General features: G+C 67.5%; 50 protein-coding genes (2 of these 50 running past the window's edge). 14 read left to right on the top strand and 36 right to left on the bottom strand.

Going from position 1 to position 56,749, the window contains the following annotated elements; all coding sequences use genetic code 11:
- The 6 genes in view from P5F91_RS27080 to P5F91_RS27055 are tightly spaced (at most 45 nt apart) and all read right to left on the bottom strand, a layout consistent with a single transcriptional unit that may run on beyond the window.
- Window positions 1-178, bottom strand: the 5' portion of a protein-coding gene (locus P5F91_RS27080) for a glycosyl transferase family protein (RefSeq protein WP_277908771.1). 818 nt of this gene lie to the left of the window's left edge; 178 of the gene's 996 nt are visible here — the first part of the coding sequence; its start codon is at window positions 176-178; its stop codon lies off the left edge, out of view.
- A gap of 20 nt (window positions 179-198) precedes the next feature.
- Window positions 199-990, bottom strand: coding sequence for a uroporphyrinogen-III C-methyltransferase (gene cobA, locus P5F91_RS27075; protein WP_145610286.1), 792 nt, complete (start codon window positions 988-990; stop codon window positions 199-201).
- Window positions 971-3,658, bottom strand: coding sequence for a nitrate reductase (locus tag P5F91_RS27070; RefSeq protein WP_277908770.1), 2,688 nt, complete (start codon window positions 3,656-3,658; stop codon window positions 971-973). The genes cobA and P5F91_RS27070 overlap by 20 nt, the downstream gene beginning before the upstream one ends.
- Before the next feature lie 11 nt (window positions 3,659-3,669).
- Window positions 3,670-4,008, bottom strand: a complete 339-nt coding sequence (nirD, locus tag P5F91_RS27065) for a nitrite reductase small subunit NirD (RefSeq protein ID WP_422394499.1) — start codon at window positions 4,006-4,008, stop codon at window positions 3,670-3,672.
- Complete coding sequence (nirB, locus tag P5F91_RS27060; RefSeq protein ID WP_277908768.1) at window positions 4,008-6,479, bottom strand: nitrite reductase large subunit NirB; 2,472 nt, start codon at window positions 6,477-6,479, stop codon at window positions 4,008-4,010. The genes nirD and nirB overlap by 1 nt, the downstream gene beginning before the upstream one ends.
- A 45-nt stretch (window positions 6,480-6,524) precedes the next feature.
- Window positions 6,525-7,736: a nitrate/nitrite transporter gene (locus tag P5F91_RS27055; RefSeq protein WP_277908767.1), complete on the bottom strand. Its 1,212-nt coding sequence runs from the start codon at window positions 7,734-7,736 to the stop codon at window positions 6,525-6,527.
- A gap of 423 nt (window positions 7,737-8,159) precedes the next feature.
- On the opposite strand from P5F91_RS27055, the gene P5F91_RS27050 reads away from it, so the two are divergent.
- Window positions 8,160-9,857 (top strand): bifunctional protein-serine/threonine kinase/phosphatase, encoded by a 1,698-nt coding sequence (locus tag P5F91_RS27050; RefSeq protein ID WP_277908766.1) that lies wholly within the window; start codon window positions 8,160-8,162, stop codon window positions 9,855-9,857.
- Here the strand turns inward: P5F91_RS27050 and P5F91_RS27045 are convergent.
- The 9 genes from P5F91_RS27045 to P5F91_RS27005 all read right to left on the bottom strand — a co-directional run bounded on the left by P5F91_RS27045 (window position 9,854) and on the right by P5F91_RS27005 (window position 16,478).
- Window positions 9,854-10,018, bottom strand: coding sequence for a type II toxin-antitoxin system CcdA family antitoxin (locus P5F91_RS27045; protein ID WP_277908765.1), 165 nt, complete (start codon window positions 10,016-10,018; stop codon window positions 9,854-9,856). The genes P5F91_RS27050 and P5F91_RS27045 overlap by 4 nt on opposite strands.
- Window positions 10,008-10,430 (bottom strand): DUF6678 family protein, encoded by a 423-nt coding sequence (locus P5F91_RS27040; protein WP_277908764.1) that lies wholly within the window; start codon window positions 10,428-10,430, stop codon window positions 10,008-10,010. The genes P5F91_RS27045 and P5F91_RS27040 overlap by 11 nt, the downstream gene beginning before the upstream one ends.
- Window positions 10,427-11,461 carry an ABC transporter substrate-binding protein gene (locus P5F91_RS27035; protein ID WP_277908763.1) on the bottom strand — a complete coding sequence of 345 codons (1,035 nt, stop codon included), beginning with the start codon at window positions 11,459-11,461 and terminating at the stop codon, window positions 10,427-10,429. Before P5F91_RS27035 ends, P5F91_RS27040 begins: the two co-directional genes overlap by 4 nt.
- Window positions 11,458-12,048, bottom strand: a complete 591-nt coding sequence (locus P5F91_RS27030; RefSeq protein WP_277908762.1) for an ANTAR domain-containing response regulator — start codon at window positions 12,046-12,048, stop codon at window positions 11,458-11,460. Before P5F91_RS27030 ends, P5F91_RS27035 begins: the two co-directional genes overlap by 4 nt.
- Before the next feature lie 92 nt (window positions 12,049-12,140).
- A complete protein-coding gene (locus P5F91_RS27025; RefSeq protein WP_088873057.1) occupies window positions 12,141-12,425 on the bottom strand; it encodes a 4a-hydroxytetrahydrobiopterin dehydratase in 285 nt (94 codons plus the stop codon).
- 11 nt (window positions 12,426-12,436) lie between these two features.
- Window positions 12,437-13,132 carry an SDR family NAD(P)-dependent oxidoreductase gene (locus tag P5F91_RS27020; RefSeq protein WP_277908761.1) on the bottom strand — a complete coding sequence of 232 codons (696 nt, stop codon included), beginning with the start codon at window positions 13,130-13,132 and terminating at the stop codon, window positions 12,437-12,439.
- 20 nt (window positions 13,133-13,152) lie between these two features.
- On the bottom strand, window positions 13,153-14,472 hold the full coding sequence (gene fahA, locus P5F91_RS27015) for a fumarylacetoacetase (protein ID WP_277908760.1): 1,320 nt from the start codon (window positions 14,470-14,472) through the stop codon (window positions 13,153-13,155).
- Entirely contained in the window at window positions 14,469-15,788 is a 1,320-nt protein-coding gene (gene hmgA, locus P5F91_RS27010; RefSeq protein WP_277908759.1) for a homogentisate 1,2-dioxygenase, read from the bottom strand. Before hmgA ends, fahA begins: the two co-directional genes overlap by 4 nt.
- A 219-nt stretch (window positions 15,789-16,007) precedes the next feature.
- On the bottom strand, window positions 16,008-16,478 hold the full coding sequence (locus P5F91_RS27005) for an Lrp/AsnC family transcriptional regulator (RefSeq protein WP_145610276.1): 471 nt from the start codon (window positions 16,476-16,478) through the stop codon (window positions 16,008-16,010).
- A gap of 155 nt (window positions 16,479-16,633) precedes the next feature.
- Here P5F91_RS27005 and P5F91_RS27000 point away from each other — a divergent pair, with 155 nt between their 5' ends.
- Together P5F91_RS27000 and P5F91_RS26995 are read left to right on the top strand one after the other, a co-directional pair.
- A complete protein-coding gene (locus P5F91_RS27000; protein WP_277908758.1) occupies window positions 16,634-17,827 on the top strand; it encodes an amino acid aminotransferase in 1,194 nt (397 codons plus the stop codon).
- Window positions 17,824-18,216 carry a Rieske (2Fe-2S) protein gene (locus tag P5F91_RS26995; RefSeq protein ID WP_277908757.1) on the top strand — a complete coding sequence of 131 codons (393 nt, stop codon included), beginning with the start codon at window positions 17,824-17,826 and terminating at the stop codon, window positions 18,214-18,216. The genes P5F91_RS27000 and P5F91_RS26995 overlap by 4 nt, the downstream gene beginning before the upstream one ends.
- 10 nt (window positions 18,217-18,226) lie before the next feature.
- Here P5F91_RS26995 and galE read toward each other — a convergent pair whose 3' ends face one another.
- Both galE and P5F91_RS26985 read right to left on the bottom strand, forming a co-directional pair.
- A complete protein-coding gene (galE, locus tag P5F91_RS26990) occupies window positions 18,227-19,264 on the bottom strand; it encodes a UDP-glucose 4-epimerase GalE (RefSeq protein WP_277908756.1) in 1,038 nt (345 codons plus the stop codon).
- Window positions 19,265-19,342: 78 nt separating this feature from the next.
- On the bottom strand, window positions 19,343-20,719 hold the full coding sequence (locus P5F91_RS26985; RefSeq protein ID WP_277908755.1) for a glycosyltransferase family protein: 1,377 nt from the start codon (window positions 20,717-20,719) through the stop codon (window positions 19,343-19,345).
- A 359-nt stretch (window positions 20,720-21,078) separates the two neighbouring features.
- Here P5F91_RS26985 and P5F91_RS26980 point away from each other — a divergent pair, with 359 nt between their 5' ends.
- The 7 genes from P5F91_RS26980 (at window position 21,079) to P5F91_RS26950 (ending at window position 28,617) form a co-directional block, all read left to right on the top strand.
- The gene (locus P5F91_RS26980; RefSeq protein WP_277908754.1) at window positions 21,079-22,353 is read left to right on the top strand and encodes a glycosyltransferase family 4 protein; all 1,275 of its coding nucleotides are present in this window, start codon (window positions 21,079-21,081) and stop codon (window positions 22,351-22,353) included.
- 146 nt (window positions 22,354-22,499) lie between these two features.
- On the top strand, window positions 22,500-23,603 hold the full coding sequence (gene gmd, locus P5F91_RS26975) for a GDP-mannose 4,6-dehydratase (protein ID WP_145610271.1): 1,104 nt from the start codon (window positions 22,500-22,502) through the stop codon (window positions 23,601-23,603).
- Window positions 23,572-24,546 carry a GDP-L-fucose synthase gene (gene fcl / locus P5F91_RS26970; protein WP_145610270.1) on the top strand — a complete coding sequence of 325 codons (975 nt, stop codon included), beginning with the start codon at window positions 23,572-23,574 and terminating at the stop codon, window positions 24,544-24,546. Before gmd ends, fcl begins: the two co-directional genes overlap by 32 nt.
- Window positions 24,547-24,693: 147 nt before the next feature.
- Window positions 24,694-26,238 (top strand): lipopolysaccharide biosynthesis protein, encoded by a 1,545-nt coding sequence (locus P5F91_RS26965; protein ID WP_277908753.1) that lies wholly within the window; start codon window positions 24,694-24,696, stop codon window positions 26,236-26,238.
- Window positions 26,235-27,068: an FkbM family methyltransferase gene (locus P5F91_RS26960; RefSeq protein ID WP_277908752.1), complete on the top strand. Its 834-nt coding sequence runs from the start codon at window positions 26,235-26,237 to the stop codon at window positions 27,066-27,068. Before P5F91_RS26965 ends, P5F91_RS26960 begins: the two co-directional genes overlap by 4 nt.
- Before the next feature lie 87 nt (window positions 27,069-27,155).
- Window positions 27,156-28,127 carry a hypothetical protein gene (locus P5F91_RS26955; protein WP_277908751.1) on the top strand — a complete coding sequence of 324 codons (972 nt, stop codon included), beginning with the start codon at window positions 27,156-27,158 and terminating at the stop codon, window positions 28,125-28,127.
- Window positions 28,128-28,200: 73 nt separating this feature from the next.
- The gene (locus tag P5F91_RS26950) at window positions 28,201-28,617 is read left to right on the top strand and encodes a hypothetical protein (protein ID WP_145610266.1); all 417 of its coding nucleotides are present in this window, start codon (window positions 28,201-28,203) and stop codon (window positions 28,615-28,617) included.
- Between the two features lie 12 nt (window positions 28,618-28,629).
- Here the strand turns inward: P5F91_RS26950 and P5F91_RS26945 are convergent, their stop codons facing one another.
- The 15 genes from P5F91_RS26945 to P5F91_RS26875 form a co-directional block, all read right to left on the bottom strand.
- Window positions 28,630-28,875, bottom strand: coding sequence for a hypothetical protein (locus P5F91_RS26945; protein WP_277908749.1), 246 nt, complete (start codon window positions 28,873-28,875; stop codon window positions 28,630-28,632).
- A 27-nt stretch (window positions 28,876-28,902) separates the two neighbouring features.
- Window positions 28,903-30,345 (bottom strand): hypothetical protein, encoded by a 1,443-nt coding sequence (locus tag P5F91_RS26940; RefSeq protein ID WP_145610264.1) that lies wholly within the window; start codon window positions 30,343-30,345, stop codon window positions 28,903-28,905.
- Window positions 30,346-30,405: 60 nt separating this feature from the next.
- Entirely contained in the window at window positions 30,406-31,830 is a 1,425-nt protein-coding gene (locus P5F91_RS26935) for a hypothetical protein (RefSeq protein ID WP_277908748.1), read from the bottom strand.
- Window positions 31,827-33,026: a glycosyltransferase gene (locus P5F91_RS26930; RefSeq protein WP_145610262.1), complete on the bottom strand. Its 1,200-nt coding sequence runs from the start codon at window positions 33,024-33,026 to the stop codon at window positions 31,827-31,829. The genes P5F91_RS26935 and P5F91_RS26930 overlap by 4 nt, the downstream gene beginning before the upstream one ends.
- A 171-nt stretch (window positions 33,027-33,197) precedes the next feature.
- Window positions 33,198-34,709 (bottom strand): undecaprenyl-phosphate glucose phosphotransferase, encoded by a 1,512-nt coding sequence (locus P5F91_RS26925; protein ID WP_277908747.1) that lies wholly within the window; start codon window positions 34,707-34,709, stop codon window positions 33,198-33,200.
- 183 nt (window positions 34,710-34,892) lie between these two features.
- Entirely contained in the window at window positions 34,893-36,155 is a 1,263-nt protein-coding gene (locus P5F91_RS26920) for a glycosyltransferase (RefSeq protein WP_277908746.1), read from the bottom strand.
- Window positions 36,145-37,416 (bottom strand): glycosyltransferase, encoded by a 1,272-nt coding sequence (locus P5F91_RS26915; protein ID WP_277908745.1) that lies wholly within the window; start codon window positions 37,414-37,416, stop codon window positions 36,145-36,147. Before P5F91_RS26915 ends, P5F91_RS26920 begins: the two co-directional genes overlap by 11 nt.
- 87 nt (window positions 37,417-37,503) lie before the next feature.
- The gene (locus tag P5F91_RS26910; RefSeq protein WP_277908744.1) at window positions 37,504-39,795 is read right to left on the bottom strand and encodes a GumC family protein; all 2,292 of its coding nucleotides are present in this window, start codon (window positions 39,793-39,795) and stop codon (window positions 37,504-37,506) included.
- Window positions 39,795-40,472: a polysaccharide biosynthesis/export family protein gene (locus P5F91_RS26905; protein WP_277908743.1), complete on the bottom strand. Its 678-nt coding sequence runs from the start codon at window positions 40,470-40,472 to the stop codon at window positions 39,795-39,797. The genes P5F91_RS26910 and P5F91_RS26905 overlap by 1 nt, the downstream gene beginning before the upstream one ends.
- A 195-nt stretch (window positions 40,473-40,667) precedes the next feature.
- The gene (locus P5F91_RS26900; RefSeq protein WP_186454689.1) at window positions 40,668-41,984 is read right to left on the bottom strand and encodes an outer membrane beta-barrel protein; all 1,317 of its coding nucleotides are present in this window, start codon (window positions 41,982-41,984) and stop codon (window positions 40,668-40,670) included.
- A gap of 187 nt (window positions 41,985-42,171) precedes the next feature.
- On the bottom strand, window positions 42,172-43,635 hold the full coding sequence (locus tag P5F91_RS26895; RefSeq protein WP_145610255.1) for a mannose-1-phosphate guanylyltransferase/mannose-6-phosphate isomerase: 1,464 nt from the start codon (window positions 43,633-43,635) through the stop codon (window positions 42,172-42,174).
- Between the two features lie 263 nt (window positions 43,636-43,898).
- A complete protein-coding gene (locus P5F91_RS26890; protein WP_145610254.1) occupies window positions 43,899-45,899 on the bottom strand; it encodes a sulfatase-like hydrolase/transferase in 2,001 nt (666 codons plus the stop codon).
- Window positions 45,900-46,047: 148 nt separating this feature from the next.
- A complete protein-coding gene (locus P5F91_RS26885; protein WP_277908742.1) occupies window positions 46,048-47,574 on the bottom strand; it encodes a sensor histidine kinase in 1,527 nt (508 codons plus the stop codon).
- A complete protein-coding gene (locus P5F91_RS26880; protein WP_277908741.1) occupies window positions 47,519-48,403 on the bottom strand; it encodes a response regulator transcription factor in 885 nt (294 codons plus the stop codon). Before P5F91_RS26880 ends, P5F91_RS26885 begins: the two co-directional genes overlap by 56 nt.
- Entirely contained in the window at window positions 48,339-48,866 is a 528-nt protein-coding gene (locus tag P5F91_RS26875) for a hypothetical protein (RefSeq protein ID WP_277908740.1), read from the bottom strand. The genes P5F91_RS26880 and P5F91_RS26875 overlap by 65 nt, the downstream gene beginning before the upstream one ends.
- Window positions 48,867-49,603: 737 nt before the next feature.
- Here P5F91_RS26875 and P5F91_RS26870 point away from each other — a divergent pair.
- Window positions 49,604-50,827 (top strand): glycosyl hydrolase family 28-related protein, encoded by a 1,224-nt coding sequence (locus P5F91_RS26870; RefSeq protein ID WP_145610250.1) that lies wholly within the window; start codon window positions 49,604-49,606, stop codon window positions 50,825-50,827.
- Between the two features lie 77 nt (window positions 50,828-50,904).
- On the opposite strand, the gene P5F91_RS26865 is transcribed toward P5F91_RS26870, so the two are convergent.
- Complete coding sequence (locus tag P5F91_RS26865) at window positions 50,905-51,663, bottom strand: SDR family oxidoreductase (RefSeq protein ID WP_145610249.1); 759 nt, start codon at window positions 51,661-51,663, stop codon at window positions 50,905-50,907.
- A gap of 122 nt (window positions 51,664-51,785) precedes the next feature.
- Between P5F91_RS26865 and P5F91_RS26860 the strand changes: the two genes are divergently transcribed.
- Complete coding sequence (locus tag P5F91_RS26860; protein ID WP_145610248.1) at window positions 51,786-52,685, top strand: helix-turn-helix transcriptional regulator; 900 nt, start codon at window positions 51,786-51,788, stop codon at window positions 52,683-52,685.
- Here the strand turns inward: P5F91_RS26860 and P5F91_RS26855 are convergent.
- From P5F91_RS26855 to P5F91_RS26845, 3 genes are all read right to left on the bottom strand, one after another.
- Entirely contained in the window at window positions 52,675-53,742 is a 1,068-nt protein-coding gene (locus P5F91_RS26855) for an alpha/beta fold hydrolase (RefSeq protein ID WP_479684996.1), read from the bottom strand. The two genes, P5F91_RS26860 and P5F91_RS26855, sit on opposite strands and share 11 nt — an antisense overlap.
- Window positions 53,743-53,916: 174 nt before the next feature.
- Window positions 53,917-54,378, bottom strand: a complete 462-nt coding sequence (locus P5F91_RS26850) for a Dps family protein (protein WP_088873085.1) — start codon at window positions 54,376-54,378, stop codon at window positions 53,917-53,919.
- Between the two features lie 247 nt (window positions 54,379-54,625).
- Window positions 54,626-55,324: a pirin family protein gene (locus tag P5F91_RS26845; RefSeq protein ID WP_277908738.1), complete on the bottom strand. Its 699-nt coding sequence runs from the start codon at window positions 55,322-55,324 to the stop codon at window positions 54,626-54,628.
- Between the two features lie 146 nt (window positions 55,325-55,470).
- Here P5F91_RS26845 and P5F91_RS26840 point away from each other — a divergent pair, with 146 nt between their 5' ends.
- Together P5F91_RS26840 and P5F91_RS26835 are read left to right on the top strand one after the other, a co-directional pair.
- Window positions 55,471-56,394, top strand: a complete 924-nt coding sequence (locus tag P5F91_RS26840; protein ID WP_277908737.1) for a LysR family transcriptional regulator — start codon at window positions 55,471-55,473, stop codon at window positions 56,392-56,394.
- 102 nt (window positions 56,395-56,496) lie between these two features.
- Window positions 56,497-56,749, top strand: the start of a protein-coding gene (locus P5F91_RS26835) for an ATP-binding protein (RefSeq protein WP_145610244.1). It continues 2,678 nt past the right edge of the window; 253 of the gene's 2,931 nt are visible here — the first part of the coding sequence; its start codon is at window positions 56,497-56,499; its stop codon lies off the right edge, out of view.

Below are 56,749 nucleotides of genomic sequence, written 5' to 3'. Positions count from 1 at the left end.
GGTCCTCCCCGCGATAGCGCAGCAGCATGAGGAAGGCGCCCACCTGGTGGGGGTCGGCCTCCCCCTTCAGCACCATGCCCAGGGCCGTGCGCGCCTCTTCCCGTGTCAGGGAGCGGGAGCGGCCGGGGCCGCGCCCCAGGGTGCGGACGTACTGGGCGAAGACATGTTCATCCGTCATGGCGCAGGCAAACTCAAGTTTCAGGCGGCGCGGGACCGCACCTCGTTCATCGCGGACTCTACCGCGTCCTGCCGCCGCAACGCCACCACCCGTCCCACCAGCACCAGGGTGGGGCCGCTCACCGCCGCCGCTGCCACCAGGGCGGCGATGTCGGCCACCGTGCCGGGCAGGCGCCGCTCGGTCGCCAGGGTCGCGTTCTCGATGGCGATGGCTGGGGTGCTGGGGTCCAGGCCGGCGGCCAGCAGGCGCTGGGTCACCTGGCCCAAGGTGCGGCCGCCCATATAGATGGCGATGGTGCCGTCGCAGGCGGCCAGCGCGTTCCAGTCGTGGGTGGGTACCCTGTCGTCGGCGCCGTGCCCCGTGATCAGGTGCAGGCTGCGGCTGTAGCCGCGCTGGGTCAGCGGCATGGCCATGGATGCCGCCGCGGCGCAGGCCACGGTGATGCCGGGCACCACCTCCGCCACCACGCCGGCGGCGGCCAGGGCCGCCAGCTCCTCGCCTGCGCGGCCGAAGACCATGGGGTCGCCGCCCTTCAGGCGCACGACATGGGCGCCCGCCTGGGCATGGGCGACGATCAGGCGGTTGATGGCGGCTTGGCTCAGGGTATGCCGGCCGCAGCGCTTGCCCACGTCGATGCGCCGGGCATGGGCGGGGGCCAGGTCCAGGATGCGCGGGTCGACCAGCTTGTCGTACAGCAGCACGTCGGCGCTCTCGATGCGGCGCAGGGCCTTCACCGTCAGCAGCTCGGGATCGCCGGGGCCGGCGCCGACCAGGCTGGCGCGGCCGGTGACGTTAGGCTGAGGCATGGACATTGCGCAGGATCTCCTTCAGTTCGGGGATGCAGGACCCGCAGTTGGTGCCGGCCTTGAGGCAGGCGCCGATCTCCTCCGCCGAGGTCAGGCGGTTGGCGACGATGGCCTCCCGGATAGTGACCAGGCCGACGGAGAAGCAGGCGCAGACGGTGCGGCCGGCTGACTTCACGCCCGTGGCCCCTGACCCGCCGGGGGCGCGGCCGGACAGCAGGCTGGGCCGCGCCGCGTCTGTCACCTTGTCACCCAGCAGGGCCGCCAGCACGTCGCGGGGCGGCAGTTGGGTACCGTCGCCGGCGGCCAGGAACAGGCAGGCCTCCAGCCGGCCGTCCACCAGGATGGCGACGCGCAGCAGGCCGCGCCCGGCGTCGGTCAGTTGCAGCCACTCCGCCCCCGCTGGCGGATGCAGCAGGCCCTCGACGAAGCGGGTCAGGGCCATCCCGTCCGGCAGGGGGTCCGACCCCATCAGCTCGAAGGCGTGGCCGGTGCTGAGCGGCACGCGGGACCAATAGGCCACACCCTGGGGTCGCACGGCGGCGCGGTGCAGCAGCAGGCCGCGCCAGGCCACGGGCACCGCCTCCGCCCGCACAGGCGTCAGCTTCAGTTCCGGCTGGCCGGAGATGGGGTCCAGCGCCGCATTGACCAGGCGGCCGGCGGGCCCGGCGGAGCAGAACTCATCCGTCCAATGCATGGGCAGGAACAGCTCCCCCACCCGCTGGCCGGCATCGACGGTGGCGCGCACCACCGTGCCGGCGTGGACGCTTTCGATGCGCACCAGGTCGCCGTCGGTGACGCCCAGGCGCGCGGCGTCGGTGGGGGACAGGGCGGCGCGTGGTTCCCCCGTGTGGGCCAGCAGCCGGGGCACGCGGCCGGTGCGGGTCATGGTGTGCCACTGGTCGCGGATGCGGCCGGTGTTCAGCACCAGGGGGTAGGTGTCATCGGTGCGGCTGGTTGGCGGGCGCCAGGGGGTGGGCACCAGGCGGCCCCGGCCGCTGGGCGTGGCGAAGCCGCCCTGGCCGAACAGCCGCCCGCCCTCATCCCCCGCCCAGCGCACGGGCCAGCGCACCGGCGCCAGGGCGTCGTACTGCCCATCGGTCAGCATGGCCAGGCCGCTGATGTCGAAGGGGCGGCTGCCGGCGTTCTCGAAACCCGACAGGGCGGCGTGCTCCCGGAACACCGCCGCCGGGCTGGTCCAGGAAAAGGCGTCCTTCCAGCCCATGCGCTGCCCCACGGCGGCCAGTACGCGCCAGTCTGCCCGCGCCTCGCCCGGGGCGGGGCGGAAGGGGCGCTGGCGGCTGATGACGCGTTCGGAGTTGGTGACGGTGCCGTCCCGCTCCCCCCATCCCGCCGCCGGCAGCACCACGTCGGCCAGGGCCGTGGTGTCGTTGGGCCAGCAGTCGGACACGACGACGAAAGGGCAGCGTGCCAACGCCTCGCGCACCCTATCGGCCCGGGGCAGGCTGTCGGCGGGGTTGGTGGCGATGATCCACAGGGCCTTGATGCGGCCGTCCAGCACGGCGTCGAACATCTCCACCGCCTTCAGTCCCGGCTTGGTCGCCAGGTTGGGCGCCCGCCAGAAGCGGCGGACGCGGTCGATGGCCTCGGGCTGGTCGAAGCGCATGTGGGCGGCCAGCTGGTTGGCCAGGCCGCCCACCTCGCGCCCGCCCATGGCGTTGGGCTGCCCGGTGATGGAGAAGGGGCCGCAGCCGGGCTTGCCGATGCGCCCCGTCGCCAAATGGCAATTGATGATGGCGTTGACCTTGTCGGTGCCCACAGAGGACTGGTTCACCCCCTGGGAATAGACGGTGACGACCCGTGGGGTGGACGCGAACCAGTGGTAGAAGCGGGCCAGGTCCGCCGGGTCCAGGCCGGTGAGGGCCGCGGTCTGGTCGGCCGTCTGCCGGGCGGCGGCAAGGGCGGGCTCGAACCCCTCCACATGCGCCGCCATCCAGGTGTGGTCCAGCACATCCTGGTCGGCCAGATGGGCCAGCAGGCCATTGAACAGGGCGACGTCGGCGCCGGGGCGCACGGCCAGATGCAGGTCGGCATCCTCACACGTCGCCGTGCGGCGCGGGTCGATCACCACGATGCGCAGCGGCCGCTTGGCCTTGGCGGCCAGCAGTCGCTGGTGCAGCACCGGGTGGCACCAGGCGGAATTGCTGCCCACCAGCACCACCAGGTCCGCCAGTTCCAGATCCTCGTACGTTCCGGGCACCACGTCGGCGCCGAAGGCGCGGGTGTGGCCGGCGACGGAAGAGGCCATGCACAGCCGGGAATTGGTGTCGATGTTGCCGCTGCCGATGAAACCCTTCATCAGCTTGTTGGCGACGTAATAATCCTCCGTCAGGCATTGGCCGCTGACGTAGAAGGCGACGCTGTCTGGCCCATGCTCGGCGATCGTAGCCCTGAAACGGTTCGCCACCAGGTCCAGGGCCTGGGTCCAGTCCGCCGCCCGCCCGTCGATCAGGGGGCGGGTCAGCCGCTCCCCATCCCTCAGCGTTTCCGCCAGCGCGGACCCCTTGGAGCAGAGGCGGCCCCGGTTGGCCGGGTGGTCGGTGTCCCCCACAACCTGGCCGTCGGCCTGGGCGACGACGCCGCAGCCCACGCCACAATAGGGGCAGGTGGAGCGGACGGTGCCGGTGAGGGCACCGGCTTCAGCGTCCCGTGCCATCCCCTCCGGCATCACGCCACCATGGCCAGCAGGATACGGCCGTCCTGCACCCGCACGGGGATGCGGGTGACGCAGCCCTCGTCCGGGGCGCAGGCCTCGCCCGTCTCCAGGTCGATCACCCAGTTGTGCAGGGGGCAGGTGACGGCATGGCCGTGCACGGTGCCTTGCGACAGGGGGCCGCCCTTGTGCGGGCAGCGGTCATCCACGGCGAAGACGGTGTCGTCCAGGGTGCGGAAGACGGCGACGTCGCCCCGGGGGGTGGCGACCACACGGGCACCCTGGCGGGGGATGTCGTCCACCGCACCCACCTCGACCCAGCGGCTTTCGATACCAACGCTGTCCATGGTCATCACTCCACCGTCGCCAGGGTGCGGAAGGGGGCGGCCGCCGCCTTGCCCGGCGTGCGCTCGGCCCAGGGGTCGTCCTGGCTGAATTTCTGGGCGTACAGGAACTTGGCATAGAGCGCCTTGCGGCCTGCCGCGTCGTCCACGATGCGCTGCTTCACATGGGCCAGGCCCACCCGCTCGATCCAGGGCGCCGTGCGCTCCAGATAGCGGGACTCCTCGCGGTAGAGCTGCAGGTAGGCGCCGCAGTACTCCAGCACCTCTTCCTCCGTCGTGACCTTGCACAACAGGTCGGTGGCGCGGACGTGGATGCCGCCGTTGCCGCCGACATGCAGTTCCCAGCCGCTGTCCACCGCCACGACGCCGAAGTCCTTGATGGTGGCCTCGGCGCAGTTGCGCGGGCAGCCGGACACGGCCAGCTTCACCTTGTGCGCGTGCCAGGACCCCCAGGTCATGCGCTCCAGCTTCACGCCCATGCCGGTGCTGTCCTGCGTGCCGAAGCGGCACCATTCCGACCCCACGCAGGTCTTCACCGTGCGCAGCGCCTTGCCGTAGGCGTGGCCGGAGACCATGCCGGCATCGTTCAGGTCCTTCCACACATGGGGCAGCTGCTCGCGCGTCACGCCCAAGAGGTCGATGCGCTGGCCGCCCGTCACCTTCACCGTGGGGATGGCGTACTTGTCCACCACGTCGGCGATGGCGCGCAGCTCATCGGCCGTGGTCAGGCCGCCCCACATGCGCGGCACCACGGAATAGGTGCCGTCCTTCTGGATGTTGGCGTGGTTGCGTTCGTTCACGAAGCGGGACTGCTGGTCGTCCTGGTACTCACCGGGCCAGGCCACCAGCAGGTAGAAGTTCAGCGCCGGGCGGCAGACATGGCAGCCGTCGGGGGTGGACCAGCCCAGGGCGGACATGACCGTCGGCATGGTGCGCAGCCCCTGATCCACGATGGCGCGACGCACCTGGTCGTGGCTGTGGGCCGTGCATTTGCACAGCGGCTTCTCACCCGTAGGTTTGGCGTAGCCGTCGCCCAGCGACAGGGCCAGCAACTGTTCCACCTGGGGTGTGCAGCTGCCGCAGGAGGCGGACGCCTTGGTGCGGGCCCGCACCCCCTCCAGGGTAGTCAGGCCATGTTCCGCGATGGCGCCCATGATCTTGCCCTTGCACACGCCGTTGCAGCCGCAGATCTCGGCCTCATCGGGCAGGGCCGCCACGGCGGCGGTGGGGTCGGCGGCGGGCGCGCCGGCCGCTAGGCTGGCGAAGGCCCGGCCGAAGATCAGGGTGTCGCGCAGCTCGCCCAGCGGCTTGTCCTCGCGCAGCAGCTGGAAGTACCAGCCGCCGTCCTGGGCATCGCCATACAACACGGCGCCTACCAGCTTGTCGTCGCGCAGCACCAGGCGCTTGTAGGTGTTGCGGGCGGCGTCGCGGAACACCACCTCCTCCGTCGTCTCGTCGCCGATGAAGTCGCCGGCGGAGAAGACGTCGATGCCCGTGACCTTCAGGCGGGTGGCCATGGCGGCGGGGACGTAGTCGCTGGTGGCGTCCTCGCGCGCCAGATGGTCGGCGCAGACCTTGGCCATGTCCCACAGCGGGGCCACCAGGCCATAGGTCTTGCCGCGATGCTCCACGCACTCGCCCACGGCGAAGATGTCGGGGACGGAGGTGCGCATGTCGTCGCCCACCTCGATGCCGCGGTTGATGGCCAGGCCGGCGGCCCGCGCCAGGTCGATGTTGGGACGGATGCCGATGGCCAGCACCACCAGGTCGCCCGGGATTTCCCGCCCGTCGGCCAGGCGCACGCCCTGCACCCGGCCCTCGCCGAAGATCTCCTCGGTCTGGCCGTTGGTGAAGAAGTTCATGCCGCGCTCGTCCAGCTCGCGCTGCAGCAGCTCGGCCGCCGCCTTGTCCAGCTGGCGTTCCATCAGCGTGCCCATCAGGTGGACGACGGCCACCTGCATGCCCCGGCGCAGCAGGCCGTTGGCGGCCTCCAGCCCCAGCAGGCCGCCGCCGATGACGATGGCGCGCTTATGCTTTTCCGACGCCTCGATCATGGTGTTGACGTCGGCGATGTCGCGGAAGGCGCAGACGCCGGGCAGGTCCAGGCCCGGCACCGGCGGCGCGATGGGGCGGGAGCCCGTGGCCAGCAGAACCTTGTCATAGGCCACCACCCGGCCGCTGGCCGACGTCACGGTGCGGGCCTGGGTGTCGATGGCCGTCACCGCGTCACCGGTGACGAGATTGATCCCATTCTCCTCATACCAGGAGCGGGGGTTGATGACGATCTGCTCCAGGTCCTTTTCGCCGGCCAGCACGGATGACAGCATGATGCGGTCGTAGTTCACGTGTGGTTCGGCGCCGAAGACCGTGATGTCGTACTTCAGCGGGTTGCGCTTCAGCAGTTCGTCCACCGTTCGCATGCCGGCCATACCGTTGCCGACAACCACCAGCTTCTGGCGCGGGGGCATATGCGTGTCCATGGGGGAACCTTTCCCTTGAAATCGCTAAGTCTGGAGTGCTGTCAGTCAGACGCGGGCCGCGCCCAGAGCGGCGGCGCCCCAGGTGGTGCGCCACCGGCGCTTCACGCCGGTCAGGCCGACCAGGGCCGCCAGGGCCAGCAGGGCGAACAGCAGGAAGCCCGCCTGGTAGCCGCCGGTCAGCTGCTTGGAGTAGCCGAGGCTGGAGGCCAGGTAGAAGCCGCCTACGCCGCCCATCATGCCGACCAGGCCGGTCATGACGCCGATCTCGCGGCGGAAGCGCTGCGGCACCAGCTGGAACACGGCGCCGTTGCCCATGCCCAGGGCCAGCATGGCGACGACGAAGACGGCCAGGGCCATCCAGGCCTGCGGCAGGGCGAAGCTGACAACCACCAGGGCGCCGGCGGCGACCGTGTACATGACGGTCAGCGAGCGCACGCCGCCGATACGGTCGGCCACCGCACCGCCGATGGGCCGCACCAGGGACCCGGCGAAGACGCAGGCCGCGGTGAAATAGCCGGCGGTGATGGGGCTGAGGCCGTACTGGTCGTTGAAGTAGATGGTGAGGGAGGAGGCGAGGCCGACGAAGCCGCCGAAGGTGACGCTGTAGAAGAACATGAACCACCAGGCGTCGCCGATCTTCAGCACCGCCAGATATTCGGCCAGCGACTTGGCCGGCGGGCATTCCGGGCTGTCTTTGGCCAGCACGGTGTAGACGCACAGCGTCAGGGCGAGCGGGATGGCCAGCAGGCCCAGCACGTTGTTCCAGCCATAGGCGACGGCCAGGGCCGGCGCGAAGAGGGAGGCGAACACGGTGCCGGAGTTGCCGGCGCCGGCCAGGCCCAGGGCCGTTCCCTGATGCTCCGGCGGATACCAGCGCGAGGCCAGCGGCAGGGCCACGGCGAAGCTGGCGCCGGCCACGCCGAGGATGGCGCCGGTCAGCAGCGTGGCGTTGAAGCTGTGCACCCCGAAGTACCAGACGGCGACAAGGCCGGTGATCACCACCATCTGCGCCAGGATGCCGGTGCGCTTGGGCTTCAGGTGGTCCACCAGGATGCCGTTGATGACGCGGAAGAAGGCGCCGGCCAGGACGGGAACCGCCACCATCAGGCCCTTCTGCGCCGGCGACAGGCCTAGGTCCTTGGCGATCAGCACGCCCAGCGGGCCCAGGATCACCCAGGCCATGAAGCTCATGTCGAAGTAGAGAAACGCCGCGAACAGGGTCGGCAGATGTCCAGCCTTCAGGAAACTCTTGTTCATCGGGTGCGCCTCCGGGCAGGGCCGTGGGCCTTTGGCGATGGGGGCTGCCATGGGTCAGGCGCCGCCTGTCACCAGAAGGGGTGGTGGATCGGGATCAGGCCGCAAGGGGCCTTGGGGTGGGGTAGGGCCCGGTGGAACCGGACGCTGACAGGCCGCCGTTGACCCGCCGATCAGACCACAGGGGACGCGCGCCGTTGCGCCATCCCGGAGGCGGGACCGCCCCGCCGTTGGGGCCGTCCCGATGCAGAAAAGAACCTTTCGGCCCCCTGCTCGTGTAATGTTCTTCGCAACCGCCGTGCCAATTTCGCTGTCGCGGAAAACCTGGGGTTTTGGAAAAAGGCCGACGGCCTAAATGCCTAATTATTGCGCAATCGCCAAGCTGGCCGCGCAAATGATCAAATTATAGGCAATACTGGGGTGGGAATGGGGGTACGGCAGATCGAACTGCGCGTCGGCTGGTGCAGTGAAACCGGCCGCCGCCCGCGCAATGAGGACTACGTGGGCGTGTGCCTGGGTACCGCCACCCAGCGGGCCCGTCAGGGGGCGGTGGCCGCCATCGCCGATGGCGTCTCTGGGGCGCCGGGCGGCCGCGTGGCGGCGGAACTGGCGGTGCGCGGCTTCATCGATTTCTATCTGGGCGAACGCCAGACCCTGGGCATCCGGCGGGCGGTGGCGCACGCGGCGGAGGCCATCAACCGCTGGATCCACGCCCAGGGACGGGCGGACCCGGAGCGCGCGGGCATGGCCACCACCCTGACCGCCGTCATCCTGCGCGACCGCCGTGCCCATATCCTGCACGTGGGCGATACCCGCCTTTACCGCCTGCGCGACGGTCGGCTGACCCAGCTGACCGAGGACCATGTGCACAGCGGTCCGGACCAGCGCCACATCCTGCGCCGCGCCATCGGGCTGGAGGATGCGCTGCGCGCCGACTACGCGGCCGAACCCTTGCGCGAAGGCGACCGCCTGGTGTTGCTGACCGATGGCGTGCACGGGGTCTTGTCATCCCGCGACCTGGCCCGCCTCACCTCCGGTGAACCGACGCCGGAGGCGGCCAGCCAGGAGATGGTGGCGGCCGCCCTGTCCGCCGGCAGCCACGACAACGCCACCGCCCTGGTCATCGACGTGGTGGCCCTGCCGCCGGCCGACCAGGGCGAACTGGCCGACCTGACGGCGGAGTTGCCCATCCTGCCCGTGCCCAAGCCGGGCGATGTGGTCGACGGCTATCGCGTGGGCCGCCAACTGTCCGATGGCCGCTACAGCGCCCTATTTCTGACCGAGCCGGCGGGGAAGGAGGCACCGCTGGTGCTGAAGTTCCCCAAGCCGGCGGTGGCGGACGATGCCGTCTATCGCCTGGCCTTCGTGCGCGAAGGCTGGGTGGCCGCCCGGGTGCGCAGCCCCTGGCTGGGGGAGGTGGTGGAGGTGCCGCCCGGCCGGCAGACGCGGCTATACACCGTCATGCCCTATTACCCGGGGCAAACCCTGACGCAGCGCCTGGCGGCGGCGCCGCGCGTGGGCGTGGCGGAGGGCGTGCCCCTGGCGGTGAAGCTGGCCAAGGCGGTGGCGGCGCTGCACCGCGCCGGCATCATCCACCGCGACATCAAGCCGGACAACGTCATCATCGACGGCGCCGGCGGGCTTCGCCTCATCGACCTGGGCGTGGTGCGCCTGCCCGGGATGGAGGATTTCCCCGCCGAGCAGATCCCCGGCACGCCCAGCTACATGGCGCCGGAACTGCTGGCCGGTGAGCCGGGGGATGAGCGCACCGACCTCTATGCTTTGGGTGTCACCATCTATCATCTGTTCACCGGCGCCTACCCCTACGGCGAGGTCGAACCCTTCCAGCGCCCCCGCTTCGGCACGCCGGTGCCCTTGCAGCAGCGCCGCCCGGACCTGCCCACCTGGCTGGACCTGTCGGTCATGAAGGCCGTGGCCGCCAATCCGGCCGACCGGCGTGGCGACGTGCTGGAATTCGCGCTGGAACTGGAGGCCGGCGCCGCCCACCCCGCGCCCCGCCCCACCCGCCGCCGCTCCTTCTACGACCGCGACCCGGTGCGCTTCTGGAAGCTGGCGGCCCTGGTGCTGCTGATCCTGCTGATCCTGTCGCTGGTGCGGGATTAGAACTGCCGATAGTCGGCCAGCGGAAGGCCGTTCTTCTCGACGAAAGCGTTCCAATCGGCAATGGCGTCTTTGTTATCGGCCAACCATTGAGCGGCTTGCTCTTTGTTCACGGGCGTGCGCGCTGTCGGGCGATAATCGCAGGGAACCTTTTCATCTGACATGGCCAAGCACCCGTAGGCTGTGGGCGGTTTGCTCAAAAGAAAACTGCTTACCCGTAGCTTCAAGGCAAGCCCGGATGGCGACAATGTCCTGTGCATATTCCTGGGGCGGAAGACTGCCAGACCGGGGCAAGCGCGCATGGCGAGGAAATTCCAGCCACTCGATCGAGACCAAGGGAAACGGGCCGTAGTTAAAGCTATCGATAAAGGCGTGCGGCGTGCCTGTCAGCCAGACTGGCCCCAAGACTTTCATGTCCTCGACGTCAATGAATTTCACCAGCATCTGTTGGATATCGAGGCCGCTTTGCTGCAAAGCGGTGAACAGGCGTCGCCATTTGGCGTTGGACATTACCGACCCTGGAAAGCGGCGAGCGGTGCGCCGGTCTCGGGCCAGATCGTCAGCCAGGGTGGTCATGTCAAGGCCCCGACAATACCCGCCGCCGCCTCATACAAATCCGGCCGGTAGATTCGCGCCGCCACGGCTTCCGTCTCGGCCGCGCTGACCGGCAAGTCGCGCCAGCGGGCCATCTGGTCCAGGAACCAGCGGGCCTGATCCAGGGTGGGGCGGGTGGCCGCGCCGAAGACGCAGATGTCGGTGTCCTGACCAGCACCGTCACGGGCGCCACCGGGCAAGGAGGCGGCGATGATCTCGGGCGCCAGGTTCAGGAAGGCGGGCTGGGCCAGGGTGGCGGCGATGGCGGGGGTGTTGGCCGGGTCGGCGCAATCCGCAGCGGCGCGCAGCAGGGCGCGCAGCATAGCCTGGAGGGCATCGGGCTGTTCCTCGGCCCAGGCCTCGCGCACCGCCAGGCATTTCTCTGGATGGCCGGGCATGATGTCGGATGACAGGGCGACGGTACGGCCCACGCCGGCGGCCGCGGCCATGGCACCCCAGGGGGCACCGGCGCAGAAGCCGTCGATGCGGCCTGACTCGATGGCGGCCACGCTGTCGGCCGGGGGCACGATGGCCCAGTCGACATCCGCCTGCGGGTCGATGCCGGCGGCGTGAAGCCAGCTTTTGAACAGCAGGGCGTGGGTGGACCATGCATGGACCACCGCCAGGGTGACGCGGGGCCGGCCACGCAACAACTCGGCCAAGCGCTGGCCGGCCTCGGCGGCGTTGGGGCGCCCCCCTGCCAGGATGGGCCCGGCCAGCTCGTTGGACAGGGTCACGGCGTCGCCGTGCTGGCTGAGGCTCATGGGGATGATCAGGCGGGCCGCCGCCGGCCGCAGGCCCAGCGCCATGGCCAGCACCAGGGGCGGCAGCATCACGGCGGCATCCAGCAGGCCGTAGGACAGCTTGTCCGCCAAGTTGGCCCAGCTGGGCTCCACCGACAGGGTGACGTCCAGCCCCTCGGCCGCGAACAGGCCGGCGGCCTGGGCGTGGATGACCGGGGCGCTGTCGGTCAGGCGCAGCAGGCCGATGCGGACGCGGCGCGAAACGGTCATGACCCGCCTCCCTTCTTCTGTTCAGCGGCGGCCACGATGTCGGCGGCCACGGCGGCAAGCTTGCGGCTCTGCTCCATGGCCTGGCGGCGCAGCCAGCGATAGGCCTCCGGCTCCGCCATGCCGCGCTGGCGCATCAGCAGGGCCTTGGCCTGGTCCACCACCTCACGCTCGCGCAAGGACGTCTCGGCCTTGTGCAGGCTGGTTTCCACCTGGCGGTAGCGGCGGAACATGGCCACGGCCGCCTGCACCACCGGCTTTATGGCGGGCAGCGAGGCACCGACCACGTTGTAGGAGCTGACGCCGGCCTCAATGGCCGCCTCCATGAAGGCCGGGTCGTCCTGGTCGACGAACATGACGATGGGGCGCGGGTCGTGGCGCGAGATGGCGCGGATGTCCTCCAGACCGTCGCGGTCGGGGCGGGCCATGTCCACGATCACCAGGTCGGGGGCGGTGCGCAGCACGGCATCCGCCAGCAGCTCGCCAGCGGCCAGGCGCACGATTTCCGTGGCGCCCGCGGCGGCCAAGTCGGTCTCCACGATGCGCCCGGGGTCGCTCAAATGGACTGTGTCGGCGATCAGAACCTTCACCGGCGGCCCATGAAGCTGGTTGGCGGGGAAACACCCTTAATCGCCAACCGGGCTTTCATGCAAGCGCGGTGATGCCGATTGTGTCCGTCAGGTTAGAGGACCGGCAACAAACGGTCGATGGCCTGGGCCATGTCCACGTCGCGCTGTGACAGGCCGCCGGCGTCGTGGGTGGTGAGCCGGATGTCCACGCGGTTGTAGACGTTGAACCATTCCGGATGGTGGTCCGCCTTCTCCGCCAGCAGGGCCACCTGGGTCATGAAACCGAAGGCGGCGCGGAAGTCGGTGAAGACGCAGCGGCGGGTGATGGCGTCGCCCTCCGGCGTTACGGTCCAGCCGGGCAGGGGGGGAAGGTCGGCGGCGTTCAGGCGCTTGACCATGATGGACCTCTTCAGTCGGCGGTGGGGGCGGTGACGGGGACCAGGGCGCCGTTGATGGCCCGGGCGGCCCGGCTGGCCAGGAAGACGATGGCGTCGGCCACAGCCGCCGTGGCCGTCCAGCTCTTGGGATCGACGTTCGGCATGTCCGCCCGGTTCTGCGGCGTGTCCATGACCAGCGGCAGCACGGCATTGACACGGATGCGCCCGCCCAGCTCTGCCGCCAGGCTTTCCGTCAGGCGGGCCACGGCGGCCTTGGAGGCGGCATAGGCGCCCATGCCGGCGCCGGCCTTCTCCGCCGCCGCGGCACCCACGTTGACGATGGCGCCGCCGTCGGACAGGCCGCCATCCGCCTCGGGCACGATGGCGGCCCGGCACATGTTCAGGCAGGTGCGGGCGTTGATGGCGAACAGCTTCTCCCATGCGGCGGGATCGCCGTCCGCCACCGTCTGCCAGCGGAAGCCGCCGGCGACGTTGACCAGCACGTCGGCCCCGCCCATGGCGACCTTGGCCTGGCCAAAGGCGGTGCGGGCGGCGGCCTCATCCGTCAGATCCACGCCGCCCAGGTGCAACACGCCCTCCGCCACGGCGACGGGTGCCGGCGCATGGTCGATCACGGCGACGTGATGGCCGGCCGCCCGGAAGGCGTGGGCCACGGCGGCGCCCAGGACCCCGGCGCCGCCGGTGATGATGACCTTCTGCTGGGTCATGATAATCCCCTTTTCGTTTCTCAGACGTTCAGCGCGGGCGTCACCTGGCCCCGGCAGTCGCCGAAGCCGATGGAGACATAGCCGTCGGCCACGGCGCGGCCGGCCAGGATCAGCTCATCGCCGTCGGCCAGGAAGGTGCGCGTCTCGCCGTTGGGCAAGGTGATGGGCGCCTTGCCGCCCCGCGTCAACTCCAGCAGGCTGCCCATGCCGCTGTCGTCGGGGGTGGAGATGGTGCCGGTACCCAGCAGGTCGCCGGGGTTCAGGTCGCAGCCGTTGCAGGTGTGGTGCGCCACCAGCTGCGCCGCCGTCCAATAGAGGTTGGTGGCGGGGCCGGTACCCAGGCGGTGGGGGGGCTGCTTGTCCTCGCGCATCTTGGGTGTGCGGATCAGCACCGACAGCTCGATGCCATAGGCGCCGCGCTCCTGGTCCGTCTCATCCCACAGATAGGGCAGCGGCTTGGGATCGTCGGCGGCCCGGGCCGGCTGGCGGGTGCGGAAGGGGGCCAGCGCCTCCGCCGTGATGATCCAGGGCGACACGGTGGTCAGGAAGTTCTTGGCCAGGAAGGGGCCCAGCGGTTGGTATTCCCAGGCCTGCAGGTCGCGGGCCGACCAGTCGTTCAGCAGGCTTAAGCCCGCGATGTGGCTGTCGGCCTCACCGATGGCGATGGGCGTGCCCAGTTCATTGCCCGGGCCGATCCAGATGCCCAGCTCCAGCTCCAGGTCCAGGCGCTGGCTGGGGCCGAAGGTCGGCGCCTCCGCATCCGGGGCCTTGCGCTGCCCGTTGGGACGGCGCACCTCCGTCCCCGTGACCCGCACGGAGGAGGCGCGGCCGTGGTAGCCGATGGGCACATGCTTGTAGTTGGGAAGCAGCGGGTTGTCCGGGCGGAACTGCCTGCCGACGTTCAGGGCATGGTGGATGCCGGCATAGAAGTCGGTGTAGCCGCCGATGGCCGTGGGCAGGTGCAGGGTGCAGTCCACCGCGTGGTAGAGCAGGCCTTCCACAATGCCCTGATCATCGCTGCCGGTGGCCAGCAGCTGCGACAGCCGCCGGCGTAGGGCTCGGCGCGGGCCTGCCCCCAGGGCCAGCAGCGGGTTCAGTGTCGGGCCACTGGCGGCGATGGCGGCGTCCAGCGCGTCGCTCGTCAGCAGGCCGGACCGGCCGGCCTTGGCCAAATCCAGCACCCAGTCGCCGATGGCGACACCGCCGCGCGGCGCCTCGTTCCGGGTGCTGAACACGCCCAGGGGCAGGTTCTGGATGGGGAAGTCGGCGTGGCCGTTGGCGCTGCTGACCCAGCTGGTCAGGGCCGGGTTGTGCGTTTCATCGATCAGGGGAATGTTCATCGCGGCAGCTCGGCCTTGGTGAAGCCCGCCCAACAGTCATCATAGTCCAACTGCATCAGCGGGGTTTCGGTGGCGAAACGGGTGGGTCGGATGACCCAGCGGCTTTCGAACATGAAGGCCATGGTGTTCTCGATCTTATGCGGCTTCAGGTCCGCCGCCACCGCGCGCTCGTAACTGGTGCGGTCGGGGCCGTGGCCGCTCATGCAATTGTGCAGCGAGGCGCCCCCGGGCGCAAAGCCGCCGGCCTTGGCGTCATACTGGCCATGGATCAGGCCCATGAATTCATTCATGACGTTGCGGTGGAACCAGGGCGGCCGGAACGTGTCCTCCGCCACCATCCAGCGCGGCGGAAAGATGACGAAGTCGCAGTTGGCCGTGCCGGCGATTTCGGATGGCGCCGTCAGCACCGTAAAGATGGACGGATCCGGATGGTCGTAGGACACGGTGTTGATGGTGTTGAACCGCGCCAGGTCGTACTTGTAGGGCGCCAGGTTGCCATGCCAGGCCACCACGTCCAGGGGGCTGTGGTCCAGGGCGGTGGTCCACAGGCGGCCCTGGAACTTCTGCACCACCTCGGTCGCCTCATCCACGTTTTCGAACCAGGCGACGGGGGTCAGGAAGTCGCGCGGGTTGGCCAGGCCGTTGGCGCCGATGGGGCCCAGGTCGGGCAGCTTGAACGGCGCGCCGTAGTTCTCGCAGACATAACCCCGGGCGGTGCCGTCCGGCAGCAGGACGCGGAAACGCACGCCGCGCGGCACCACGGCGATTTCGCCCGGCGCCACCTCCAGCCGGCCCAGCTCCGTCTCCAGGCGCAGGCGGCCCAGCTGCGGCACCAGCAGCAGCTCGCCATCCGCGTTGTAAAACACCCTTGCCGTCATGGGCTGGTTGGCGGCGTAGAGGTGGATGGCAATGCCGGTGTTGGTGCCCACGTCGCCGTTGCCGCCATAGCTCACCAGCCCATCGACGAAGTCGGTCGGCGCGTCGGGCAGGGGCAGCGGATCCCAGCGCAGGCGGTTGGGCGTCGGCGGCACCTCATCGAACGGGCCGGAGCGCAGCAGGCTGGCCCGCCCGTATGCCGTGAAGGGCGCATGGCTGGCGGTGGGGCGCAGGCGGTACAGCCAGGAGCGGCGATTCTCCGTGCGCGGGGCGGTGAAGGCGCTGCCCGACAGCTGCTCGGCATAGAGGCCGAAGGGCACCTTCTTCGGCGAGTTGCGGCCCACGGGCAGGGCGCCGGGCACGGCCTCGGTCGCGAAGCTGTTACCGAAGCCGCTCATCATGTCAAAGGGCGGGTTGTCTCGGATGCTGTCCTGGGTCATGGCCGCTGCCTCCACCAGATCGTTTCATTTGAAACGATATAAGAGGCGATGTCCGCCGCTTGTCAAATGGATAAACGCCGCCGGACTTTGGCTCCCGGCCCGGGTGGCCGGCGGCCTCCGCGAAAACCTTTCAATCGCGCTGGCGGAACCCGGTGGGCCTGAAAAGGTTTCGCGGGCTAAACACCATCGGTGAAAGGGACTCACCGAAAATGGAAAAGATCAGATCGGCAGGGCGGTAGTGTATTTCACCTGGCTGAGCGCGAAGTGCGAGGCGGCGGCGGCCACGGCCGGGTGGGCCAGCAGTTCGCGCATCAGGAAGCGTTCGTAGCTGGCGACGTCGGCCACCACCACCCGCATCAGATAATCCCACTCGCCCGACATGCTGTGGCAGTCCATGATCTCGCCACGCGTCTGGATAAAGGCCTCGAATTCCTGCCTGTCCTTGGTGGCGTGGCTTTTCATGCGCAGCTGGCACATGACGCTGACGCCCCGGCCGACCTTGGCGGCGTCCACCAGGCGAACGGTGGCGCCCAGGATGCCGGCCCCCTCCAGCGCCTTGATACGCCGCCAGCAGGAGGCTGGGGAGGCGCCCACCTCTTCCGCCAGGGCGGCATGGCTCAGGCTGGCATCGCGTTGCAGGGCGCGCAGGATGCGGTGGTCGATTTCATCGAACTGATCAATCTCTTTCATTTTTTCCAATCCGGTGAAATGCGCTTCCCATATTGGGTTCCCATGGCGCGTCAATGAAAAGACATTGTCACAGGTTTCGCATAAAATCATTCAGCAACGATAGGGGTGCCGCCGCTGGGGGCGGATCCAGCCCCGCCCATAAGGGAGTCTCCACGATGTCCGCCCCGACGCCTTTCGACGCGCTGACGCCGCAGCCCGCCGATGTCCTGCTGTCCCTGATCGCCCTGTACCGCGACGATCCGCGGCCCAAGAAGCTGGACCTGGGCGTGGGCGTCTATCGCGATGACAGCGGCGCCACGCCGGTGATGCGCGCCGTCAAGGCGGCCGAGGGCCGGTTGCTGGAGACGCAGGGCAGCAAGAGCTACCTGGGGCCCGAGGGTGACATCCGCTATACCGAGCTGCTGCAGCCCATCGTCTTCGGCAAGGCCATGCCGGCCGACACGATGGTGGGGGTGCAGACGCCCGGCGGGACCGGTGCCCTCCGCCTGGCGGCGGAACTGGTGAACGCCGCCCAGAAGAACGCCAAGAGGCCGGGCGCCAAGGTCTGGCTGGGCACGCCAACGTGGCCCAATCACGCGCCCATCATGACCTCCGCCGGGCTGACCGTGGCCACCTACCGCTATTACGACCAGGCGACGCAGACCGTCCTGTTCGATGAGATGATGTCGGCCCTGAAGGGCGCTGACGCCGGTGACGTGGTGCTGCTGCATGGCTGCTGCCACAACCCCGTCGGTGCCGACCTGGATCAGGCCCAGTGGCGGGCGGTGGCGGAGGTAGTGGCCGAGCGCGGCCTGATCCCCCTCATCGACCTCGCCTACCAGGGCCTGGGCGACGGGCTGGAAGAGGATGCCGCCGGCGCCCGGCTGGTGTTCGACGCCGCGCCGGACGCCCTGGTGGCCTATTCCTGCGACAAGAATTTCGGGCTCTACCGGGAACGCGTGGGCGCCCTCTATGCCAAGGGCGGCACGCCCGCGCGCACCGCGCTGATGCGTTCCAACATCCTGCTGCTGGCCCGCGTCAACTGGTCCATGCCGCCCGACCACGGTGGTGCCCTGGTGCGCGTCATCCTGGATGACGCCGGCCTGACCGCCGACTGGCGGGCGGAGCTGAACGGCATGCGCACCCGCATCAACCAGGTGCGCCAGGCCCTGGCCGCCGGTGACGCCTGGCTAGCCCCGTTGGGGCGCCAGCGGGGCATGTTCTCGCTGCTGCCCCTGTCGCCGGAGCAGGTGGGCCTGCTGCGCCGCGACCATGCCGTCTACATGGTGGGCAACGGTCGCGCCAACCTGGCCGGCCTGACGCTGGCCACCGTGCCGCAGTTCATCGACGCCCTGCGGGCCGTCCGTTGAGCGGCGCGCCCGTGCCGGGCGGCATCCGCCCGCGGCTGACCCGAACGCCGGCCGGGGTGCGCTTGTGCGCGATGGCGGAGCTGGCGCCGCTCGGCGCCCGCAACTTTGTGCTGGAGATCCAGGGGGACCGCTTCCACGGCTTCGTGGTGCGGCGGGGGGAGGCGGTCACCGGCTATGTCGACCGCTGCCCCCATGCCGGCGTGCCCCTGGCCTTCACCCTGGACGACTACCTCGCCCAGGACCTGACCGGTCGCGACGTCATCCGCTGCAGCTGGCACAGCGCCCTGTTCGACATTGACACCGGGCGCTGTGTCGCGGGCCCGTGCCCCGGCCAGGGGCTGCTGCCCTGGCCGGTGACGGTGCGCGACGGGGTCATCGAGACGGCCTAGTGGCCTGCCGTCAGGCGGTCTTGCGCGCTGGCGAGCCTTCGCCGACGGCCACGCCTATGTCCCTGGGGGCTTGCAGTTCGCGCAGGCGTCGGCGCCAGGCGTCGGCGATCTGCACGTCCAGCCCGCTGCGCTCCGGTGTCCAGCCCAGGATGCGGCGGGCTTGCGTGGCGTCGCCGACCAGGGACGGCGGATCGCCCGGCCGGCGGGGGCCGACGTGCCAGGGGATGGGCAGCCCGGTCACCCGCTCCGCCGCCTCCATGACCTCGCGCACGGAATAGCCGTTGCCGTTTCCCAGGTTCAGGGCCATGGACGTCCCGTCGTTCAGCAGGTGCTTCAGCGCCAGGATGTGGGCATCGGCCAGGTCGCTGACGTGGATGTAGTCGCGGATGCAGGTGCCGTCCGGCGTGGGGTAGTCGGCGCCGTTGACCGTCAGCCCATCCTTTCGCCCCAGGGCCGCATCCAGCACGTTGGGGATCAGGTGCGGCTCGGGGTCGTGGTTCTCCCCCAAATCGCCGTCCGGATCGGCACCGGCGGCATTGAAATACCGAAGGATGACGGCGCGCAGCCCCCAGGCGGGTTCGCAGTCGGCGATGATGCGCTCCATCATCTGTTTGCTGGCGCCGTAGGGGTTGATGGGCGCCTGGGGGTGGCCCTCGGTGATGGGCACCCGTTGCGGCACGCCATAGACGGCGCAGGTGCTGGAGAACACGAGGTTGGTGACGCCGGCGTCGCGCATGGCCTCCAACAGGCCGACGGAGCCGGAGACGTTGTTGCGGTAATACAGCAGCGGGTCGCTGACGGACTCGCCCACATGGGCATAAGCCGCGAAATGCATGACGGCGCAGGGATCGTGGTCGCGCAGCACGGCGGTCAGCCGGTCCACATCGCCGATGTCCCCCACCTCCAGCGGGCCGTACAGCACGGCCTCCCGCGGGCCGCGGCTGAGATTGTCATAAGTGACGGGGCTGAACCCCGCCTGGGCCAGCGCCTTGCAGGCGTGGCTGCCGATGAAACCGGCGCCGCCGGTCACCACAACGGTGTCGCTCATAGCCTATTCCCTTCACAGTCTTCTCCCCGACAACTCGGGGGGCTTTTGATGGGTCCGCGATAAATCGGGGGCGTCGGATCAGGAGGCGGGGTGCGGTTGCATCCCTTTCTCAACCGGCGGCTTTTCCATCGGGGTCGCGGCCCGCCGGGCGAAAAAACGGCACAGGGCCCGGATCTCCTCACCGGCGACGAAGGTCTCGTCGGGCAGGGCCAGCAGGCGCTGCCGCTTGCGTTCGTACTCCTCGACCGTCAGATCCTGAAAGAAGCGGACCATGGTCTCTTCCAGCGGCTGCCCGAAACCCCAGCCCACATCGTGGCGGCGCACCAGGCGGTCGACCTCGAACCCTTGGACGCTGAGGCAGGGCACACCGAAATAGCCTGCCTCATAGAAGCGGTTGGGCAGCAGCCAGCGTGAATTGTGCTCGGTGTTTTCCAGGTCCAGCGCCCAGGCGAAGTCCACGCCGGCATACATGTCGGCCAATTCGCCCGGGTGGTCGTAGCGGCCGCCGTAGACGATGTTGGGGCAGGACTCCAGCGTCTTGAAAAAGCGCTTCTCATCCACCGTGGTCAGCACGCCGCGAAAACGGATCTGCAGCCGGTCGGGCAGGCGCTGGGCCAGGCGGTGCATCAGGTCCACCGTTTGCTCCCCCCGGATCAGGCCGAAATAGCCGATGACCCAGGGGCGGTGCGGCGGCATCAGAGGCTTGGTTCCAGCGGGCTGGGCTTCGGGCTGGGCTTCGGCCGCCACCGTGGCGGCGGGCTTCGGCCGCTCCGGCAGGCCGACACGGGGCAGCTTGTTCTCCACCAGCAGCCAGGGCCCCCGGAACTTCTGTGTGGGGGCGTAATAATGCCGGTGGAAGCCGGGGGAGGACAGCACCAGCAGCTTCACCTGGGTCAGGCACAGGCGTTCCACCAGGCGCAGCATGAAGGAGCGCAGGCCGTGGGCCACGAACATGGGCTGGATATCCAGCACCTCGTATGCCACTTCCGCCCGCCGGCTGATGAACAGCTTCATGACCAGGGCCAGCAGCAACTGGTCGATGTTGCGGGCATACAGGATGGTGGCATCGGTCAGGCGGGGGCGGTGGCGGAAGATGACGCGCAGGGCGCCCGCCAGCGCCTGCAGGCGATGGGCGTACTTGCCGTCCACGGTCCGCCCCAGCAGCACGTGGGGCCAGGGTGGCCGATAGCCGCTGTTGTACCGCTCGCGCTCAAACCCCAGGACCAGGACGGGTAGGCCGTTGTCCAGGAATTCCCGCACCCGTTTGATGGTGCTGACGTCGGTGACGTCCTGGGTCAGGAACACCACGCCGGCCTTGTCCGCCGGAGGGGCGCCGGGGCCGACGCGCTGGGCCATCCAATCGCCCAGGACGTCGCCACCGGGCATGCCGCCCTGCGGCGCGGCGGCGGTGTCGGTGGGTGAAACGGCGGCGGTGGCAGCCTGACTATTGTCCATCAATGCTGCACTGGGAATTCTTGACGGCACGGAGCGTCCCCATTAGCGGCCAATGCGAAGTAATTCATCATGGACCTGGGCGGATTTTCCGTGCTGTGACAAAACAGGGCTGCCTTATCATTAAAGGGCATACGCCTTTTTTCCGTTGGGGTAGCCCCTGTGACTGAAATGGGGCAGATAAAGCACCCCCGGTCACAGGTTGGTCACTGGCGGGTTTGACGCCGGGCTTGTTTGATTTCAACCACGACATCAGCGGGTTCATGTGCCCGAACCACCTGTCCACAACGCCGCGGCGCCGGACGGGGGTTCCAGGCGCCCCGATCCCGACCGCCGATCAACCGACCGGAGTGACCAAGGCCGTGGCCGTGCACACCCCCCAGTCCCAATCGCATCCGTCCGGGCGCCCCGTGCAGCCGCCGCCGGTTTTCGGTGGGTTTTCCGGGGAAGAGGCGCCCGCTCGTCCGATCCTTACGGAGGGTGAGGCGGGCGAGCGCCGTTTCGACCATGTGGCCATCACCTCGGTCTTCGGCGATCCCACCCATCCCCGCACCTGGTCGGGTGCCCCCCGCAACCTGGGCGTGGCCCTGGAAAAGTTGGGCGTGACGGTGGAGGGCTTCCACCCCCACCTGTCCAAGACTTTCAAGATGGGCTTGGCTGCGCGCCATGTTATGGGCGGCTACGGCAGGCTGATGACATCGGAGCAGCTGTACCGCGCGGCCCCCGCCCGGCGCCATCTGGCCCGCCAGCTGGCAGCCAAGGCGGCGGAGCGCGGCACCCGCCACATCATCCACACCGGCGCCCTCGACCTGCCGGCTGTGGAGGCGCAGGCCACGGCCGATCCCATGGCCGACCGGGCGCATCGTGTCCACCACTACCTTTATTGCGATCACACCTGGGCGCTGGCGGCGGAGCATCGCCCCGACATCGCCGGCTACAGCGCCCGCGCGCTGGAAGCCTATGAGGAGCTGGAGCGGCGGTCGCTGCACTGCGTCGACCACATCTTCACCTTCGGCCGCTATGTGCGCGACCACATCATCAGCCATTACGGCGTGCCGGCGGCGCGGGTGACGGCGGTGGGCTCGGGCATGGGCGACATCAAGCCCTACATCGGGCCGAAGGATTACGCCAAGCCCAAGCTGCTGTTCGTCTGCAAGCATCTGTTCCGGGAAAAGGGCGGCGAACTGGTCATCGAGGCCTTCCAACAGGCGGTGCTGCGCCGGCCGGACCTGACCCTGACCATCGTGGCCGACCCATCGGTGCGGGACCGGGTGCCGGAGCATCCGGCCATCGACTTCCGGTCCGCCTTGCCATGGGCGGAGCTGCAGGAGCTGTATCGCCGTTCCTCCCTGCTGGTGCAGCCCATGCTGAACGACCCCTGGGGCCAGGTGTATCTGGAGGCGCTGATCTCCCGCACTCCGGTCCTGGGCTTGCACCGCAACGGCCTGCCCGAGATCACCGGTGATGGCCGCTACGGCTTCCTGGCGTCGCGCGCCGACCCCCAGGTGCTGGCCGACCTCATCATCCACGCCGTGTCCGATCCGCAGCGCCTGGCCGTCATGGGCGCCCGCGGCCAGAACCACGTGCTGGAAACCTACACCTGGGACCGTGTCGCCCGCGCCGTTCTGTTCCCGTGAGGGCACGGGCACGCCGGCCGGCCGCCAGGACAAGGGGCGCCTAGAACAAGGGAAAGAAGCGCCCCCGCGAACAACAACCCTGAAAGAACAGACTCCCAAGATTTTGCTGAAAACAGCGATCAACCCTTTGATGAACGGAGCAGCGTATGTCGAATAGAACCGCGTTGATCACCGGTATCACCGGCCAGGACGGGTCTTACCTGGCCTCGTTCCTGTTGGCCCGTGGTTATGTGGTCCACGGCCTCAAGCGCCGTTCGTCGTCCATCAACACCGACCGGCTGGACCACATCTACCGCGATCGCCATGAGGGCGGCTTCGAGTTCTCGCTGCACTACGGCGACATGACGGACAGCATGGTGCTGACCCGCCTGATTGCCGAGACGCGGCCGACCGAAATCTACAACCTGGCAGCCATGAGCCACGTGGCCGTCAGCTTCGAGATGCCGGAATACACCGCCAATGTGGACGCCACCGGCACCCTGCGTCTGCTGGAGGCGGTGCGGTCGCTGAAGATGCAGGACGATGTCCGCTTCTACCAGGCGTCCACCTCCGAACTCTACGGCGGCATCAGCAGCGAGCCGTTGTCGGAGACGACGCCCTTCCATCCGCGCAGCCCCTACGCGGTGGCCAAGATGTACGGCTACTGGATCACGGTGAACTACCGTGAGGCGTACAACATGCACGCCTCCAACGGCATCCTGTTCAACCATGAATCGCCGGAGCGGGGCGAGACCTTCGTCACCCGCAAGATCAGCCGCGCCGTGGCCGCCATCGAGCGCGGCCTGCAGAACTGCTTGTACCTGGGCAACCTTGAGGCCCGCCGTGACTGGGGCCACGCCCGCGACTATGTCGAGGGCATGTGGCTGATGCTGCAGCAGGACAAGCCCGACGACTATGTGCTGGCCACCGGTGAGGCCCATTCGGTGCGCGAGTTCGTGGAACTGGCCTTCCATTGCATCGGCCGCCCGCTGGTGTGGCGTGGCGAAGGCGTCAACGAGCGCGGCTACTGCCGCCGCACCGGTAAGGTGCTGGTGGCGGTCGACCCGGCCTACTACCGCCCGGCCGAGGTGGACTTCCTGCTGGGCAACCCGACCAAGGCCAAGACGGTCCTGGGCTGGGAGCACAAGATCGCCTTCGAGGAACTGGTCTACGAGATGGTGAACGCCGACCGCGCCCTTCTGGATCGCACCCCCGTCAAGCAGTGGGAAGGACAGCACGATGCACAAGCCCCCTTACGAGCTGCGCAATAAGCGCGTCTGGGTCGCGGGTCACCGCGGCCTGGTGGGCTCCGCCCTGGTGCGGCGGCTGGAGCGGGAGGGGTGTGATGTCCTGACCGTCGGCCGCCACCACTGCGACCTGCGCAACAGCGGCCAGGTGGACAAGTGGATGAAGGACTTGCGTCCGGATGCCGTCTTCCTGGCGGCGGCCCATGTCGGTGGCATCCATGCCAACGACACCCGGCCTGCGGAGTTCATCTACGACAACCTGATGATCGAGGCGAACATCATCGACAGCGCCCACCGCTCGGGCGTGGAGAAGCTGTTGTTCCTGGGGTCCTCCTGCATCTATCCGCGGATGGCGCCCCAGCCCATCCCGGAAGAGGCGCTGCTGACCGGCCCGCTGGAGCCGACCAACCAGTGGTACGCCATCGCCAAGATCGCGGGCATCAAGCTATGCCAGGCCTACCGCCGCCAGTACGGCTGCGACTTCACCTCGGTCATGCCGACCAACCTGTATGGTCCCGGCGACAACTTCGACCTTATGGCCAGCCATGTGGTGCCGGCCCTGATGGTCAAGGCGCACAAGGCCAAGCAGGAAGGCGCCAAGACCTTGGAAATCTGGGGCAGCGGCACGCCCTTGCGCGAACTGCTGTTCGTCGATGACGCCGCCGACGGCATGGTCTTCGTCATGAAGCACTATTCCGAGGAGGAGCCGCTGAACCTGGGCAGCAGCCAGGAGGTTTCCATCGCCGAGCTGGCGGAACGGATCTGCCGGGTGGTGGGTTTCCAGGGCCAGATCGTCCACGACCGCAGCAAGCCCGATGGCACGCCCCGAAAGATCATGGACAACAGCCGCCTGGAGGCCTTGGGCTGGCGCGCGCCGACGTCGATCGACGACGGCCTTGCCCAGACCTACCGCTGGTATGTGGAAAATATCGGCTCCGTCCGGGGCGCGCCGGTGGTCCATGCCTGATAGCGACGATTCCCGGGCGCGGGCTCTCCCCGTCGCCTGGGTCGTCGCCGCCAATGCCCGGTTCGGCGATTGCCCTCGCCGGGCCGGGCATTGGTTCCACCCCAACAACGGCGGTCCGTGCTTCAGGGCCGCCGGTGAGAGGTGTTAATGCGTGATCGGAACGGCGATCTGAATACCGCCCACCTGATCGGTGACATCGGCCGCCGGGCGACCCGCGGGGGCACGGTCATGCTGGGGGCCCAGGTGGTGAAGCTGGTGGCCCAGTTCGGATCCGTCATCGTGCTGGCGCGCGTGCTGGCACCGGCGGAATTCGGCCTCATCGCCATGGTCGGCGCCATGACCGCCCTGTTCGAGATCGTGAAGGAACTGGGCCTGTCCGCCGCTACCATGCAAAAGACGGACATCACCCACGAACAGGTCAGCGCCCTGTTCTGGATCAACACCGGCGCGGGCTGCCTCATCGCCGCCTGCCTAGCCCTGGGGGCGCCCGCCATCGCCCGTTTCTACGGGCAACCCGACCTGGAAGCCGTCACGCGCTGGCTGGCCCTGGGCTTCGTCATGAGCGGCGCCACCGTCCAGCATTGGGCCCTGCTGCGCCGGCAGATGCGCTTCTCCGCCATCGCCATCGCCGAGACGGGCAGTGAGCTGATGGCCTTCGTCGTCGCTGTGGTCCTGGCCTTCCAGGGCTGGGGCCACTGGGCGCTGGTGGCCCAGCGCCTGGCCGCCCCGCTGCTGGTCATGACCGGCTGCTGGGCCTTGTGCCGATGGCGGCCGTCGCCGCCGGGCAGGACGCCGGGCATACCGGAACTGCTGGGCTTCGGCCTGTCGGTTTCCGGCTGCGGCATCCTGGCCACCCTGGCCCGCAGCGTCGACCAGATCCTGGTGGGCCGATTGTTTGGCGCCGCCACCCTGGGGCTATACGAACGCGCGGCGCGTCTGGTGCTGGTGCCCATGAACAGCATCAACGCGCCGCTCTATTCCGTGGCCATGCCGGCCCTCAGCCGCCTGGTGGGCGAACCGCAGCGCTTTCGTCGGGCGTTCGGTGTCCTGATCGAGCGGGTGGCCATGGTCACAATGCCGGCCGCCGCCGGTGCCGCCGTGGCCTCCGACTGGGTGACCAACCTGTTGTTCGGCCCGAAGTGGGAGGCGATGTCCCCCCTTATCACCTGCTTTGCCCTGGTGGCCGCGGTGCAGCCGACGCTGATGACGGCCGGCCTGATCTATCTGCCCCAGGGGCGGTCACGCGACCTGCTGCGCTCCACCGCCATCGACGTGGCCCTGGCCATCGCCTCCTTCGTCGCCGGCATCCCCTATGGCGCCGTGGGCGTGGCGGGGGCCTATGCCGCCATCGGCCTGGTCATACGTCTGCCGGTTTGCTTCTACCTGGCGGCGGGGCAGGGGCCGGTGACCCAGCGTGATCTATACCTGCGCATCACGCCCTCGGTGGTGGCGTCGCTGGCCGTGGCCGCCGTCGTCTGGATCCTCAGGAACGGCGTGATGCCTGAGAGCCTGCTGGCGGCGCCCCTGGTGGCCCTGGCGGTGGCCGCGGTGGTGGGCATGCTCACCGCCGGGGTCGCCTTCCTGCTGATGCGGCCAAGCCGGGACGCCATGACCGGCGTGGTCCGGTCTCTATTCTCCCGGCACCCGCCGCAGCCGGTATCGACGACCTTCGCCGAGGAGGTGGCTGAATGATCCCCGGTGCGCTGAGGCGCGGTGCGAAGCAACTGGTTCGCACCGTCTGTCCCACGCCGATGATGCTGTGGCTTGAACACAAGTATTTCGAGCATTTCGGTGAACCCGAAACCCGCCTGGTACGCCATCTTTGCGAGCCCGGGCGCGACGCCATCGACGTGGGCGCCAACGAAGGCTGCTACATCCACTTCATGCGCCCCCATGCCCGGCGCGTGTACGCCTTCGAGCCGGTGCCCTGGCTGGCGGAGCGCCTTGCGGCCAAGTTCGGTGACGACGTGGTGGTTTACCCCACGGCCTTGTCGCAAACCTCGGGCATGGCGCAGCTGCACATCCCCGTGGTGGCGGGATTGCCGGAAACCGGCTTGTCCACCCTGTCGCCTACTGCGCTGGCCGACCAGCCGGCGCAACGCGAGCTGAAGGTGGCCTCCTCCCCCCTCGACGCCGTCTATTCCGGCGACGTCGCCTTCATCAAGATCGACGTGGAGGGGCATGAGGAGGCGGTGCTGGAAGGCAGCCGGGAAACCATCGCCCGTTCCCGCCCCCGCATCCTGGTGGAGATCGAGGAGCGGCACGCCCGCGGTTCCATCGACCGCATTGCGCGCTTCTTCGACGCCATCGATTACCAGGGCTATTTCCTCTACCACAACAAGCTGCGCCCCCTGGACGACTTCGACGTGGCCACCATGCAGCGGCCGGAAGACATCCAGGACTACCGCCCCGGTCTGGCCCGCAGCCAGTTCGCCGACTATGTGAACAACTTCCTGTTCCTGCCCCGCCAGGAATCCCCCGGCACCCTGGCCAACATCGCGGCCGAGCTGGCGCAGGAGTAGCGGCCCGCGCCGGCCGGCGTTCGCGCGTAGGTTGACAAGAACAAACAAAGAACATACAGTGCTCTTCCAGCAACAGGGAGAGCGAACATGGATGGTTGGCAGCGTCGATACCGCCTGAGCAACGGCCCCGGCGGCCTGGGCCTCAGCTGCACGGACGGGGGCCTGGCCCTGGCCGGCGTGCCCCTGCTGGCCAAGGGCGCCGGCGGCTACCAGGTCCGCCCGGCGGCCGAGGTGGCGGTTTTGCTCAAGCGCGCCTATCCCGGCGCGGAGCCGGGCGCCGCCATCCTGCCCGGCCTCACGAGGATCGCCGACGCGCTGAACCGGGGCGATTTGGCCCAGGCCATGATCCGCGCTGTGCGCCTGCGCCTGCCCGACCTGGACTGGGACGCCGCCGTCCGCCTAGCGCGGGCCAACGACAACCTGGTGAAGTACAGCCCGGATCAGCCTCGGGATTGGCATGGACGCTGGGCAAGTGGGGGCGGCGGGGAAACGCAGGCGAAGTCCCCTCGCGACGGGTTGGCTGTAAGCGTCAGTTATCAGCCGCAGGCGCAAGGCGCGAAGAAAAAAGGGGGAGTTATCCCTGTAATGGCGTCAACGATACCGAGCCCAAAAGAAGCGGAGAGGATCTTCAATGAGCAAATAAGGGATTTGCGTGAGAAAGGTATTTTACCAACTCAGAATAAAATTATGGGTAATTTATTTCCGGACTTTGTGTTTCAGCCGGTCTATGCAGTTTTGTATCTAGATGACAGTGTGCACAAATTTGCGACATTAAAAGAAGCGCAAAGAGATGCAGCCAAATATCCTGAAGAAAGAAGAATTGTTGGTGGTAATACAAACGGGAACCGTAGTGAAATCTATATGACGGCAGCAGGGGAATCAGAAATTCCTGGACTAGGATCGACGTCACGCGAACAGACAATGAGATTTGTAATTATGCATGAATGGGGGCACCACAGCCAAGGAGGAGGGTGCACGTCTCCGGATGCTAATGAAAGGGAGATCTGCGCAGATGATTTCTCACTCCATCATCAGGGGACTGAAAATGGGCATCGGTAGGCTGGTTAAGAGTGGATGGATATGCCGCACCCTGTCCGTTCTTTCATGTTCTGCGCTGTTATGCCTTTTCCTCATGTTGAAGTTCGCTCCGATGTCATTTTATGGAGAAGATACGGAGCGTTCCGCGCTGGCGGCTCTCATGAATTACCTCGCAACGGGCAGGGAAATGACGGGGGAATATTATTTCTCCATCAATAGATCGGATCCAAGTGATGAGATTTTCGATGAAATGAGAAATAAATACCCCAGGGCAATTATTCATAAATTCAGCGAAAGCGAAGGGTATGAATTTTGTTTCGGGATGTATATTGACGATGGCCATGAACCAAATTGCGCGCCACACCCATTGATGCATGCCGACTTCATAGCGATGCCATTGTGGCATATCGCGCTGGTTTCGGCTGGCGTGACGGGCTGTGGCGGCCAGTTCTGGGTTCTCAACGCGTTCGGCCGATGGATCGTGCTCACCGGATGGGTCGGATGTGTGTAAGGGGCCCAAGCTCTATATGACCAGCGACAGCCCGGTTTCCTGCGTCATGGCGAGGCGCCGGTCGCCTACCTGGGCCGACAGGGCATAGGCTGCCCGCATCATGGCGGCCGCGGCCCGCCGTTCCGACGGGCTGGGGGCCAAGTCGATGGCCCCGCCGGCGATCTCGAACGGCGACAGGGTTGCGGCAGCCACGGTGGTGGGCACCTCGCTGGGAGAGTCGGGGTCGGTGGGGGAGGGGGCGTCGGGCCAGAGGTCCATGGTCGGTGCTCCCTCTTTCGGGTCGAATCAGTGCAGGGCCGCCAGGGGCGGGATGGTGGGCGGGGCGGGCGGCAGGGCCGCAGCCGGCAGGATCACGGGCGGCTCCAGCGGGGCGGGGACGGGAGCCTCCGCCGCGCGCTTGGCCCGGGCGTGCAGCACGCTGCAGGCGCCGATCAGGAACAGCACGGTCCAGGTCTTGGGGCTGACATAGGCGCCGGACGCCTGGCCGAGCACCGCCCAGGACAGCCAGCACATCAGCACGGCGCGCACGCCCAGGGCGCGCAGCCAGCCGCTGATGGCCAGGATCATGACGATGCCGCCGCACAGGCCCAGATAGACCCAGTGCAGGAAGAAGTAGTTGATCAGCACCTCGTTGGGCTCTGGGATGTTCCACAGCGGGCTGAAGGCGCCGGAGCGCAGGAAGACGTCGGCGATGTTGTCGCTGACCAGCTGCTCCCCCGTCAGGCCAACGCCCAGGATGGGGTGGTGCTTCACCACGTCCACCGCCACCAGGAAGGGCCCAATGACGCGGTAGAAAAAGCTCTCGTCGTTGCCAGAGGCGATCTCGTGCAGGCGGTTGGCGTAGACCGTGCTGCCCACGATGGCGAAGGCGGCTATGGCCAGGATGCCCACCGCCGCCAGCTTCAGGATGCGGGTGGTGGTGGACTGGCTGGCATCGTCACTGGGCCCCAGTTCGTGCAGCGCCAGCAGCAGCACCAGCAGCAGCAGCGTGGGGCCTGGCATGGCCACCATGGCCGCGGCCGTCATGGCCAGATAGCCCAGGCGCTTGTACTTCCAGTCACTGGTCAGCAGCCAGGAAAAGGCGAACAGGGTGTAGGCGAAGGTGACGGCCGATGGCTCTGTCGTGAACAGCTTGGGTCGCACGCGGCCGTACAGCATCTCGTCCCGGATGTCGGACTCGTAGATGCCCTGGTGATAGATCGCCAGGCGGACCGCGTCGCTGATGCGGTTCAGGCCGGCATAGCTTTCCAGCAGGGTGCCGATGACGATGGTGATGATGAATACCAGCATCAGGCGCGAGAACGCCGCCGCCCCCGCCTCGACCACCGTCAGGAACAGGGCGTAGGAGATGACCAGGGAATACATCATCTGCAGCAGGCCCGTGGTGCGCTTGGACAGCAAATCCAGGCCCGGCGCGTAAAGGATGGAGGCCAGCAGCAGCAAGGTCACGCCCAGGAAGGCCGCCAGCCCGGTGGGGGAGATGCGATGCCGCCGGCGCCACAACAGGACGACACCGGCCATGCCGGCGATGGCGGCGGGGAAGGGCACGTTGGGCGTGATCTGGATGGAAAAGCCGGTGTAGATGCCCAGCAGGAACACCACCAGCAGGACCCAGTCGGTGCGGGCCATGCCCGGTCCGGGCGCGTCCACCCCCCCGTCCAGGCTCCAGGATCGCTGCGGCGCCCATGCGCCGATATCAGGGGCCGTCCACTGGGTCACAAGGGTCATCACTCTGCCTCAGGGCTTGGTGGCTATGGTGTAAGGGCCGATCTTTTCCAGATGCGCCGGCTAGGGACGATGTCGGGGCCGGCCGTTGCCGCCGATGGCGACCAGCGTGCCCGGCGGATAGGGCCGGGGCGGCGGGGGCGGGGCCGGGATGGGCGCGGATGGCGCCGTCTTACGCTTGTGGGCCTCGGCGTGCAGGATGCTGCAGGCCGCGATCAGCATCAGCACGGTCCAGGTCTTGGGGCTGACATAGGCGCCGGACGCCTGGCCCAGGATGGCCCAGCCCAGCCAGCACAGGGCCAGGGCGTGAACGCCCAGGCTGCGCAGCCAGCCGGTGATGGCCAGTATCAGCACCACGCCGCCGCAGATGCCCAGGTATACCCAGTGCAGCCAGAAGTAATTGGTCATCACCTCCTGCGGATCCGGGATGGCCCACAGCGGGGAGAAGGATCCCGAACGCAGGAAGACCGTGGCGATGCTGTCGGCGATCATCTGCTCGCCCGTCAGGCCGATGCCCAGAATGGGGTGGTTCTTCAACACCTCCACCGTCACCAGGAAGGGGCCGATGACGCGGTAGAAGAAGCTTTCGTCATCGCCGTTGGCGATATTATCCAGACGGGCGGAATAGACGGAGCTGGCGATGACGGCGAAGGCGATCAGGGCCAGGGCGGCGATGGCGCCGATCTTGATGAGGCGCACGCTCAGCAGGGTGGGCGCGTGCTCCTCCCCCTTGGGCACCATCTCATGCAGGCCCAGCAGCAGCAGCATCAGCAGCAAGGTGGGTCCAGGCATGGCGACCATGGCCGCCGCCATCATGGCGAGATAGCCGAAGCGCTTGTATTTCCAGGTGCTGGTCAGCAGCCAGCAGAACGAGAACAAGGTATAGGAGAAGGTGACGGCCGATGGTTCCGAGGTGAACAGCTTGGGCCGCACCTTGCCGTACAGCAGCTCGTCCCGGATGTCGGCGTCATAGACGCCGGAGGTGTAGATTTTCTGTCGCACGGCGTCGCTGATGGCGGCCAGGCCGGCATAGGTCTCCAGCAGGGTGCCGACGATGATGGTCAGGATGAAGACCAGCATCAGCCGGCAAAAGGCGCCCGGCCCCGCCTCCACCACCGTCAGGAACAGGGCGTAGGAGATGGACAGCGAATAGATCATCTGCAGCAGGCCGGTGGTGCGCTTGGACAAGAGGTCCAGCCCCGGCGCGTACAGGATGGATGCCAGCAGCAGCAAGGTCACGCCCAAGAAGGCGGCCAGGCCGGCGGGCGAGATGCGGTGCCGCCGGCGCCACAGCAGGATGACCCCGGTGATGCCGGAAATGGCGGCGGGAAAGGGGACGTTGGGGGTGATCTGGATGGCGAAGCCGGTGTAGATGCCCAGCAGGAATCCCACCAGCAGCACCCAATCCACCACCCCCAGCGGCTGGCGTTGCGCGGCGCTGTCTTGGGGAACGGCGCCATATCCCGCCCATTCTGTCCAGGTCGTCATGCCGCGTTGATGGCCGTCAGCAACTGCGGCCCCCTGCTGGTCCAGTGGAAGCTGTCACGGCAGGCGCGATAGGCCGCGTCCTGCAGATTGTTCAGGCGGTCCAGATCGTCGATGGACTGGACCACGCCCATGGCCAGGTCCTCATGCCCCGGGTACAGCAGGATGCTTTCCTCCTGCTCCAGCGGCACGCCGGCCACCGAGCCCTTCAGGGCCAGGATGGGCAGGCGGTTGAAAACATAGTCCAGCACCTTCAGCTTGAATCCGCCGCCGTTGCGCTCCGGAACCAGAGCGATGCGGGCCGCGTCCATATGGCGGCGCACGTCGTCCACCGTGCCGGTGAAGCGGGTGGCCAGGACGCGCTTGCGCATGCTGGCCAGGAAGGTGGCATCGCCGCTGCCCACCACCTCCAGCTCCACGCCGTTGGCGGCGAAGATGGCGTCGGCCACGCTGATGAACTCTTCCAGGTTCATGCGCTTGGCGATCCAGTCGAAGCTGCCGACGATGACGGCGCGGCGGGGTAGGTCGCGGCTGATGGGCTTCTTCTCACGCTCCGTCGCGCGATAACCCGGGGTCACCACGGCCATGGCCTTGTCGGGCCAGCGCTCGCGATAAAGGTCGGCGTCGTCGGGGGTGATGGCGGTGATCAGGTCCGCCTCTTTCACGATGGCGCGTTCCAGATGCGTCACCTTGGCGGCGTCGAAGCGCATCGCCTGGTGCTTCAGCAGGTTGGATTGGTTTTGCGCCAGCTGGGCGCGCAACGATTCCTCGTGGTTGTGCGACACGTAAACCAGCTTGGGCCGGTTGTGGCGGTCGGGGTAGCGGCGCAGGAAGTCCGCCAGCGCCCACCCCGACCCCACGCCGTCCAGCACCACACTGTCCCACGATTCCGTCGCCAGCAGGCGGCGCAGCCGGGCATGCATGTCCGGCGTGCCGCAGCGGTGGGCGATGTTGGGCAGGGGGGACCGCAGGCTGCTCCAGCGCGAGCGGGGCTTATGCTCTGCCAGGTGCCAGGCGATGGCGCCGGCGCCGGGCGTCTCGCGCGCGCCATCGGCGCGCTTGCCGTCCGGCCGGCTCAGCCCCAGCACCGCCATGTCGGCGCCCGCTTGTGCCAGGCTGCCGATCAGCCCCCCGGAATAGATGAACTGTCCGTTGTGGGGCGGGTCGGGGTCGGCCAGCGTGATCCAGAGGCAGCGCATGGGCTACGGTCCCTTCTGTGGTGGTCTGCCGCCGGCACCCTCAGGCGCCGGGCGCCGCCATCCGGCGGCTTGGCTTGTCCTCAGTTTCCAGTCCACCGCGTTCCCCGGAAACTTCCGGCGGCCGCAGTCGCGTCCTACAACGGCAAGAGGCACAGCCTCTTGCCGTTGGCGTCAGTAGGCGTTCTTGGTGAAGATGCTGCTGGTGATGGTGCGGGCGATGATTTTCAGGTCGCCCAGCACGGTCCAGGTCTCGATGTAGCGGAGGTCGTGCTCCACCCGCTTCACGATGTGTTCCACGGTGCTGGTCTCGCCCCGCCAGCCGCTGACCTGGGCCAGGCCGGTGATGCCGGGCTTCATGCGGTGGCGGCTGTCGTAATGGGCGACGGCGTCGCGGTACAGCAGGCCGCCCGCCTTGGCCGACTGGGCGTGGGGGCGGGGGCCGACGATGGACATCTCGCCCCGCAGCACGTTGATGAACTGCGGCAGCTCATCCAGGCTGGTGCGGCGCAGGATGCGGCCCAGGCGGGTGATGCGGGGGTCGTTGCGCTGCGCCAGCTTCTCGGCGTTCGCATCCGCCATGTGGTGGTACATGGAGCGGAACTTGTACACCTCGATCAGCTGGTTGTTGTAGCCGTGGCGCTTCTGCTTGAAGAGGATGGGGCCCTTGCTCTCCAGTTTGATGGCCACGGCGATGGCCAGCATGATGGGCGAGATCATGACCAGGATGATGGCGGCCAGCACCCGGTCCTCGACCGTCTTGGCGATGGCCCGCCAACCGGTCAGCGGATGGCTCAGCAGCTCCAGCACCGGCGGCTCATCGCCGGCACCTTCGCGCCATCCGCCCGCTTGGCGGTGGATTTCCACTTGGTCCAGGCTGATGCCCACGTCCACCGGCGCCAGGCTCAGCTTGGCCAGGGCCGCGCCCAGGGCGTGATTGTCGTCCGACAGCGGCATGGCCAGGATCACCCGGTCCACCCGGCCCTCGCGGATTTCAGTCAGCAGGTCGTCCAAACCGCCGCGGATGGGGTAGCCGACGCAGAAGCGCGCGTGGCCGGCGCGGTTGTCGTCATAGACGCCCACCACGTGGCGGTCGTCACGCGGGTTGGCGCGATACCGGCGCAGCAGGCGCTGGCCCTCCGGCCCCGTGCCGACGATGGCCACGGCCTGGGTCAGGCGCCCGGCGCGCTGGCAGGTACCCACGGTCAGGCAGGTCGCCAGGCGCCCCGCCACCAGGGCCCCCAGCGCCAGCAGCGACCAGATGGCCAGCCAGCTGGTCATGGGTGGGTCGAAGGCGCCCAGCAGGTACAGCAGCGCGACCAAGCTGCCGGCCGTGGCAGCCCAGGCCAGGGCCAGGGGCAGCAGTCCATCGGCCGGCTTGTACAGGCGGTTCAGCTGCCGCGCGCCGGTCCAGCGCAGGGCATACATGCCCAGCGCCAGGCCGATGATCAGCACCAGGCCGAACAGGGGGCGGGCGACGGTGCCGTCCGCGAGGGCGGAGGCGGCCAGGCCGGTGGCAAGGATGGCCAGGGCGTCGATGGCGGCGACGGTGCCGGTGATTACTTGCGGCGCCAGGGGGCGGCCATTGCGCAGGCGGTGGGTCTCGGCCGCGGGAACGGCTACCGCCTGGGTCTCCCGCAGCGTGACGAGGGGGGTGGAAAGGGCTTCGGACAGGGCTGGGGGCATGGGTTGGGTTCCTGAATGCGGCGACCGGTGGCCACGGCCGCCCACGCAGGTGCGACGGTCTGGCCAAGGGTGGCTGATCAACAGCCGAGTTCGCCTAAATCAGGCCACGCCTGAATCAAGAAGTCCTGTGACCAAGCTGGGACCTGTTCGCACTTGCGGCAAATGATTCCGGATATACTCCGATCAGGGAGTGCCCATGAGGCTGGAAAATATTTCGGAAGCGAAGTTCTGTGGACTCTGATGGCGGATATAGTTGGCTGCCGCTTCTTGATCGAAATAGCTACGGGTGTCGCTTTCCGATATATATTCTATTCCTTTGGAGAGAACTTCGCTATCGGTCGTATCCAGCGCGAGACCTAACCTATGGGTTCGGGCCAGGCAGCCCAGCAGGCCCAAATCCTGCGTCAGCACCGGCTTGCCCGCCTGCGCCGCCCACAGCAACACGCCGCTGGATCCCACGAAGCGCTGGTAGGGGGCCAGCACGACCGACGCCTCCTTGATCAGGGCGTTGATCTCACCGCTGGTCAGGCGGCGGTCCTCCAGGTGGATCCACAGCTCGGGCTGTTCCTGGATCACCTTTTTCAGGGCGGCGTACACCCGGTCGCGCAAGGCGGGATCCACCTTGCCGGCGATCATGACGCCCACCTTGGCCGCCGCTTCCGCCGGTAGCTGGCACAGCGCGTCCAGCAGGGACAGCACGCCCTTGCGCTCGCTTAAGAATCCGAACAGCAGCAAGGTGACGCGATCGGTGGGCATGCTGTCGGCCAGCGTCCGTTCCTCCGCCGTCTCGTTCACGAAGGGATGGACGGGGTCGACCACGGTGCGCACCTTCCCCCCCTGGCCGTAGTGGTCGTGGGCGTATGTCGGGAAGTACGGGTCCAGCGTCAGGACGCGGTGGACCGCGGAATTGCGCAGCATGAGGGGGTAGAGCAGGGCCTTGCGCGCGTCACGCAGCCACTCCTTAAGGTTCGGCTCATAGCTGCCCAGGGCGCGGTAGTGGACGGACGGCCGAAACAGGATGCCGCACAGGCGGCGGCCCCGCGCGCCCAAGGACAACGCCAGGGGCAGGGTCAAATGGTCCAGCGACAGGAAGTGCCCGGCTTCGGACCCCGTGCGCTCCAGATAGCGGCGCATGACCCACCAGCGGGCGAATCCGCGCACCGGCAGCAGGGGGTGGCGGCACAGCGCCTGCTCCGACGGTTCCAGCGCCAGGACCTGCACGCGGTCGTGGCGACTGGCGGCGCCATCGGCCGCCAGCTCGTCATACAGTTCGCGCGCCACGACGAAGGTGACGCGGTAGTCCCGCTTGTCCGCGGCGGCGAAGTGCATCAGGTGCTTCAGCCATTCGCAGGGGTGGCCCTCCGCGTCCGGCTCGAAGATGACGAAGGAGCGGGGGCCGTCGGCCAGGGGTTTGGCCTGGGCCCCTGCTGGGGACTTACTTGGCATAGAGCGCATCCAATCGCCGGACCAATCCCCCCAGGACATGGGACCGGGAATAGTGCTGTTCCACGAAACGCCGGCCCCGGGCCCCCAGTTCCCGGCGCAGGCCCGCATCCCGCACCAGGCGCAGCACGGCCTCGGTGAAGGCCGCGGTGTCATGGGGCGGCACGCAGATGAAGGCGCCGCTGCGTTCCCGCAGGTGCCACAGGGGGCTGTGCGGGTTGGCCGTGGTGACGAAGGGACGTCCCACCGCCATGATGTTGAAGATCTTGGACGGGATGGCGAAGGCGGCGGCCTCCGGCTCCTGCGGCACCAGGTGGATGTCGCCCTCGGTCAGGCCCTGGCGCAGCTGGTCCGGCGGCAGCAGGCCGGTGACGCGGACCCGGCGCAGCGCGCGGGCGGCGATCTCCTCCTCCAGGGTGGCGCGCATGGCGCCGCTGCCCCGCAGGATGATCTCCACATCGTCGGTCTGGCGCTGCAACTCCTCCGCCATGGACAGGACCTGGCCCAGGCCCTGCTTCAGGCCGAAGTTGCCGCTGTACAGCAGCCGCGCGGCGATCTTGGGCGCCGGGATGATGGCCGGTGCGTCGTTGGCCGGCACCTTGGGCGCGTCGGGGTACAGGCGGTCGGTGTCGACCCAGATGGGCACGACCTCGATGTCCTGCGTCACGCCCAAGTCCCGCAGCTGCTCGGCCATGTGGTCCGTCAACACGACGATCAGGTCCACCCGGTTCAGCACGGTGCGCTCGCACCAGCGCATCGCCTTCACCAGGCCGCCGCTGGACACCATGTTCAGTCCCTGGGCCATGCCGGACTGGATGTCGTGGATGATGGCGACGTGCCGGCCGTCGCGCTGGCGGACCAGGCAGCCCAGCGCGACGGTAAGGATGGAAGGACAGAGGCTGATGACCAGGGGCTTGGGCTTGAGCCGGCCCGAGGCTCGGGCCCAAAGCCCCGCCAGCAGGAAGCTGGCCTCGGCCAGGATGCGCGCCTTGGCCGACCCCTTGCGGGGGATCATGGCCCGCAGGCGTTCCACGCGCACCCCGTTCAGCACCTCGTGACCGCCCTTGAAGTCCTTGTACTGGGTGAAGACCTCGTTGCCCGGGTAATAGGGCAGGCCGGTGAACACCGTGGTCTCGCAGCCCAGCCGCGTCAGCCATTCCGCCAGGTCGGCGCACTGCGGGGCAGAGCCGATGAGTTCCGGCGGATAGGCGCGGGTCAAAAGGGCCGCCTGGGGGGAGGGGACGGAGGAAGGAGGAAGATCCATCCCCTTTACCCCCTCTGGCGGCAAGTCACGCAGGGCCTCTGGCTCCATGGGGCTATCCTTAACCGAAATGGCCTTGACCGGAGTGGCTCAGCCGAAGTGATCGGCCAGGGGGCGGGCGTAATCGTAGTTCAGCGGGCCATAGCCGTACTGGCGGTAGCGGCGCGGATCGACCCGGGACATGATCACGCCGGTCAGGTCGCACTGCACCTCCACCAGCTGGCGCAGGGCCTGCAGAGCGGCGTTGCGGCGCGTATGGTCCCAGCGCACGGTGAACAGCACCTTGTCCACCATCCGCGACATGGCCAGCACCTCGGCCCCCACCAGCACCGGCGCCGTGTCGATCAGCACCAGGTCATAGTTCTTGGCGAAGGTCTGCAGCAGAACCCGCATCCGGTCGGACGTCAGCATGCGGGTGTCCTTGGACGTCCAGTGGCCGGCGGTGATCAGCTCCAGCCCCGACAGGGTGTCGTGATGGATGCAGTCGTCCAGCACCACACTGTCATCGGTCAGCAGCGAAGCCAGGCCGTGCTTGTTCGACACGTTGAACAGCTTGTGCTGCGAGGGTGAGCGCCAGTCGCAATCCACGATCAGGATGCGCCGGCCGTGGCTGGCCAGCAGGCGGCCCAGGGCGGCGATGATGACGCTCTTGCCTTCGCCGGGCGCGGCGGAGGACAGCAGCACCGTGCGGGGGCTGTACTCCATCTCCGACAATTCCAGCGCGATGTGGATTTTGCGCAGGGTTTCGGCGAAGGGGGACACCGGCTCGCGCAGCACCTGGGCGGTGGGCGACTTGCCCTTCACCTCCGGCACCAGGGCCACGACCGGGATGCCCGTGGCGCTTTCGATCTGGCTGCTCTGGCGGAAGGTCTGGTCGGCCTCCTCCATCAGCAGCGCGATCAGCATGCCGGCCACGGCGCCAACCAGGGTGCCCAGCAGCAGGATCAGGGCCTTGGGCGGATAGCTGGCGGACACCGGCGGGGTGGCGCGGGAGATGACGCGGGCGTCGGGCGCCTCCAGCTGCTGGCGGCCGATCAGGCGCTTCTCCTCCGTCAGCATGGTTTCCAGCAGGTGCCGGTTGACGGCGGCGTCGCGCTCCATCGCCTCCAGATGGATGGCGTTCTGGTTGTCGGAGCCCAGGGAGCCTTTGGCCTCGTTGAAGTCGCGCAGCACGGCCTGGTAGCGGGCGTTGGCCGTGCGGGCCACGTTCTGCAGGCCGTTGATGATGCCCTGCATCTCCGCCTTGATCTTGCGCTGGGCGTCGGCGATCTGCGCCTTGGCGTCGGTGACCTGCGGATGCTTGTCGCCGTAGGTGGCGGACAGCTGGGCCAGCCGCTGCTCGGCGGCGGCCTGCTGCTGCTTCAGCGACTGGATCAGCGGGTTGTTCAACACTTCCGGCACGCTGTCGCCGGTGATGCCCTGGCGCATCAGGTTCTGGGCGTCGCTCAGGTGCGCCTCGGCGTCGGCCTTGGCGGTCTGGGCGGTGATCAGCTGGGTGTTCAGCTCCGTCAGGCGCTGGCCCATGATGCCGGTGCCGTTCTGCTGATCATACAGGCCGTACTGCTTGCGGTAGTCCTCGATGGCCTTCTCGCTGTCCTCGACCTGTTTGCGCAGGTCGGCGATGCGGCCCTCCATGTACTCCTCGACCCGGCTGGCGGTGCCGACCTTCACGTCGCGCTGTTCCGCCAGGTAGGCGTCGGCGACGGCGTTGGCGACCAGCGAGGCGGTTTCCGGATCGCGGGTGGTGGCGGATATCTTCAGGACGTCCGAACGGCCGACCGTGGCGATGTCCAGCTTGGACAGCAGGATGTCGACCGTGCGGTTGTTGATCATGGCGGCCGTGCGCGCCTGCTGTTCCGGCGTTTCCGGCGGCTTGGCCTTGGGCTTGGTCAACCATTCCGCCACGCTGGTGGGCAGCAGCCGGGCCCAGGCGGGGATCTGCGGCGCCGCCGTCTTGGCGTCCGGATTGAACTCCGGATCGTCGTTCAGGTGCAGCCGGTCGACCACCTTCTGGGCCAGTTCGCGCGACTGGGCCACCAGCCCCTCGCTCTGCACCCGCTCGGCGTTGAAGGTCATGGACGCCATGGTGGGGCCGATGCCTTCCAGCGAGGGCTGGGGCACGCCTACCAGCACCCGGGATTCCGAGGTGTAGCGCGATGGCATGCTCCAGCCGACGATGCCGGCCAGCAGGGCCGTGCCGACGGTGCAGGCCAGCACCAGGCGCCGGTGCGCCCAGATCTTGCGGTAGGTGTCCAGCACGTCCCGCTGCTGTTGCTGCGGCGGGGGCATGTAGACGGGGCGGGGGGCCGGCGGGGCGGCGGTGAGGCGCCGGGGGAGGATGGGACCACCACCCAGGGCGCGGGGCTGCTCGGGCAAAGTCATCAGAAATAGCGCTCCCGGACTGTGATGACGTCGCCGGGTTGGACCGGCGTCGTCGGTTCGGCGTCGACCTGGGTTTTGCTGCCGTCCTTGGCGGTGCGCTGCAGACGGAAGTCGTCGTCACGGGCGCGGTAGGTGAACCCGCCGGCCAGCGCGACGGCGTTCAGGACCGTCATGCCGGAGACGTAGGCGTAGCTGCCGGGGGTCTTGACCTCGCCCAGGATGTAGAAGGGCCGGTAGCTCAGCACTTCCACGCTCACGTGGGGGTTCTTGATGTAGTTGGGCGACAGGCTGCCTTCCAGCGCCTTGCCCAACTGGCCCGCCGTCAGCGAGCCGGCGTGCACCTGGCCCACCAGGGGGAAGGACAGGGTGCCGGTGCCATCGACGGCGTATTCGCCGGACAAATCCTGCTGGCCGAACACGGTGATGCGCACCCGGTCGCCCGGGCCCAGCTGATAGTCGGCGGCGGCGACGCCACCCCCCACGCTGGGGCCGGCGGGCGCGCCGGGCTGGGATGCCGGGTCGTTGCTGGCGACGGCACCCCCAGCGGTGGCGTTGGGCGCCGGCGGCTGACCGGCGTTCTGAGCGTAAGCCGCGTAGGGAAGCGCTAGGGCCCCGGCCACGACGGCCAGGACGGCCAGCCGGGACGGGGATTTGCGGGGGAGGCGGGAAGGCAGCATTCCGGCACCTTCTGCTTGATCGGAGGCGGCCCGGCCGCCTAGGCGCCGGGGTCTCGTTTGTGGGTCTGGTGGTGACGGCCCGTTTTTCGTGGGGCTCACACGATAGTTTTATCAAAAGTGGGGGGCGGCGGTTGTGATCAAACGGGGGCCGCCCCCGCCTGCGCTGTGATCACGATGGATACAGCCAGTATTTCCTTACAGATGAAGGGTTAAGCCAACCAAAATGTTGTGGTCGGCGTACCCGATTCCGGTGCCATTAGACGACCGGATTTGGTAATTGTAGCGGACGTTGATGGCGGTCATTTGGTTCATCATGTATTTCGCGCCAAGACCAACGCCATAGACATCATCTGTTCGGCCTATATTTTGAAAATCGTCAGCCTCATGGCTTAGCTGCAGGTGAAGGATGAGGTTACGCAGCAATTCATGATCGGCGGCCACGGTTTCCTTGGTGGCGAAATAGCCGGCCGCCCCGACGACGATGGTTTCATCGATGTCGCGGGTGATCTCGCCGGTCACGGTCGTCAGCGGCGTCACGTTCCAGGTGACCTTGGCGCCGCCGGTGGGGGCGGAGAAGGTGCCCAGGCGGACATCGTCATAATCCTGTGACCGATATCCGGCGAACAGGTCGATGGAGGTGATGCCCGTCAGGTTGTACTTGCCGCCGACCAGGACGGTGTAGCCGTTGGAATTGCGGTTGAACCCGCTCATGTCCGATGTGCTGTCGTAGCTGCGGGTATTGTAGGCGCCCTTCACATACAGCTCATACAGGCCTTGGATGGTGTAGCCGGTGCGGACGCTGACCTCGTTCTCATCATGGTTCTGGCGTTCCCACAGGATGGTGCGGCCGTCGAAGGTCTGGGCGTTGGCGAAGTCGTAGCGGTTGTAGCTGTCGCCCAGCTCGACGAACAGGTTGCCGAATTCCTTGTGCCCGACCACGTTGGCCGAGGCCTGGTTGTATTCGGTCGGGTCGGCCTGGCCGACGATGTTGTTGGGCGAGGTACGGGGAAGGTGCCACAGGCTGTAGTCGGCGCCGCCGGCGATCCATGCATCGTGGTAGACCTCCAGCCGGCCGTCCGCCCCGATGTCATAGTTGGCGTAGTTCTCGCGGCTGTGCTGGGCGTACCAGTCGATGTCGCCGCTGGCATGCAGGTTCAGCTGGTGCACGTTCCAGTTGGACTTCAACTCCAGCTTGGGCTGCAGCACCGTGATCAGGTCGCTGGTGTCATGCCCCTGCGTCGCATAGATGTTGCTGTCGAAGACCTCGTCCAGCGTGACGCTGGGATAGAGGATGAAGCCACCCATCCGGATGCCCGGCGGATCGAATTCGGGGTGCTGCCGGGTGGCCACCGTGTCGTCCGGCGACGTCTCCGTCTGGGCGTTGGCCGGGACGGCGGCCAGACCGCCGGTCAGCGCCAGCCCGGCGGCGGCCAGCAACAAGCGCCGTTTCAGGCCGCCGGCTTCCGTCGTCTCCGCGGCGGGGTGAAGCCGGGCGAGAGGGCGATCGTACATCACCCTCCCGAACGACGGGATGGCATGGCGTCGATGGTATTCAGGCATCGGATTTGACCTCGGGCTTGGCGCGTTGCCCTTGCGGGACCGCGTCTTGGTTTAAAAACGGGTTGCCCCCCGTTCCCCGCCCGTTTCCGCGTCAATTGGCTCCCTCTCCCGGGTTGGGTCCCGGAAAATGGGGCCGCGCTCACGCGCGGCCGTAGGTATCGGACAGACGCACGATGTCGTCTTCGCCCAGATAGGCGCCAGATTGCACTTCAATCAGGTGCAGGGGCAGTTTGCCGGGGTTCTCCAGGCGGTGCTCCATGCCGATGGGGATGTGAACGGACTCGTTCTCCCGCACCAGGCGGTTTTCGCCGTCGCGCTGCACCAGCGCGGTGCCCTGGACGACGATCCAATGTTCCGCGCGGTGGTGGTGCTTCTGCAGGCTGAGGCGCGCACCGGGTTTCACCATGATGCGCTTGACCTGGAAGCGGTAGCCGATGTCCACGGCGCGGTAGTAGCCCCACGGCCGGTAGACCGTGGTGTGGTGGGTTTCCTCCGACCGGTTGCGGCGGCGCAACTGCTCCACCACCTTGCCCACGTTCTTGGCGTGGGCGGCGTCGGCGACCAGCACGGCGTCATCCGTGGCGACAATCACCAGATCCTCCACGCCGATGGCGGCCACCAGGCGGCCGTCGGAGTGGACGTAGCTGTTCTTCACGTCCTGCAGGATGACGTCGCCCTGCTCGACATTGCCGGCATCGTCCTTGTGGCTGACATCCCACAGGGATCGCCAGGACCCGACGTCGCACCAGGCCATTTCCACCGGGATGACGGCGGCCTTGTCGGTGTGCTCCATGACCGCGTGGTCGATGGACAGGGACGCGGCGGCAGTGAAGCAGGCCTCATCCAGGCGGAAGAAGCCATTGTCCTCCTTGCCGGCGGCAATGGCCTCGCGCACGGCGGTCACCATGTCCGGCTGCAGGCGCTCCAGCTCGGCGATGTACTGGCGGGCCGACATCAGGAAGATGCCGCTGTTCCACAGGTAGTTGCCGCTGGCGAGATAGCGCTCCGCCGTCTCCGCGTTGGGCTTCTCGGCGAAATGCTCGACGGCGCGCACGCCATCCACGCCCGCCAGCGGGGCGCCGGTGCGGATGTAGCCGTAGCCCGTCTCCGGCTTGTCGGGCACGACACCGAAGGTGACCAGGTGGCCGGCCTGCGCCGCCGGCACGCCCTTGGCCACAGCCAGGTAGAAGTCGGGTAGCGAGCCGATCAGATGGTCACAGGGCTGAGCCAGCATCAGGGCGTCGGGATCGCGGTCCATCAGCCATAGGGCGACGGCGGCGATGGCGGGCGCCGTGTTGCGGGCGGCGCTCTCCAGGATGATGGTCTGCGGTTCGATCCCCATGCCGTGCAATTGCTCGTGGATCATGAACCGGTGTTCCTCGTTGCAGATGACAACGGGGTCGGCGAAGCCGGCGTCACCCAGGCTGCGCGCCGCCGTCTCCTGCAACAGGGTCCGGTCCGAGGTCAGGGCCAGGAATTGCTTGGGATGGATCGCCCGGGAGAGGGGCCACAGCCGGGTGCCGGCGCCGCCGGACAGAAGAACCGGATGGATTTGCGTGGTCCGCAGGGCTCGGGTGGACACGCGCTCCGTCACGTCATGCATTTTATGACCGCTCCGCTTCAGGGTGGGAACCTTTGCAGATGACGCTACGGGGCAGGCTGAACTGGGGCCAGTGACCAAGCCGTGGCCGGGGGATTCTCAAGGAGAACCAGGACCACCAGGCGCATCCGGATACCGCCTTTACGCCTAGGAAGGGTAGGACGGTGGTGCTCGCTTTCAAGGGCGGGTGCGTCACGCTGGCACAGATGCGGCAACGCCGCCCGTTTGGGGGCGGCGTTGCACGTTATGGGCGATGTTGTGGGGGATCAGGGCGCCAGGGGCGGCAGGTCCCGCGCCTCCAGCCGGGCGAGCAGCTCGGCCAGGCTGTCGGCCTCCGCCTGCACGGCGGCGCGGGTGGTCCAGCCGGGCAGGTCATGGCGTGCGGTGGGCGGCGACGCCCTCACCTGCACCAGGTTGACGCTCTCGTTCGGGTCGTGCCGCAGGTCGTACATTTCCCATTCCTGGGGCATGCGCCCGTCCGGATCGTGATAGCGGGACAGCTTGAAGTCCGGGGTGCGCACGCAGCGGACATGATTGGGCTGCCGCACCGGCCCCGGTGTCAGGCCCGGCACGGGACCTTTGCCGTGAGACCCTTCGCGCACGGCGGCCACCGTGGCGTCGAACACGGCGAACTGGGCGTAGGAGGCCGTCTCGTGCGGATCGCCAATGGGCGGCAGCGGCTTGGTGATCTCATCGTCGGTGATGAACAGCACGCCCCGGCGCGGCAGGCCGTTGGGTTCCGTCACCACATCGGTTTCCCCGCGGATCAAGGGGGCGAGGTCGGCGCCGGGCAGGGGTGGGACAGGCCCGCGGACCGCCGCCAGCTGCCGGGCGGCCTCATCCTGGTCCGCCCCGGCCAGGCCCAGGATGGTGGGCAGGATGTCGATATGGCTGGTCACCTGGTCCAACTGCCGCAGGCCACCCGGCACGCGATATGTGGACGGCGGAAACTGCACCACGACGGGAACGTGCAACGCCTCCTGATAGGCGGTGTGCCATTTCTCGATCATCATGCCGTGGGCGGCGGCATATTCGCCGTGGTCGGCCAGGAAGACGACGATGGTGTTTTCCGCCAGGCCCGATTCCTCCAGCGTGCGCAGCACGCGGTCGATCTGCGCATCCACCACGGCGTGCAGATAGGCATACAGCTGGATGAAATCCCGGGCCGAGGTCGTGGGGTTGTCGGCCAGCTGGAAGGGGATGCAGCTTTTCAGCGTGACCGCCACGGCCGCGTCCATCTTGTCCGTCGGCACGGCGCCGCCCGCGCCCGTGCCCACCTTGGCCGAGAGGGCCAGGCCCATCTTGTAAGCATAGTCATACTGGCAGGACGGCTTGGCCGACAAATCCTCATCCAGCGTGGGCGGATTGTGGGCGCAGGCTTGTGGGAAGCCCAGGGGGTTCAGGGCGACCTTCAGGGTGCCGCCGGTGGGCGGGGGCGTGCGGTCGCCCTGCAGGGGCACAGTCAAGGGGCCGAAGACAGACTGGGTGGCACCCACCGTCAGGCCATTGGGCAGGGTGACGGGCGTGCCGGTGTCGGACGGTAGGGCCTGGGCGATCACCGCCGGGTATGTCGCGATGTCATGGGGGTTGGCGAAGGACGCGACGGCGAACCAGGGGCGCGCCTTGGACAGGTCCGGTGGCGTCGCGTCGGGCGCCTTGTCGCTCTTGACGGCGGCGGCGCGGTCATAGTTCAGCCCCAGGGCCTTGCGCCGCAGGAAGGTGCAGACACTGTCGGCGAAGCCGATGTCGCGGTACAGGCCCAGGTTGTTGGGCGAGGCGCCGTGCGGCTCGGGGTAGGATTCTTCCCAATCATCGAAGCCATAGGCCTGCAGGCTGTGGTCCGGCGGGTTGCTGACGTGCCACTTGCCGAAATAATGGGTGCTGTAGCCGGCGGCCCGCATCCAGCTGCCCAGGGTGGGAATACCATCCGGCGCCAGCCACGGGAAGTTGGCGGCGTCACCGTTCTTGAACAAGCCGTCGGTTTGCGTCACGCCGGTGCGGGTGCCGTACTGGCCGGTATAGATCGTGGCGCGGCTGGGGGTGCAGGCGCTGGCGGCGATGGTGTGGTTGCGCAGCACGACGGCGTTATGGCGGAGGCGCAACAGGCCGGGGAAGAAGGGGGCATAGGGATTGTGGGCATCCACGGTGCCCTGGAATCCAAGGATCTGCTTCAGCGCTTCAGCGAAGCCGCCTTCAGGTCCGTAAGAGAAGCGCGGAAAGCGATACTGGTCGGTGGTGACCAGCAGGATGTTGGGGTTCGTGCTCATGGCGATACGTCCCTCCCGTGTCGGACGCCGCCCGGAGCGTGGTTGTCACGCAAATGCAACCAAAGAGAGATAAGGCGGCGCTCGACACTATAATAGGGAGTGGCAACCACCCCAAGAATTTTTCCCTTGAAAGTTGTGCTGAAGGGCTTCACGTCACGGACGGCAGGACGATGTGGACCTTCAGGCCGCCACCGATGCGGTTAGTGGCGGTGACCGTGCCGCCCAGCGCCTCGACATTGCGCTTCACGATCCACAGGCCCAGGCCGGCGTGGCCGGGCGATCCCGCCTTGGCGTCGCGGCGGGCATGGTCGGGCGGGCGCAGGGAGAAATAGCGGTCGAAGATGTTGTCGATCTTGTCCGGGTCGATGCCGGGGCCGCTGTCCTCAATGGTGAGGTTGATGACGCCGTCCTCCTCCTGCAGGCGCACGGCGATGGCGCCCGCGTCGGGGGTGAAACTTACGGCGTTGTCCAGGATGTTCTCCACCACCACGGCCAGGGCGACCTTGCCGGCGCGGACCAGCACGTCGGGGGGCAGCTGGCGGCTGAGGCGGATTTGCCGCGCCACCAGCACCTCGCGATAGCTTTTCAGGATGTCGGCGACGATCTGGGTCAGGTCCACCGCCTCGCGCGGGGATTCGATCATGTCCGCCATGGTGTTATCCAGGCATTGCGAGGCGGAGATCAGCGCCTTCAGCCGGTCCAGCGACAGCTCGATCAATTCGGCGGCGCGCTTGCCCCGGGCGTGCTCCGCCGGGATCAGGCGCTTCAGCGGCTCCAGGCAGGCCTGAATGGTGGCGACCGGGCCCTTGAAGGAATGGGCGTTGTCCTCCGCCGTCTGGCGGATAACGCCGGCCACATGGTGCAGGTCGTGCACCAAGCCGTCGAAGTCGCGGGCCACGCTGTCCAGCTCGGGGATGGCGTTGCGGCTGGCGAAGGTGTTGCCCGCCACCCGGCCCTGCCGGATTTCGCGGGCGACGTGGCGGAAATGGCGGATGTGGCGGCGCACGGACAGGGCGGTCAGCAGGGCGATGACGGCCACGGCCAGGTACAGCATCAACGACAGCCGCACCTGTGGCGTCTGCCAGTAGGGGCGGCCGATGGCGGTCGCCAGCAGTTCCGATGTGACGTGGGAAGAAACCAGGACCCAGCAGCCCCAGCGGCTCTGGATGGGCACGACGGAGGTCAGTATTTCCTCATGCCCCGTGGGCTGGGTGTAGCGGATGTCGACCGGCTTGTCCCAGGTGCAGCTTTCCGCCACCTGCGAGACGATGCCATGGCGTTGAAGGTTGTCCAGGATGGCGCCCAGGTCGGCCGCGCCGACCTTGGGGGCCGAGGCCAAAAAGTAGAAGCCGCCGTCCTGGCCGGCGGCTCCACCCTTGGGCTGGAACATCAGTTTCAGGTTGGTGCCGTCGCCGCCATATTTCGCCAGCTCCTCGTTCAAGGACGCGGTGGGCGGACCGCTTTCGCGGTTCAGCAGCGGCTTCAACGCCTGGGCGATGAGCCAGCTGCTGTACCGCAGGTTCTTGGTGACAATCTCCCTTTCCTTGCGGTCCGCCGTTTCGAATTGGCCATAAAGGATGAAGGGAAGGGCGGCGAAGATGGCGAGCAGGAAGCCCAGTCTAACCGTGAGTGATCCGGATATCCTGCGGGCGGCCCACCTCAGACGCCGCGGCATCGATGGTTGCCGGATCACGCCATCGGTAGCCGAAGGCCGCGAAATTCTCAATTTCCGCAAAGCCACGATCGATAGCATTGAACTTGCTCCGGATCCGCTTGATCGACGAGCGCACGTTGGTCCGGAAGCCATCCTCGCCGCTGCCGGCGACGAACCCGCTCCAATGCACGCGGTCGTAAATGGCCCGGTAGGTGACGTGCTCGCCCAAATTGGCCACCATGAACTCGACGATACTAAATTCGGTAACCGTAAGCATCACGTCGCGACCCTGCCAAAAGGCTCGGTTGACCTTAGGCTTAAGGGTAAGCTTGCCGCAGACGATCTCATCCCCCGACTTAGCCGTAGGGGTAGGAGCGGCCGCCGCGGGCGGCTGCAAAATCAGGCGGATGCGGCGGGCCAGAACAGACATGCCGCGGGTCTTGTCGATGAAGTCGACGGCGCCGCGATCCAGGGCCAACGTCTCGTTGGCGGGCATGGACATGCCGGTCAGGAAGATGACCGGGATGCGGCAGCCGCGTCGCCGCAGGTCGGGCAGCAGGTCAATGCCCAGCGTGCGCTCCAGGCACCAGTCGATGACCAGAATGTCGGCGGCGCCGTCATCCAGGCCCGAACCGTCGGGGCTGGTCAGGTAGTTGATCAGCGACTTCGCGTCGGCGAAGCCGGTGACGGTGAAGCCCAGGTCCTCCAGTTCGCCCGTGGCCGCCTCGCGAAACGCCTCGTCATCGTCGACAAGGACCACGCGGGCCGGCACGGCCGGCAGGACGTCATTTGGCTTGAGCCACGGACCGGAGGTCGGCCAGGCAGTAGCGTTTGCGGTCGCCGGTGTCATTGTCACTTGTCACCTCATAGCTTAGGACGCGGTAAGCCTGCGTCTTGATGTCGGGGTACAGTGTCAGGTCGACGGTGCAGGTCCCGTGGCGGTAAAGCCATTCCTTCCCCGGGGACAAGTCCTGCTGCGAGGAAGGGGGACCCATCAGGGCCTGTAACTGGGATTCGTCCATACCCACCAGCTCGATATCGGACGGTGCCATGGCGCCGGCGCTGGCCGCCGCCGGTGTCGTCTGGGACGGGGTGGGGGAGGGGGAGGTGCGGCGGGCGGCCGCCACGCGGGCGGTGTCACCCGTCCCGGTGGCGGGGGCCGCCGGGGCCTTGGCACGGGTTGGGGCCGGTCGGGTGACCGCGATCTTCTGGGGGGCGGGCTTGGCCTGCTCCCACGGCGGCAACCAGGCGGTGCAGCCCGACAGCAGCATCAGCCCTACCAGGCCTGCCCGATGCCAAAGTTTTGCGTACACCACAAAAAACCTCCATAAGGGACGACCTCCGTCAGCCCGCCCTTCGGCTGAAGCCAAGGGGCCGGTCACGCGCATCTATGGGGTGGTCCCTCCCGGGGAGCCTGCCTTCGAAGGCGGGTGGTCCCCGGTAGTGGGGCCGCCGCCTTTTTTATGGTTAAGAAGTCATCCGTCCCCGTTACTGGCACGGGATCATGGCATCACCGTGGCGTGGGGCCGGTCGCTTGCTTCACTACCGAAAGGCACTGGTTGGACAGAGCTGCTTGGTTAGGTCGATACCGATTGAGCAAGTGGTGATTACATACAATTTAACATAAAGGCAATCTATCAAACGGATTGGTGCCGTTTGCAAGCAGGGGAACAATGCCCTGCAGTGGCGCGTGGCTGCTATTGGGCATTCGGCGAACACAGTTTCGTCACATGGCGCGGGTGGCATATGTCTATTGCAGTGCGGCATATGACGAAAACCTGCCTATGTCTCCAGTGGTGGATGAAGTCGGTATAAAATGGCGGGAAATTTGCTGTCGGAGGTATACCGAATGCTACCTCTATTTGCGCGGTTTTGGTCTTGCGAGACTGTACGTGTCGGTGAATTCTGATACGGCACCGCCGAAAGAGAGCTGCCACCCTCTTCCCCCATAGGTCTAGCGCTCCTTAAGCTGGAACTTCCTAAACGGCCAGGAAATTCAGGCTTCAACAGGGACAGTGGCGGAACACATTGTTCTTCAGCGAGGTAAATCATGGATCGCCGACATTTGATCGCGGCCGGTGCCGCGCTGCCCTTCGGCTTGTCTGCGGTGGCCGCCGCGCGCGCGGGCGCACCGGCCCCTGATGAGGCCGAGGGGGCCGTCCAGGTGGCGCAGACCACCACGGCCAAGGCCACCCCAACCATTTATGACTATGGCGCGGTTGGCGACGGCGTCACGGACGACAGCGCCGCCTTTTCCAAGGCCTTGGCGGCGGCGGCCACCAAGGGGCTGATGGTCATCGTGCCGGCCGGCACCTACGCCATCGCCAAGACCATCTCCTTCGTATCCACCCAGGACGCGGGCAAGCCCTGGGGATTGCAGGCGCAGGGCGCCACCCTGGTGTCGACCATCACCAACGGCACCGACATCATGAGCCTGCAGGCGGTCAACACCGTCCGCTACTTCCGCATCCTGGGCGCCATGAAGATTCTGGGCAGCGGCAAGGACGGCAACGGGCTGCGTATCATCGCCTACGGCAGTTCCTATTTCTTCTACAACGTCACCTTGGATGGCTTGTGCATCGAGGGCGCGGGCCTGAACGGCCTGCTGTTCGAGGGCAACGTCTTCGAATCCCTGCTGGTCGGCTGCTTCTTCCAGGACTGCAAGCAGAACGGCGCTGTCTTCGCCCAGTCCAAGGGCGGCGTTTGCTCCGCCATCACCGTGGTGGGCTGCTTCTTCGCCCAGAACACCAAGTGCGGGATGATGGCCACCAATTTTGATTCGACATACGGCGGCACCACCGATGTCCGCATCTTCGGCGGGTATTGCCGCGACAACGGCAGCTACGGCTTCTATTACAACAACGGCACCTCCAGCGGTGCGGCCATCGAGCAGGTGGGCTTCGAGAACAACTGCCGCTCGCTATCACCGGGCGACCCCAATGGCGCCCATGTCTACGGCTTGGTGCAGATGCGGTTGCGCAACTGCACCGGCTATAATGAGGGCGGCGGGGCCACCTACATGGTGCGCGGCTGGTTCAGCAACCTGACGGTGCTGGACAATTGCGACCAGTCGTCCGGCGGGGCCATGGCAACTACCGGCAAATCGCGGCTGGCGCAGGTGAACGGCAACGCCGCCGGCCACGTGCTGATGCGGCAGTCGGGCGGCGGCTTCGACATGGTCAACGGCGCCGGCTGCACCTGGGCGGCGGAGAATTGCTACGGCACGTCCCCTGTCGGCGCGCTGAATTTGAAGACCACGATGACCTCCGGCTGATCCACGTAGCCGGATTCCGGTTAAGCCGCATGGACCGGCGGGATCATCGCCCGCCAGTCCATTAGCATGTTACCCTGTCACCACGGCAGGGCGCCTTCGTCGTTGAAAAAGCCGCCGGTCGGCCCGTCGTCCGGCAGCAGCGCCAGGCGGATGGGCGTCGCCGCCCCTTGCGCGGGCGTCCGCGGCCCACTGTGACGGTTGAGGTCGGTGGCGCAGTGGCCGGGGCAGGCGCTGTTCACCTTGATGGGCGTGTCCTTCAGCGCCTTGGCCAGCTGCGCTGTGACGCCGTTCAGCGCCGCCTTGGACGACGCGTAGGCCGGGACGGCCAGCCCGGCGTAGGGATGCCGGGGGTCGCTCATATTGGTTAGCGAGCCCAGGCCGCTGGAAACGTTGACGATGCGGCCGGCAGGCGCTTGGCGCAGCAGCGGCAGCAGTGCCTGGGTAACGGCGACGGGGCCGAAGACGTTGGTTTCATAAACGCGGCGCATCACTTCCACGTCCACCAGGGGCTTGCCTTCGCGCGCGGCATCAGCCTCTTCCCGCGCGGCGATGCCCGCGTTGTTCACCAGGATGTCCAGCCGGCCGAAGCGCTGCTGGATGCGCGCCGCTGCATCCAGGATAGAGGCCGGATCGGTCACGTCCAGGGTCAGGGCGTGGGCGTGCAGGCCTTCCTGGGTCAACTGGCCGGCGGCATCGCGGCCCAGCGCCTCGTTCCGACAGCCCAGCAACACGGTAATTCCGTGCCGCCCCAAGCCCCGCGCGATCTCCAGCCCGATGCCTTTGTTGGCGCCGGTAATGAGGGCCACACGCGAATCGATGGGGAGGGGATTTGTCATGATCATTCTCCGGTCAGGAAACGGCCCACGGCGCCTGTGCGTGGCCGGTCTGGACCAAAGAATGACCAGCGCTGTATCCTATAAGAAGAATCCAGTTATCCTACTATTGGGACTATCAGGCTATGGACAGCCCCCTACCCGCAGGTGTTTCCGTAGACGGCGGTAACCGGGCGTTCGCCGCGTTCCTGCGTGACCGGCGTCGGCATCTCGACCCGGCCTCGGTCGGCCTGCCTGTGGGCCGGCGGCGGCGCACTCCCGGCCTGCGGCGGGAGGAGGTGGCGCAGCTGGCTGACATAGGCACCGCCTGGTATACGGCGCTGGAGCAGGGGCGAGACGTCCGTCCGTCCGACCAGGTATTGGCCAACCTGGCGCGCGCCCTGCGCCTGACGGCGGTGGAACGGGACCATTTGTTCACCCTGGCCGGCCGCCGGCCCCCGGCGCGGCTGGAGGGCACGGGCGACGGGGTGGACGCGCAGTCATTGGTGTTGTTACGCCGTCTCGAACCGGATCCGGCCTACATCGTGGATGCGCGTTGGGACGTGCTGGCCTGGAACCAGGGAGCGGCGGACCTGTTCCGTTTCGACGCCGAGGCGCCAGCCTATGCGCGCAACATGCTGTGGCGCTACTTCACGCGCTCCCCCTCTCCGGAGGAACGGTCGGATTGGAACGCCACCGCCCGCGCGCTGGCCTCCATCTTTCGGGGACAAAGCGCCGCCCATGCCAATGATCCGCGATTCCGAACCCTGATCGACGATCTGCTGGCGGCCAGCGACACCTTCCGCCGGGTGTGGCCGGGGCAGGAGGTGCGCGCCCTGTGCGCGGGGCGCAAATGGCTAGACCATCCGCTACGGGGCCGGCAGGAGTACGACTTCGTGCCTCTGTCGCTGCCATCCATGCCGGGGGCGTCGCTGATGGTCTATCTGGCGCGCCCGGCGGCGGCGGACAGCGACACGGGTATAGGGGAGCACGCCATGGAGCGCACCCCCCTTCCCAGGCCGTTCACAAAGCCGCTCAGCCCTTAACGAACGCCAGCAGGTCGGCGTTGATGGTGTCGGCGTGGGTCGTGGCCATGCCGTGCGGCAGGCCCTTGTAGACCTTCAGGGTGCCGTTCTTCACCAGCTTGATGGCCAGGTGCGCGGAGTCCGCGATCGGCACGATCTGGTCGTCGTCACCGTGCATGATCAGCACGGGCACGTCGATCTTCTTCAGATCCTCGGTGAAGTCGGTTTCCGAGAAGGCCTTGATGCAGTCGTAATGGGCCTTGATGCCGCCCATCATGCCCTGGCGCCACCAATTGTCGATCACGCCTTCCGACACCTTGGCGCCGGCGCGATTGAAGCCGTAGAAGGGGCCCGCCGGGATGTCGCGGTAGAACTGGGCGCGGTTGGCCACCAGCTGGGTGCGGAAGCCGTCGAACACCTCCAGCGGCAGGCCGCCCGGATTCTTGTCGGACTTCACCATGATGGGCGGCACCGCGCCGACCAGCACGGCCTTGGCCACGCGGCCCTTTTCGGCGCGGGCGACATAGTGCGCCACCTCGCCGCCGCCGGTCGAATGGCCGACGTGGATGGCGCTCTTCAGATCCAGTGCCGCGGCCAGGGCGATGACGTCGGCCGCGTAGGTGTCCATCTCGTTGCCGGTGTCGGTCTGGGTGGACCGGCCGTGGCCGCGGCGGTCATGGGCGATGACCCGGTAGCCATGTGCCAGGAAGAACATCATCTGGTTGTCCCAGTCATCGGCGCTCAGCGGCCAGCCGTGATGGAAGACGATCGGCTGCGCCGTCTTGGGGCCCCAGTCCTTGTAGAAAATCTGGACGCCGTCCTTGGTGGTGATGAAGCTCATGGCATGGGTTCCTTTGTCGGCCATATGCGGGCCGGTGGCGGGGGAAACGGTTTCGGTGGGGGCGGCAAGGGCTGTTGCGGCGCCAGTGGGCAGCATGGCGAGGGCGGCGATGGCGCCGCCGCCCATCAACACGGCGCGGCGACCCGTGCCCGGCCCGCCCCCGGTGACGCCCAGGCTAGAGACGGCCGGCTGGTCGTCGCCGGCTGGGGATGGGTGGATGTCGTTGTTCAGAGTCATGACCCTGCTGTTCCTGGTGTGTCCGGGGTGTGTCCGGAACCGGGACCCGGCCCCCGACGGCGCCCAAGGTAGGGGCGACCGGGGGCCGGTGACTTGCAGGGTTGAACGCGATTTGGCGGTTTGTGCGCTGAAATGATGAACCGGCCGAAAGAAAAGCGGGCCGGAACAAGGGGATCAGTCCTTGGCGATGGTCTGGTTCAGGAACCAGGCGCGCTCTTCCGCCTCGTCGATCCAGTTCTCCAGCAGGCTGGCGGAGGCGACGTCGCCCGCCTCGTCGCATACCTCATGCGCCTCGCGCAGGATGCCGGCCAGGGTGACGTTGTCCTCGTGCAGTTCGCGCAGCATGTCCAGGGCGCCCACCTTCTCGGCGTCGTTGTCCTTGATGCGCTGCAGCTTGGCGATCTGCCCGATGGACTTCAAGGTGGTGCCGCCCACCTTGCGCACGCGCTCGGCAATGGCGTCGGTGGTGGCGAAAATCTCCGCCGCCTGCGCGTCCAGCAGCAGATGGTATTCGCGGAAGTGCGGGCCGGAGATGTGCCAGTGGAAATTCTTGGTCTTCAGGTACAGGGCGAACATGTCGGCCAGCAGCGGCGTCAGCGCGCCTGGGACGCCTTGGAAATTCGGCTTGGTGCTCATGGGTGGGAACTCCCGTCGTGGATCGTGAGGATGCGTGGGGCGTAACAGCCCGTTTCGCTCCTGTCTTGTAGGGTTGCCCCCGTCTTGAACGGTTGCACGACTATCGCCAGGAGCCGCCGGTATCGGCGGCCAGCATCAAGCATTTAGGGCCTCGCCGCGCCGTTCCAAGACCCTGGGCCGGTTCCCGGCCGGGCGATATAAGGCCGAAGGACGGGGCACCGCCGTTGCGGCGGCGCCCCGGTACTCGTCAGGCGGCGTCGACCAGCACCACCTCGGCGTCTTCGACACCCACCACCTCGACCGTGGCCTGGTCGGTGATGGCGGCGCCATCACGGGCCTCGATACGGACGCCGTCGATTTCCACCACGCCCTTGGCCGGAACCAGGTAGACATGGCGGCTGGGGTCGACGGTCAGGGTCACCCGCTCGCCCGCCTTCACCGTGGCGCCCATGACCCGGGCCTTGGCACGGATGGGCAAGGCGCCCTCATCGCCGGTGAAGCCGCTGGCCAGGGTCACGAACTTGCCGGACCGGTCGGCCTTGGGAAAGGGCTTGGCCCCCCAGGAGGGCGTGCCACCCCGCGTTTCCGGCTGGATCCAGATCTGGAAGATGCGGGTGGTTTCGTTCTCCAGATTGTATTCCGAATGGCGGATACCGGAACCGGCCGACATCACCTGCACGTCGCCGGCCTCGGTGCGGCCTTCGTTGCCCTGGCTGTCCTGGTGGGTGATGGCGCCGTCGCGGACATAGGTGATGATCTCCATGTCGGCATGCGGGTGCGGCGGGAAGCCGGACTTGGGCGCGATCTCGTCATCGTTCCAGACCCGCAGGCTGCCCCAGCCCATGTTGGACGGGTCGTAGTAGCTGGCGAACGAGAAATGGTGCTTGGCCTTCAGCCAACCATGGTTGGCGCCACCCAGCTTGGCGAACGGACGACGTTCAATCATGACAAAGCTCCTTGCTTTCATCCTTGGCGCGGCGTCGGTGGGCGCCGCTGACAGGACCTAAGATGGCCCTGGTTGACGCTGGCGAAAATAGAAACTATGGAACTTCATCATTTCCATTTTTGACGCCATGACACCGGAGAGTCCCCATGCCCATCCCCGACCTTGAGGCCTGGGCCATTTTCGCCAAGGTGGCGGAAACCGGGTCCTTCGCTGCCGCCGCCAGTGATTTCGGCGTCTCCAACGCCACGGTCTCCAAGGTCATGAAGCGGCTGGAGGAACGGCTGGGCGAACGGCTGATCCACCGCACCTCCCGCCGGTTCTCGCTGACCGAAACGGGGCGGGTGCTGGCAGTGCGCGCGGCGCAGATCCTGGCGGAGGGGGAGGCCGTGGAGGCGGAGGCCCAGGCCAAGTCCAGCCAGCCGCATGGCCGCGTGCGCCTGGCCGCCCCCATGTCCTTCGGCGTGCGCCATGTGGCCCCGGCCCTGCCGGATTTCCTGACAGCCTACCCCGACGTCACGGTAGACTTGCAGCTGGATGATCGGCTGGTCGATCTGGTGGCCGGAGGGGTGGACGTGGCGCTGCGTATCGCCGAGCTGACCGACTCCAGCCTCATGACCCGGCGTCTTTGCCCCGTGCGACGATGGGTGGTCGGGGCGCCCAGCTATTTCGCCCGCCGCGGCATGCCCGTCCGGCCACGCGACCTGAAGGATCACGCCTGCCTGGTCTACAGCTATCTGGCGACGGGGGAGACGTGGCGCTTCGTCCATGTGGATGGCACGGAGGAATCGGTGCGGGTCAAGGGGCCATTGAGCGCGACCAACGCCGACGCGCTGCAGGACGCGCTGCTGGCTGGGCTGGGGGTGGCCATGCAGCCGGATTTTCTGGCGTGGGAGGCGGTGCGCGATGGCCGCCTGGTGGTTGCGTGCCGCGACTGGGCACCGCCACCCCTGGCCATCAACCTGGTGACGCCGGCGGGCGGTCCGCGCGCCGCCCGGGTGGCGGTGCTGCTGGATTTCCTGGCGCACCGCTTCACCGCCGGTTCGGCACCCTGGACACGGGAGCTGGCATAGCGCCGCCCCATAAGGCAGGCGTATAGGTTGGCGGCGGAATGGTTGCCTTTATTAACCACTTTTGTTCGGATGCAGAAAGCGGTCTACCCCGGGGCCTGACCCATGCCTGAACAAGCAACAACAAAGCCATCGGCCGAAGCCGTCTATCGGTTTGGCCCGTACAGCCTTTATCCGGCCCGCCGGCTGCTGACGGCGGGTCAGCCCATCGACCTGCGCGGCCGGGCCCTGGACCTGCTGCTGGCGCTGGTGGAACGGGCGGGTGAGGTGCTGGACCGGGCGGAGTTGGAAAGCCGCGTCTGGCCCGGGCTACACGTCGGGGAAAACAACTTGCGCGTCCAGATGGGCAAGTTGCGTC

It is taken from the genome of Nitrospirillum amazonense (assembly GCF_029594735.1).
In the GTDB taxonomy this organism is placed as follows: domain Bacteria; phylum Pseudomonadota; class Alphaproteobacteria; order Azospirillales; family Azospirillaceae; genus Nitrospirillum; species Nitrospirillum amazonense.
This window is presented reverse-complemented; position numbering and strand designations above follow the sequence as displayed.

Bases quoted from the DNA above. Each gene is read 5' to 3' on its own strand.
- P5F91_RS26910 (WP_277908744.1), bottom strand. From the start codon at position 39,795: ATGACTTTGCCCGAGCAGCCCCGCGCCCTGGGTGGTGGTCCCATCCTC.
- galE (WP_277908756.1), bottom strand. From the start codon at position 19,264: ATGAGCGACACCGTTGTGGTGACCGGCGGCGCCGGTTTCATCGGCAGC.
- P5F91_RS27025 (WP_088873057.1), bottom strand. From the start codon at position 12,425: ATGGTCAAGCGCCTGAACGCCGCCGACCTTCCCCCCCTGCCCGGCTGG.
- P5F91_RS26885 (WP_277908742.1), bottom strand. From the start codon at position 47,574: ATGCCGCGGCGTCTGAGGTGGGCCGCCCGCAGGATATCCGGATCACTC.
- P5F91_RS27005 (WP_145610276.1), bottom strand. From the start codon at position 16,478: ATGAAAGAGATTGATCAGTTCGATGAAATCGACCACCGCATCCTGCGC.
- P5F91_RS26900 (WP_186454689.1), bottom strand. From the start codon at position 41,984: ATGTACGATCGCCCTCTCGCCCGGCTTCACCCCGCCGCGGAGACGACG.
- P5F91_RS26855 (WP_479684996.1), bottom strand. From the start codon at position 53,742: ATGACTCTGAACAACGACATCCACCCATCCCCAGCCGGCGACGACCAG.
- P5F91_RS26935 (WP_277908748.1), bottom strand. From the start codon at position 31,830: ATGACGACCTGGACAGAATGGGCGGGATATGGCGCCGTTCCCCAAGAC.
- P5F91_RS26960 (WP_277908752.1), top strand. From the start codon at position 26,235: ATGATCCCCGGTGCGCTGAGGCGCGGTGCGAAGCAACTGGTTCGCACC.
- P5F91_RS26845 (WP_277908738.1), bottom strand. From the start codon at position 55,324: ATGATTGAACGTCGTCCGTTCGCCAAGCTGGGTGGCGCCAACCATGGT.
- P5F91_RS26915 (WP_277908745.1), bottom strand. From the start codon at position 37,416: ATGGATCTTCCTCCTTCCTCCGTCCCCTCCCCCCAGGCGGCCCTTTTG.
- P5F91_RS26955 (WP_277908751.1), top strand. From the start codon at position 27,156: ATGGATGGTTGGCAGCGTCGATACCGCCTGAGCAACGGCCCCGGCGGC.
- P5F91_RS26965 (WP_277908753.1), top strand. From the start codon at position 24,694: ATGCGTGATCGGAACGGCGATCTGAATACCGCCCACCTGATCGGTGAC.
- P5F91_RS27050 (WP_277908766.1), top strand. From the start codon at position 8,160: ATGGGGGTACGGCAGATCGAACTGCGCGTCGGCTGGTGCAGTGAAACC.
- P5F91_RS26905 (WP_277908743.1), bottom strand. From the start codon at position 40,472: ATGCTGCCTTCCCGCCTCCCCCGCAAATCCCCGTCCCGGCTGGCCGTC.
- P5F91_RS26880 (WP_277908741.1), bottom strand. From the start codon at position 48,403: ATGACACCGGCGACCGCAAACGCTACTGCCTGGCCGACCTCCGGTCCG.
- P5F91_RS27055 (WP_277908767.1), bottom strand. From the start codon at position 7,736: ATGAACAAGAGTTTCCTGAAGGCTGGACATCTGCCGACCCTGTTCGCG.
- P5F91_RS27035 (WP_277908763.1), bottom strand. From the start codon at position 11,461: ATGACCGTTTCGCGCCGCGTCCGCATCGGCCTGCTGCGCCTGACCGAC.
- P5F91_RS26950 (WP_145610266.1), top strand. From the start codon at position 28,201: ATGTTGAAGTTCGCTCCGATGTCATTTTATGGAGAAGATACGGAGCGT.
- nirD (WP_422394499.1), bottom strand. From the start codon at position 4,008: ATGACCATGGACAGCGTTGGTATCGAAAGCCGCTGGGTCGAGGTGGGT.
- P5F91_RS26870 (WP_145610250.1), top strand. From the start codon at position 49,604: ATGGATCGCCGACATTTGATCGCGGCCGGTGCCGCGCTGCCCTTCGGC.
- nirB (WP_277908768.1), bottom strand. From the start codon at position 6,479: ATGGACACGCATATGCCCCCGCGCCAGAAGCTGGTGGTTGTCGGCAAC.
- P5F91_RS27020 (WP_277908761.1), bottom strand. From the start codon at position 13,132: ATGACCCAGCAGAAGGTCATCATCACCGGCGGCGCCGGGGTCCTGGGC.
- P5F91_RS26840 (WP_277908737.1), top strand. From the start codon at position 55,471: ATGCCCATCCCCGACCTTGAGGCCTGGGCCATTTTCGCCAAGGTGGCG.
- P5F91_RS26895 (WP_145610255.1), bottom strand. From the start codon at position 43,635: ATGCATGACGTGACGGAGCGCGTGTCCACCCGAGCCCTGCGGACCACG.
- P5F91_RS27045 (WP_277908765.1), bottom strand. From the start codon at position 10,018: ATGTCAGATGAAAAGGTTCCCTGCGATTATCGCCCGACAGCGCGCACG.
- gmd (WP_145610271.1), top strand. From the start codon at position 22,500: ATGTCGAATAGAACCGCGTTGATCACCGGTATCACCGGCCAGGACGGG.
- P5F91_RS26850 (WP_088873085.1), bottom strand. From the start codon at position 54,378: ATGAGCACCAAGCCGAATTTCCAAGGCGTCCCAGGCGCGCTGACGCCG.
- P5F91_RS26930 (WP_145610262.1), bottom strand. From the start codon at position 33,026: ATGCGCTGCCTCTGGATCACGCTGGCCGACCCCGACCCGCCCCACAAC.
- cobA (WP_145610286.1), bottom strand. From the start codon at position 990: ATGTCCATGCCTCAGCCTAACGTCACCGGCCGCGCCAGCCTGGTCGGC.
- P5F91_RS27000 (WP_277908758.1), top strand. From the start codon at position 16,634: ATGTCCGCCCCGACGCCTTTCGACGCGCTGACGCCGCAGCCCGCCGAT.
- fahA (WP_277908760.1), bottom strand. From the start codon at position 14,472: ATGAACATTCCCCTGATCGATGAAACGCACAACCCGGCCCTGACCAGC.
- P5F91_RS26940 (WP_145610264.1), bottom strand. From the start codon at position 30,345: ATGACCCTTGTGACCCAGTGGACGGCCCCTGATATCGGCGCATGGGCG.
- P5F91_RS26925 (WP_277908747.1), bottom strand. From the start codon at position 34,709: ATGCCCCCAGCCCTGTCCGAAGCCCTTTCCACCCCCCTCGTCACGCTG.
- P5F91_RS27070 (WP_277908770.1), bottom strand. From the start codon at position 3,658: ATGGCACGGGACGCTGAAGCCGGTGCCCTCACCGGCACCGTCCGCTCC.
- P5F91_RS26860 (WP_145610248.1), top strand. From the start codon at position 51,786: ATGGACAGCCCCCTACCCGCAGGTGTTTCCGTAGACGGCGGTAACCGG.
- P5F91_RS26985 (WP_277908755.1), bottom strand. From the start codon at position 20,719: ATGGACAATAGTCAGGCTGCCACCGCCGCCGTTTCACCCACCGACACC.
- P5F91_RS26865 (WP_145610249.1), bottom strand. From the start codon at position 51,663: ATGACAAATCCCCTCCCCATCGATTCGCGTGTGGCCCTCATTACCGGC.
- hmgA (WP_277908759.1), bottom strand. From the start codon at position 15,788: ATGACCCAGGACAGCATCCGAGACAACCCGCCCTTTGACATGATGAGC.
- P5F91_RS26945 (WP_277908749.1), bottom strand. From the start codon at position 28,875: ATGGACCTCTGGCCCGACGCCCCCTCCCCCACCGACCCCGACTCTCCC.
- P5F91_RS26890 (WP_145610254.1), bottom strand. From the start codon at position 45,899: ATGAGCACGAACCCCAACATCCTGCTGGTCACCACCGACCAGTATCGC.
- fcl (WP_145610270.1), top strand. From the start codon at position 23,572: ATGCACAAGCCCCCTTACGAGCTGCGCAATAAGCGCGTCTGGGTCGCG.
- P5F91_RS27040 (WP_277908764.1), bottom strand. From the start codon at position 10,430: ATGACCACCCTGGCTGACGATCTGGCCCGAGACCGGCGCACCGCTCGC.
- P5F91_RS26920 (WP_277908746.1), bottom strand. From the start codon at position 36,155: ATGCCAAGTAAGTCCCCAGCAGGGGCCCAGGCCAAACCCCTGGCCGAC.